Here is a 57,671-nt window from a genome sequence, read left to right as displayed (position 1 = left end):
GCGGATATTCGCAAGCTCGATCAAATGGATGCGATCATTTGGGGCTGCCCTGGTCATTTTGGTACCATTAGTTCTGGGTTAAAGACATGGATTGACCGTCTTGGCTACTTATGGGCAGAAGGAAAACTAATCGATAAAGTCGGTGCTGTTTTCTGTACAACTGCTACAACACACGGCGGTTTAGAAATGACAATGCATAATTTGATTACCCCAATGTTCCACCAAGGAATGCTTGTTGTCGGCCTTCCTGGGAATGTTCCTGAGAATGCACTATACGGCTCTTACTATGGAGCTGGTGTGACATGTCCGATCGATTCTGATGAATTGATTTCGACTGAAGGCATTGAACTCGGAAAAGCACTAGGAAGACGTGTAGCATCAGTCACTGCATCATTTAAGCGATAAGGAGAGGGTTCTTTTGGCGACGATTATTGTAGCGTTAGTAGCTGCTGTTCTAGTCATTATTGGATTAGTAGCGTTCAATGTCAGACACGCATCGGCCGATAAGGAAGAGATCAAAGAAGATGTCTCCAATCAGCCTGACGTGCCGCATAGCGAGCCAGAAGCTGTGGCGAGACATGTAGAGCCTGAAGTTGAAAAAAAACCGTCAGAGCCTTCTCAAACAGATGATGCTGCGTCTGGCGACGATTTCTATAGACAGGCGCTTCAAAAGTTTAAACAGCCAGAACCACCTGTCAAAGAAGAAGAACCAGAGACAAAAATGAATGATGATATGTATCGTTCTGCTTTGCAGAAGCTAAAGCAGAAGGAAAAATAAAAAAAGAGAACCTTTCATCAGGTTCTCTTTTTTTATGGCACAAAAAAACCGCCGGCAGAAGCCAAGCGGTTTTCCTTCACTCTATAAAGTGCTAAAAGAGCAGATGCTCTTAAATTACGCTTTGTTAACGTTAGCAGCTTGTGGTCCACGGTTACCTTCAACGATTTCGAAAGAAACTGATTGACCTTCTTCTAAAGTTTTGAAGCCTTCGCCTTGGATAGCAGAGAAGTGAACGAATACATCGTCTTGACCTTCTACTTCGATGAATCCGAAACCTTTTTCAGAGTTGAACCATTTTACTTTACCTTCTAACATGAAATTTCCTCCTAAAGCGATCTTAACGCTTAAATTCACTATTCTTGCTCTTACACAAACTTCAAAGACGAAAACTCTTTCAAAACTTTCTTCTTAAAGATGATACGAACAAAAATAATTACCTTTACTTTACCAGTGTTTGCGGGAAAAAACAACTGTTATACGAAAACTTTTTTAAAAATAATTAGCGCTAACAAATTGAGGAAAATGCCTATGTCAAATGGGCTTTTTTTCTCTCTGAAAAGCTCACTTGATTTCTGCCGGACTCCTTCGCTTTATAGAGCTCCTGATCAGCTATAATCGGTAATTGTTTGATGTCTGCACCAGTTCCATGAGAATAAGCACACCCAATTGATACTGTAGTGTGAATCGACATGCCATTTTTTAAATAAATCGGCTGATCTGCTATTTTTTTTCGTAAGCGTTCTGCAATCTGCCATGTTTTTTCAATTGTACAATTTGGTAGAAGGACAGCGAATTCTTCACCGCCAATTCTACCAATATAATCAGAGCTTCTTGTGTTTTTAATCAGCCTTGTACCGATTTCTTTTAAAACGATATCTCCCTCATGATGCCCATATTGATCATTGATGGTTTTGAAGTAATCGATGTCTAGGTAAATAAGGGACATTTGATGGATAGGTTGCTTCAACTTATTAGTAAAAGCATCACTTAATACCTCATCGAACTTCCGTTTATTTAAAACACCTGTTAAAAAGTCATAATGAGCTTGGAATTTATACAAATTTAACAGCTGATATGCTTTTGTTTGATGCTCAATGACATAAAAATTAAACAACCCAGCAATATATGAGAAAATCCAATAAGCAAAATGCAGTTTAAATGATGTCTGATGCACGATCAAGATAAAAAGGCTTGTGGCCATCACATTACCAATCGTAATGGATAACAGCATTTTCACAACATGATTCATATGACGCTCAGCAATCAAAAACGAAGAGGTTGCGATAAACATCATGGAAAAAATATTGATGGAAGAAGCGATGTTGGCATCAATTAATAATCGGCCAATGATGACAACAAAGGCTGCAATCATTGTTTGGACGATGCCTCCATAAAAGGCCGTTAAAATAAGGGGAATATGTCTTAAATCGACGATCGCTGGTCCTATTTTAATAGAGAAGAACATTAAAAGGACACCTAGTAACCCAGAAAGCATGCCTTTGCATAGCTGTCTGAGCAAGGTATCTTCTTTCTTCAGAAAATTCTCTTTAAACACAAGCATAAATAAATAATGGAAAGTGACAAGAATTGTTAAATTAATAAAGAGGTCTCTTAGCAAAATAGAATCACCTTTTTAAAATTACTAAAATTTGTTGCAAAAGAAAAGGGGAAAAAGGATAATTAATAAAAATTTTAATGATGAGGAATTGAAGAAAATGAGAGGAAAACGCTTTCCAGATCAAACGGACTGGCTTTCTTTTTTTGAAAAAATGCCAGATGCCGGATTTGAAAAAGAAATGCCGATTGAATATCAAGATTTGACGTTTCGGTTCGAGAATCAGGAGGAGCGATTTGTTGTGAACATGTCGCTTGCTATGAAGGAATTTACCTTAAAGGTCGTTCGAAAAAAGACCGAATCCGTTTTAGGCATATATGATTTTAAAACTGTGCAGCATGTAGAGATAAAAAAAGATATGAAGGAAGAAAAGGAGCTTTTGCTGATATTAGAGCATCATGACGACTTCCTCACAACCATCGAAATCATATTTCTACCTTCCTTTTGTCTCATGGTCAAAGAACATTTTTCTGGAGAATAAAACAGGAGCCTCTTTTTATGAAGGCTCCTGTTTTATTATTTGTGTTCAATGTCATTGATGACTTGCTGTATTGATTCATCATCCATCACATTCATCACATTTTCATCAATGTGAAGAGATTGCGCATAAGACTCTCTTGGCTGATGGGTTCTTGATGGTGATTGGTGTTGGTTCGTTTGATTTGGCTGGACAGCGGTGAATGCCTGCTTGATCATTTGTCCAACTTCACCTGTACTTTTTGATGCTTTTTGTGAGTGTGACTCATGGCGAGATGAGTCTTGGTGTTGATGGCTTGTACCTTTCATCATTGAAGACATATTCATTTGTGTCATGCTTTTCAGCCTTCTTCGTAAAACCGGGGAGAATAATGCAATGATGGCTGTGGATACTGCGATCATTGCACCAGTGCTCATACCTTTTCTTTTTTTAAACAAACGAATCCCTCCATTTGATCGTGATGATCCTTCATCATGTTTAGGATGACCAAACCCAGCTGAATTATGAATTCATTTTGCAAAAAAGAGGATGTGTGCATAAAAAGCCGGCTGGATGAAAAACCTATGATCAAAAGGAGGGAATAATTGATGAAGAAGAAATGGATGCTATCTTTACTGCTTGTGCCAACATTAATCACCGCTGGGTGTGGAATGAACAATCAGGGCGATGAGCGAAGAGGAACAATGAAAAGGCAGTATGAAAATGTCACATATAAGAATGACAACATGAGACAGGATCAGCCAGATGTTCAAACACCTCAGAAGGTCAAAGAGGCAGATAAGGCGTCAGAACTTGTAGCCAATATGTCTGAAGTGAAAACAGCGAACGTGCTTGTCACAGGAAAAAATGCATTTGTTGCTGTTGTGCTTGAAGGCAATAAAAGTGGCGATGTGACGGACGATCTGAAAAAGAAAATTTCAGACAAAGTCAAATCAACTGATCAACAAATTGACAACGTGTATGTATCTGCTAATCCAGACTTTGTTGATCGTATGCAAGGGTACGGAAAACGTATTAGAAGCGGAGAGCCAATTTCAGGATTTTTCGATGAATTTACTGAAACGATTAGACGTGTCTTCCCTGAATCAAAATAGCTACGACAAAAGCCGTATGTCATATGCGGCTTTTTTGTTTGAAATCGCACCTCGCGCACCTGACTGCATAAAGTAAAAAATATATCACCTCTTGTTGATCTTTGTTTCTTCATAGAAAGAGAAAGAGGGTGCAGGATGAATTCAGGTGGGGAGCAAATGAAAGCCAAGCCGTCATTGATTCATAAAAAACTTGTAGGTGGAATGATTGCAGCAGGTCTGATTTTTTATGCTTTCTCCGCGTACTTGATTTATGTTGCGTTTCAGCTGACAGGACAATATTTAGAGCAGCAGTCTTCTCCTAAAACGATTATAACGGAGGGACTCAATAAGCAAGTCTATGAACATATTCGAATCTACTATGCAGAGGAAGAGGACGCTTTTGTTGATCTGACAATAGAGGCCATGAAACAGGCAGAGAAGAGGACAGCGTCAGTGTTTCAGTTTGAAGCTGACAGACCTTTAGACGTTATCTATTTTGATGATAAAGAGACGATCGAACAAATGGCTGGAATCAAGCATATTACGGGATTTTACTCTGATCATGATCAAATGATTGGGTTATATCCAGATAAGCGGGAAGCATTATTGAAGAAAGAGACACTGCCTTTATACTTTTTCAATACGTTGTTTATTCATGAGTATGCTCATTTTGTTTTCTATGAAAAGGTCCATTCATATGAAGTGTCTCCAGGCATTTTTCCGCTTTGGTTCCACGAAGGAACAGCAGAATGGACGGCCTATGACGTGTTAAATGCTACTTCTGAAAGGTTCGACGTGATTCCTTTTCAATCTCTTCATTCTGATCAAGACTGGCAGGACTCCCGGGTGACGTATGAGACTGATGTCTATTTACAAAGCTATTATATGATCTATGAGCTGGTGCAGCTTTACGGACGAGATGTCATACATGAGATCATGGAGGAAACTGCGAAAACGGGCCAATTTGCTACCGGCTTTGAACAGGCGACGGGGGAGAGGCTCACAGATTTTGAAGAACAGTTTAAAGTGATGTATCAAAGAAAAAACGGCTGACCAGCAAAGGGGGTCAGCCGTTTTTTTAATGCAGAGGCTTTTGTTGATCGGCCTTGCTAGGAGGCATTTGAACTTGGCCCTGAAGCGGTGCAAAAGCTGAAGTCATGGCTGTCATGTCTTGTTTGGAAAGCTGAGGAACTTGATAGTAGCCATGCTTGTTTTGATACAAGAAAATTTCATAGGCCATTTCGATAAAGTTCGGAATCTGCGCAGCAAGCACACGTCGGACAACAGGGTTTGTTACTTCTAATGCTGACATCGAAAGTAACCCAGCGTGTGATTTGACTAGGCTGAGCATATGTCCTGTGATGCCTAAGTCTTTTACATCCTGTAATGACTGGTTCGGCTTCTTAGGCTGAGAAGGCTTGATTCCGTATGTCACTTGTGTGTGTTCTTTCATCATATAAGTAGCGGTTTCTTCACTAGGCTTTTGTCCGGTAGAAAAACAATCTACAGTGACATTGTACTGGGATAAAACGAATTGATATTGTCGATCCAGGATGTCGGATAATGCAGGATCTTGAATAAACTGCCGCAGGATCATATATTGATCCAAAATATTAATTGTGCCGGCTAAAATTTCATGTAAATCGAATAACTCATGCCCGCCGTGGTTGAGCTCAGGCTGCTGAGCACTTCCTTGAAACATTGGCTGCTGATCGTTTTGCATTGAGATTCCTCCTTCTGTTTATACAATCTGTTTTAATGTGAGGATGTTTTCATGTTTTCATGCAAAAAACATTATTTACAATTAGAGGGTTTTCTTTCTTTTTGTCGAAAAAAAGTATCAGACGAATGAACATGGGGGTACCAGATGCAGGACAAAATCATTAATCGTTTGATAGAAGACGAACATGTGCAGGCACCAGTGATCGGCATCGGTGTTTCGCCGTATGAACAGCATCATCTTGAGGCTTTTTTTCAATCATTACCACATGAATTAAACGCCTCTTTTATTGTTGTGCAAAATCATGTGACAGGCGATTGTATAACAGATTTGGAAGCACTTGTTTTACCGATTGGCTACCGGGCAAAAACGATTAAACATGGTGAGAAAGTCACGAAGAAGACCATCTATTTTTGTCCGCAGCATGCAGCTGTGACGTTAACAGAAGATCATCGGCTTCATGTATCTGAGCAGCTGCCAACAAACAAGGCATGCTCTGTCGACTCGCTTTTTAAGTCACTAGCCAGAGTTCAAAAGGAAGAGGCGTTTGCGATCTTTTTTCAAAAAGGTCATTGTGTAGGGAGTGGATTGCTTCAGTTGGTTGAGCAAGGCGGCACAGCCTTATCGTGCAGTGAGGTAGAGAGTGGTTTTGACAGCATGTATCATCACACATTTAAAAACCCATCCATCCTTGCAGCTTATATGGCCGAAATTATCAATATCCCGCATGCTGATGAGACGGATCCAGCTTTACTAAGAATCATTGAACGTCTTGAAATGTATAAAGGGATTGCCTTTTCAACCTATGAAAAGAAAAGGCTGCTTTCTGTTATTCAAAAACGTATGCGCATTGCAAATCAACCGATGTCATTATTATCAGAGTACGATCGTTTATTAGAAAGAGAACCAGATGAGCTTGATCGCCTGCACGCCCAGCTTTTAAGCGGCACAACTACTTTCTTTAGAGATATGGAGGCTTTTCGAGTTTGTGAACAAAAGATCATACCGTCAATCATTAACCATTCGATGAACAACGGGAAATCTCGATGCCGAATTTGGATTGCGGGATGTTCGACAGGGGAAGAGGCTTATTCTTTTACGATTTTATTTTTAGAAGAAATGAAGCGAAGAGATGTGTCCATTGAACTTCAAGTCTTTGCGACAGATATCAACCGAAAAGCCATTCAAATAGCTAGTAAAGGTCTTTACTCGAGAGAGTCTATGGCAAGCATACCGGAAAAATGGCGGGCGCGATATTTCGAAAAAAAAGGTGACGCTTTTATTGTGAAGCAGTCGCTTAGAAAATATATTGTTTTTGCTCCTCACAATTTATTGATAGATTCACCTTTTATCCACCTCGATTTTATCAGTTGCCGAAATGTTCTGATGTACTTTGAGCCAGAAGTACAAAAACGAGTATTATCCCGATTCCAATATGCTTTAAAAGATCAAGGGGTGTTAATCTTAGGGCCAAATGAAACTGTCCACAATATTCCTCGATTGTTTCAATTGTTTAATGAGAAGTGGAACATTTACACCTATTCAAATGTTCCTGCATCTAGTGTCCCTTGGGTACATGATGCTCGTGATGCCGAGTTAAAAAAGCGAGCTGCACAATATATGCAAGAAGTGAGCGAAGAATATGACGCATGCATGGTGATCAATGATTGTGACAAAATTATTGCGATGTCAAATGGGGCCTATTCTTTCTTAGACCGTACAGAAGTGTCAGATCAATCATGTGAATATGTGACACCTGATTATTTGAAAGAGATGTTGAGTCAAACCTTTCAAAAGGTGTGGACTGACGAGACAGAGGTTGTGTTTCAGCATGTTCTCATTTCGGAAAAAGGAAAAAAGCAGTATGCGGATTTTATTGTAAAGAGTTTTGATCGCCGTTTTAAAGGGGTATACGTCATTCTCATTCGAATGAATGAGAGAGAAAAAAATCAAAAGAACAGCAGGGAAAAAGGGATGCCAGATCAGAATTCAGTCTATCAACAGCGTATTGTCGATTTAGAAAATGAACTCAATGAAGTCAAACAAAAAGAGCAGGAGGCAAGGGCTCAATTAAAAGCGAAAAACACGCAAATAGCGGAGCTTGAGAAAAAACACGAACATTTTATTAATATCATAAACAACTTAAGGGTAACAAGGGAAGAACTGTATAAACCTTCTGTCAAGCCGGAGCTTGCGACGTTGTTTGTGGACCGGGACATGAATATTCGCTATTACACTCCTACAGCTGCCTCTTTATTTACTTCAGCTCAAATAAGGCACCAGCAATCCTTTCAGTCGATGGCTAAGAAGCTTACGAAGGAAACGCTCTATCATGACATACAATCCGTTATCTCGGACAAGCGCGTCATCGAACGAGAAATTGAAACGAATGAAGGAGAACAATTCACTGTTCACATCACACCTATCCTTGACCAAAATCATGAGGGAGCGGTGATGACGTGGATTAAAATGACGGAAATGACAAAAATTAAACAGTCACTCCATCTAGCGGTAACAGCACTGGATAACAGCCATATCCATATTGTTGTTGCAACTGAGGAAGGGGTCATCCAATGCGTGAATCAGCGTTTTTGCCAGTTTGTACAGCAGCATGAATATGATCTGATCGGAAAAGATATCTTTTCTGTCTACCATTCGCTGTGTCAATGTGATGATTTAGAAAAGCAATGGGACGTTTGTTTAAAAGAAGGCAGCTGGACAGGTGAGCTGTACTTTCAGGATTTATCAGGTCGTGAACGATGGGAGAGGGTCTCTTTACATCGAATTGATGATCCTGACAAAATGCAGTCTACCGTGATGCGGATTTCAGAGGACATTACGAATCAAAAGCAGTCAGAGAAGATGCTGATGAAGTCAGAGATGCTGTCCGCGGTTGGTCAGCTTGCAGCCGGCATCGCCCATGAGATAAGGAACCCGCTGACGTCATTAAAGGGATTTTTACAGCTGATGATTCAAAGTAAGAAATATCAGAAGGATTATGCAGATGTGATGATGTCTGAATTTAATCGGCTTGAAGCCATTATTAATGAATTCCTTGTGCTCTCTAGAAGCAAATCGGTGAAATTTGAGCCGGTACAAGTCAATCTTCTGCTCGAAGAAGTGATCATGGTCGTTGAATCACAGGCGGTTTTAAAAGGCGTGTCTATTCAAAAGAATTTGTCTCCGTCGCTGCCAAACATTCAAGGTATACCGAATGAGCTGAAACAAGTTTTCTTAAACATTCTTAAAAACGGTATTGAAGCGATGGATGGTGTGACAGGTGTCATTCAGGTCACATCCGTATTGGAACATAATCAGATGATGCTGATCTTTGAAGACCAAGGAAAGGGCATACCAGAAGACGAAATAGGGAAACTGGGTGAACCTTTTTATACAACGAAAGAAAAAGGGACTGGCCTTGGTTTAATGATGACGATTAAAATCATTGAAAGCCATGGCGGCAGCATTCGTTTTGAAAGCAAAAGCTTTGAGGGGACACGGGTGATTATTACGTTTTCAATGAGCTAGCAGACATAAGATTTACAAGAAATCCATCTACCATCAATATTTACTTAGTACACTATGAGAGATGAAGCTCAGAAGGGGAGATGTTTAATGAAACGTGTTCGATCCATTCGAATGATCTGCTGTTTGATTTTGGTGATCTTTAGTCTGCAATCTTTACTGCCTGGCATGATCACAGCAGAACAAGCCAGTGCGTCTGAAAAGAAGGAAACGGTATGGAACCAAAAGAAGCCAATGAAAATCAAGAAAGCCCGTCAGCTAATCGGAGAGACAGTGACGGTAAGCGGAATTGTGACAGCAGATCAATCTGCTATAGGCAATGGGAAACTGTCAACGTACATTCAAGACAAATCAGCTGGAATCAATATATATTCAGCACAGCCTGACAACTACCCAGAACTAAAAGCGGGCATGAAGGTGACAGTATCGGGGAAGATCACGTCTTATAAAGGACTGATTGAAGTTGTGCCGGATAGAGACCGCCTGAAGATCGATGGTGTGAATCAAACCTTGCCAAAACCGAAGCGAGTCTCCGTGAAACAACTAGAAACGGATCAGGCACGTAAACATGAAGGAAAACTTGTGAAGGTCAAAGGCTATGTTGAATCAAAACCAGAGCAGCCGGCTGGCGGTGGATACAATGTGGTGATCATTGATAAAAAATATCACAGTACCATCCTTAGAGTGATGGTGGATACAAGTGCCATTGATGAAGTGAAGACAGGGAAATGGTATGAGTTTACAGGAGTGTTAAGCAGGTATGATACGCTGCAGGTGCTTCCACGACACAAGGGTGATGTCAGCCTGCTGAAACGCCAGCCAAAGCCGCCAAAAATCAAGAAAGAATACGAGGCAACGGTTGACCGGGTGGTGGATGGAGATACGATTCATTTAAAGAAGCCTGTGCTTGGTACAACAAAGGTGCGCTTTGTGAATATGGACACGCCGGAAACGTACCATAAGCCCAAAAATGAATTAGATCAAAATCAGCTGCGTTTTGGACAGAAGGCGGCGGACTATTTAAACAAACTTCTTTCAAGCGGAGATAAAGTCACATTAAAGATTGGTCCAGAAGCGAAGGACGGCTATGGACGTCTTTTAGCTCAAGTGAAAACCAAAAAAGGGGTTAATACGAATTTAGAGCTTGTGAAAAAAGGATATGCCCCTACGTATTTCATTTGGCCGGTTGGAGATGAAAAGGACTATCAGACGTTCCAAAAAGCTGTCAAAGAGGCGAAAGAAAAAGGGCTGGGCATTTGGAATGAAGCGGATCCGTTGCTGGAACAGCCGTTTGAATTTAGAGCACGTGAACAGAAAAAAGGACTGACACGCTACGTCGGTGATTCATCAGCGAAAACGTACGTATCGCCTGACAGCTGGAAAGAAATCGCTGTAGATAAACGCATCTTTTTTGCTTCAAAAGAAGAAGCAGAACAGGCTGGCTATCAGCCGGCAGAGGAAGCTGGGGAAGTCCCATTAACCATTTTAAGCATGAATGATTTACACGGAAAAATTGATCAACAATACGAATTGGATCTGAAAGGTGATGGCAATAAAGGAACGTACGGACGGATGGATTATGTGGCGGCTTATATGAAACAAAAACAAGCAGCAAACAAAAATACGATCACAGTCCATGCTGGAGATATGATTGGCGGCAGCTCTCCAATTTCTTCTCTTCTGCAAGATGAACCAACAGTTGAACTCATGGAGAACATTGGCTTTGATGTTGGCACGGTCGGCAACCATGAATTTGATGAAGGGGTGGACGAGCTATTACGTATCATAAATGGCGGAGATCATCCTAAAGGCACAAAGGGATATGACGGGCAGAATTTTCCGCTCGTTTGTGCAAACTGTGAATACAAGGATACAGGCAAACCACTTTTACCTGCTTATGAAATCATGGATGTCGAAGGAATCCCTGTAGCATTTATCGGTGTTGTGACAAAATCAGCCGCAGGAATGGTCATGCCAGAAGGAATTAAAGACATTCAGTTTACAGATGAAGTTAAAGCCGTAAATGAAGCCGCGCAGGAATTAAAACAAAAAGGGATCAAAGCCATTGCGGTTTTAGCTCATATGACAGCCTCGCAAAATGGAGATACCATCACTGGAGAGAGTGCGAAGCTTGCCAAAGAAGGCGATGATGAAATTGATGTCATCTTTGCAGGGCATAATCACGAAGTCGTAAACGGAGAGGTCAATGGGAAATTAATTGTTCAAGCCTTTGAATATGGGAAGGCCATTGGCGAAGTTAATGTAACACTTGACCGCAAAACGAAGGATATTGTCAAAAAGAGTGCAAATATTCAGTATGTAGACCAGTCTGGTATTGAAAAGGACAAGGAAGCAGCCAGCATCTTGACTCATTACGGGAAAGAAGTTGAGCCGATTATTAGTGAGGTAGTTGGAGAAGCTGGTGTCAAAATGGAAGGCGGCTATTCAAATGATGGAGACACACCGCTCGGTAATTTGATTGCTGATGGTATGAGATATTCTATGAAAAGTGATTTTGCCATGATGAATGGCGGCGGGATCAGGCAAAGCCTTGAAAAAGGACCGATTACGTGGGGAGATTTGTTTAATATTCAGCCTTTCGGCAACGTTTTAGTTAAACTTGAGATTAAGGGGAAAGATTTGGCTGAGATCATTGAAGCGCAAATTTCTCCTCAATTTGGACCAGATTATAGCATTTCGGGCTTTTCATATTCCTATGATCCGGTAACATATAAAGTAGTCGATTTAAAGCTGCCAGATGGTTCAGCCGTTGCGCTCGATCAAACATATACACTCACGGTGAATAACTTTATGGCAACTGCAACTGGCAGTAAATATGAACCGATAGGAAGGCTGGGGAAAAATCCTGAAACAGGTCCAGAGGATTTAGAAGCCACTGTCGCTTTTGTGAAGAGCTTTGAAGGAGCTTCCATTGTGTATCAAAAAGAGGGACGCATTCAAAAAGCAAAACAAGAAGAAAAAGCAGCAAGCTAATGACCATATCATCTAGAGAAATGTAACAGGTAAAGGAGTTTAAGCATGAAAAAGTGGCTTGCACTTACTGTGATGACAGCAGGAATTGTCTTGCTCGGCTGGGGAATTTGGCAAATCGCCTCTACGCACCTTCAAACAGCACAATCATTAGAAGATGCAAAGAAAGCGGTAGCGGACGATCAAGGGATGTCAAAGAAGCAGTTTTCTCCTGATGTGGGGAAAGCCTCTGGCATCCTGACGATTCCGAAATTAAAAGCAGACCTACCCATTGTCGAAGGGACAGATGCGGATGATCTTGCCAAAGGAGTCGGGCATTACAAAGGCAGTTATTACCCAGATCAGAAGGGACAAATCGTCCTATCTGGCCATCGTGACACGGTGTTTCGCCGAACAGGTGAACTGAATATTGGGGATCAGCTGAAAATCACTGTGCCGTATGGTGAGTTTGTTTATGAAATCACACATACGAAAATCGTGGATCAGCATGATACATCCATTATTACTTTGCAAAATAAAAAGGAAGAGCTGGTGTTAACGACATGCTATCCATTTCATTTTGTCGGCAATGCACCAGAGCGGTACATTATTTATGCAAAAAGAGCATCTGTCTAAAGAAAAAGAGCCTGCATTTGATCAGCAGGCTCTTTTTTTAATGGATGATCTCGTCCATAAACTGGGACATATCTAGAGGAAGCGGTGCTTCTATGCTCAGGTGCTCACCTGTAAAAGGATGTGTCATGTCTACTTGTTTGGCGTGGAGAGCGCATCTGTTGATATGATGACGAGCTCCGCCATAAAGTGTATCTCCGGCTAAAGGGTGCCCAAGACTGCTAAGATGGACTCGAATTTGATGTGTTCTTCCGGTCTCAAGTTGCAGCTTGACGGCTGTCATTTGCAGACGTTTATTGCTGTCCATGACCTGAAAGTGAGTGACAGCACTTTGACCAGTAGGAGAGATTCTTCGTCTGACGGCATGATGCTTGTCACGGCCAATCGCTGCATCAATAGTGCCTTTCTTTTTCTTGAAAAGTCCTTCTGCGATGGCGATGTAGGTTCGGCTGATCGTTTTTTTAGAAAGCATTTGATCAAGCACAGCATGAGCTAACCTGTGTTTAGCAAAAATGACCGTGCCGCTTGTGTCTTGATCGAGTCTGTGAATATGTCTCACTCGCTTTTCCTCACCATTTGCTTGAAAATGAAAGGCCACAAGGTTAGCCAGTGTGCCCGTTTGTTCCTTTTCATTCGGGTGCGTCGGTCGTCCAGCGGGTTTTTGCACAATCAATAAGTGCTCGTCCTCAAAGAGCACCTCTAATTCACCATATTCTGGCGTCACATCACTTTCTTCCGTTTCAAATAAATCGATCAGTATGTGATCACCTGTACTGACTTTTGCCGCGTGATGGGCAGGCTTTTGATTTAAACGTACTTTTTGATGCTCCATCCAAAAATGGATAATCGGTTTTGAGGCCGACACAGCTGTTTTTAAAAACTGACTCAGTGAAGAATCTTGATGCTGCTCACCTACTTTTAGCGAGAGCGTGTGTCCTTGAATGTTCATGATATCCGTTCCTCTCTTTGGGTATATATAGGAAACACTTACCTTGGCGAACGCCTTTTTTTCTGTGCTATTCTGAATGGAGAAATAACGACAGAGAGGTAGATGTCACGTGAGAATAATGAAAGCTGCAACAGACCTGCAAGAGCAGGCAATTGAAGAAATATCAAAGGATGTTGAAGATCTTCTATCCCATGCTGTCGGTGAAGACCCAGCTGCGCGTCAAAAAGAACGCCCGCTAACCTTTGTTGAAGGGGTTTATAACGGAACGATGGACGATGCTTTTCGTATTTTATCGGGACTTCAACTATTACATACCATTATTGTAAAACCTAAACGCCATATTACAAAGTGTGATCGTGAGCTATTCGAGCGAAACCGTGAGCAGGTCAATGCATGCGGCTTTTCTTTTCCGTTTGATTTAGACGATTTTGCCAGCCGACGCCTTCAAAATGCGTAAAAGTTGGTGTGAACTTCCTTGTTAACTTACAAGGCTGCCGCACATACTATTTTTAAGGGAACGGAGAAACCTTTAGATCTGTAATACCAAACCCGCTCTTTTTCAACATTGCCTATTTCTCCACGAATCGGAGCGCTTGGACCTCTTGCAGAATGAACCGAACACGGGTAGGAGCCTGACAAAATGGTACAGGCTCCTTTTATACATAATTATTTTAGCAGACATTCATCTTTGAAAGTCAATTTTATTCACGATATGATAGCAGTGAGTATCATATTAAAGACTTTCGTAAAAAAAGGAGTGGCCTCGTTGGTAAAGGCGATTATATTTGATTTTGACGGATTAATTTTAGATACAGAAACACATGAATATGAAGTTTTACAAGAAATGTTTGCGGAGCATGAGTCAGAGCTGCCTCTTTCCGTATGGGGCAACGTCATCGGGACGCAGGCAGGCTTTAAGCCGTTTGAATACTTGGAAAAGCAGCTAGGAAAGACGCTCGATCATGGGGCACTCACAGCGGACCGGCGTTCTCGTTTTCAAAAGAGAATGAAGGATGAATCAGCACGACCTGGCGTAGAAGCTTATTTACAGGCAGCAAAAGAGCTTGGAATCAAGATTGGACTTGCTTCCAGCTCAGACTATAAATGGGTGTCTGATCACCTGAAGCAAATTGGTCTTTTTGATTACTTTGAATGTATCCGCACGTCAGATGATGTGGAAGAAGTCAAACCTCATCCAGAGCTTTATTTGCAAACCGCAAGCTGCTTAGGTGTAGAGCCAAAGGATTGTGTGGCTTTTGAGGATTCAGTGAATGGATCAGTGGCTGCCAAACGGGCAGGCATGAAATGCGTCATCGTCCCAAACAAAGTGACGAGCACGCTGCAATTTGAAGAATATGATGTCAGATTAGAATCCATGGCTGAAATCGAATTGCTCCAGCTATTCCATCAGCTTGAAAAAGAGGATCAGTAAGGGGGCAAAAACATCATGGCAGAAAAACTCGATTTAACGCGGTTTGAAAAAAGAATGGTGATCCGTAATATCCGGGAAGAAGATATTGATCGAATCATCGCCTTGCAGGAGGTATGCTTTCCGGGAATGGACCCATGGAAACGAGAGCACCTTGAAAGTCATCTTGAGCATTTCCCAGAAGGTCAGTTTTGTGCTGAATTTGAGGGAGAAATCATTGGCTCATGTTCAAGTTTATTAATTAACTTTGATGAATACGATGACCGTCATACTTGGCAGGACATCACAGATGATGGGTACATCACAAACCATAATCCAGATGGGATGAATATGTACGGAATTGAGGTTATGGTTAGTCCTGAGTACCGCCGCATGAAAATTGGCCATCGTTTATATGAAGCAAGAAAAGACTTAGCGAGAAGATTAAATTTGAAAAGTATCATTATTGGAGGACGCATCCCGAATTATCATAAATACCAAGAGGAAATGACGCCTCGTCAATATGTGGAGCAGGTCATGCTTCACCAAATTTATGATCCTGTTTTATCTTTTCAGCTGTTAAATGAATTCAGTCTCATGCGGATTAATCCGAATTATTTGCCGGATGATAAGGCATCCAGCACATATGCGACGTTAATGGAATGGAACAACGTCGATTATCGTCCGCAATCGAAAAGATATTATAAATCGGCATTCCCAGTTCGTATTTGCGTCATTCAATATGCGATGAAACAAATTCATTCCTTCGAGGAATTCATGAATCAGGTTGAGTATTATGTGGATGTCGCATCAGATGCGTCAGCTGACTTTGCCGTATTCCCAGAAATTTTTACAACGCAGCTCATGTCTTATTTAGAGGAGCGTTCCCCAAGTCTTGCAGTGCAGCGCATCACGGAATATACCGAGGACTACATTAATTTGTTCACAGAACTTTCTGTGAAGTACAACATTAATATCATTGGTGGATCCCATTTCGTTGAAGAGGAAGGGAAAATCTACAATATCGCTTATTTATTTAGACGTGATGGAACGATTGAAAAGCAATATAAGCTCCATATCACACCGAATGAAAGAAAATGGTGGGGGATTTCAGCAGGTGATCAGGTTCGGGTATTTGATACGGACTGTGGTAAAATTGCGATCCAAATTTGCTACGATATTGAATTTCCTGAGTTGGCTCGGATTGCAGCTGATAAAGGAGCAAAAATTATTTTTACTCCGTTCTGTACAGAAGACCGTCAAGGCTATTTAAGAGTGCGTTATTGTGCACAGGCTAGAGCGGTTGAAAATCAGATTTATACCGTCATCTCAGGAACTGTCGGAAACCTACCGCAAACCGAAAATATGGATGTCCAATATGCACAATCAGCGATTTTTGCTCCATCTGACTTTGAATTTGCAAGAGATGGGATTGTAGGAGAGTGTAATCCGAATATAGAAATGGTTGTCGTGGGCGATGTCGATTTAGAAATTTTAAGAAGACAGCGGCAAGATGGAACGGTACGTCAACTCAAAGACCGAAGAAGAGATGTGTACCATATTGAATATAAGAAATAATGAAAGGAAGCGCCTATCACAAGGCGCTTCTTTTTGATTACTTTTTTTTAAGAGACATAGTAGCTGGACGAGCTAAGGCATTCACTGCCACCTGTTCAAAATTCATCATAATTTATTAAAAAATATTCCAAATAAGGCAGGGGGCTTATTTTTTCTTGTGATAAAGGGATGCCGGAGCAAAATCCGAATATACTGAAAGGAGATCATGTGTTCAAAAAGGAGAGGAAAATGGGGCGACAAGCTAAACATTTGTATATCAATTTACCGGTAAAGCATGTCAAGGAATCAAAGGCTTTTTTTGAGCAGCTGGGTTTTGACTTTCAAGAGCAGCTGACGAATGATCAGGCAGCTTGTTTGGTCATTGGTGACACCATCACGGTCATGCTGTTAACCCATAAGCATTTTCAAACCATTTCAGAGAAACAATTGGTGGATGCAAGGCAGGGATCAGAGGTCATTGTCTCTATGCGAGTTGATTCACGAAAAGAGGTTGATGAGCTGGTGGAGCAGGCGATGGCAGCAGGCGGCTCACCGTTTAAGGAAAAGCAGGATCATGGGTTCATGTATGGCTGGAGCTTTCAGGATCTTGATGGTCATTTGTGGGAAGTGTTCTATTTGGATGAGGAGAGAAGCGGCCTTTCATAAGGGTGCTTCTTTTTTATTGTTTAACAGTGGTATGATAATGAGGAAGCAAAAAATAGAAATTCTTCTAGAGAAAAGTAGGTGCAGCATGGAGTTTTTACTTGTCTTACTGCCAGTGTTCGGTATCTTTCTTATCGGGTATATTGGGCAGAAGGCCATTGGTTTTGACATACATACGCTCTCATCAATGTCTTTATATTTAATGTCACCATTTCTTGCGTTTGAAACCTTCTATCAAAACAAAGTGTCGATGGACTATGTGTACCTATCTATTTTTGTCGTCGGACTTTGTCTTTCACTTGTTTTATGTGTCTTTATTTTATCTCGTATCTATGGTTATTCGAAGGAAATGTATTGTGCCATGATACTGTCGTCAGCATTTATGAACAATGGGAATTACGGCACGCCTGTTGTCCTGCTTGTCTTCGGAGCAGCTGGTTTAGATATTGCCATCGTTTTAATGGTGCTGCAGCAGCTTGTCATGAGTACGATCGGTATGTATTATGCAGCAAAGGGCGGAGAGGATGCAGGGGATGGAAAGGTCGTGCTGAAAAAAGTGCTGCGTATGCCGGTTGCATATGGGGCACTCCTCGGTCTATTATTTCAGCTGATTGATCTTTCATTACCTAAAGAGGTGATGACGGGTGTCCAGCTTGTGGGAGATGCCGCCATACCGACGATTATGCTTATTTTAGGTATGCAGCTTGCTGTCATTTCTTTTAAGCAGGTGGATTATCGCAATATATCTTATGCTGTATTGCTGAAGCTGTTTATCTCACCACTCATCGCATTTGGCTTTACACTCATTTTACCGGTAGATGATCTAGTGAAACAAATTATGATCTTAGTTGCAGCTATGCCGACAGCAGCAAATACTACGCTGATGGCAGTACAATTTCGAACGAAGCCTGAGTTTGTCTCAAGCGCGACATTTCTCAGTACCGTTTTAAGTATCGTGACTTTACCTGTTTTATTATGGATTTTATCTATGCACCCTCTGGGATAGGGGATGGGCGGCAAATAAAGGGGGACATATCAATGAATGTAGATGTTCATTTTCAAGTGAGTGATGTGTTGAAAACAAAGTATTTTGCCCATGCGAAAGTGTTAGCAGGAGAAAAGGGATTGTTTCGGCAGGTCAAATGGGTCCATGTGTTAGAAGTAGCTGCTGTAGAAGATTTGTTAAATGGGGGAGAGCTCATACTAACAACAGCTGCAGGCTTTCATGATCAATTGGATGTGTTTCAAGCATTTTTAAAACAGCTGATCGATTCTGGTGCGGCAGGCTTGTGTATTGAATTTGTACCGCTCAGATTCGATGTGCCGGAAGAACTGATTGCGTATGCAGAAGAAAGAGATTTTCCGCTGATTCTGTTTACAAAAGAAGTGAAATTCGTCAACATCACACAGCATCTCCATACGATGATGATTGAACGCCAGTATCAAATGATGGCTGATTTAGAAGCACTATCATCAAAGCTGAATGAGCTTTTGCTGACTCCCCATCCGCAGATGGATATTTTGGATCAAGTGTATCAGCACGTAAGGGGCATTCTTTTACTCATTCCTGTTCAGGGGGAGCCGATTATTTTATGTGATTCCTCTAAACAAACCGAAGAGCTGGTCATGAATTATTTACAGTTTGCTTCCTTGCCAAAAGGATACGAAGTGACCCAAAAACAAGTGCTTGCACTCAAGCAGACATTTGCAGACCTTGTGCTCATTCATCAAACGAACGCGCTCTCAGAATTCGAACTGCTCGTAATGGATAAAGGGGCAAATGCTCTTGCCCAGCAAACGCTAAGAGAACTTTATACAGAAGAATTGAAGAAGACAAAAGAGAACGAATGGCTGCAAAAATGGTTCCAAGAAGAGCATACAGAAAGAGATATATTAGAGCATCTTGAAGAAACAGAAGGATTGAAAAAACCAACCGGCTGTGTCGTGATGCTCTTTCAAAAGCATCATCAAATCGAAGAAATCGCAGGAAATCTTTATTTTCTCGTATCGTGCCGCTCCATCTTTCAGCGTGCGGGTTTCCATTTGATTCCGTATGAGCATCAAGGACAAACCTTGTTTATTTTATTGAACACGAGAAAAAAGGAGGACTGGAAAGAGCGTGCAGAGAAGGCTGCAAGCGACATTAAACAATTGTATGATCGGGAGCAGCCACGCGGAACCGTGATCAATTTTGGCATCGGTCCATATTGTGAGCAATTTCAGCATATGAGAAAAAGCTTTCAAGCAGCCAAAGAGATGCTGCATTTAAAGAAAGTGATGCCCCAGCGGGTGGAAAGCCCATTTTATCAAGATTTGCATATGCTCCGTCTCATGCCTGTCATGCAGGAAAGCGGACTGCTTGAATGTATGGTGAAAGAGTATTTGGAGCCTGTGCTTTTATATGATAAGCAAAATAGCGGAAGACTCTATCAAACGCTGAATATCTTTTTACAGACAAACGGTTCTAAAAAGGAAACTGCAAGCCAGCTCTTTATTGTCAGGCAGACCCTTTATCATAGACTAGATAAACTGCATGCATTGCTTGGCGAGGATATGATGCAGGCGCCGAAACGACAGGCGCTTGAATTTGCGATTCTTGCATATGAATTCCTGCAAGGAAATCGACGTTAACGAGATTTGTTAGATTTGCTAAGGCACCCGAGTAGAATGTCTTATCGTTCTTTTCAATCAGTTGACGATCTGTCTAATGTAATCAGCCCGGCCCCTTTTTTATAATGAAAGTAACGGTTGGTTCTCTCTTACAGGCGGCCTAGTCTCAGTTTCATATGCCTCACTTTTCATCCATATAATGAATGGAGAGGCAATGTGCTGCAGAACCGGTCTAAGCTTCTTTAGTGATGAAAACGGATACATGGGGGCGGGAAGATGAAAATACATGAACAGGCTCAAAATCTTCAGGCGAAAGATGATCAGTTGATCTGGCATCATATGAAAGGGACAAACAAGGAAAATGAAAGCATGGTTATTCACGAGGCAGAAGGCGCATGGGTGACAGATATTCATGGGAATCGCTATTTAGACGGTATGTCAGGTCTTTGGTGTGTAAATGCCGGTTATGGCAGAAAAGAGCTTGCAGAAGCGGCATATAAGCAGCTAAATACAATGCCTTACTATCCGCTGACGCAAAGCCATGTGCCAGCGATTCAATTGGCTGAAAAGCTAAATGAATGGCTTGGAGGGGACTATGTCATCTTCTTTTCTAACAGCGGTTCTGAAGCCAATGAAGCCGCATTTAAGATTGCCAAACAATATCATGCGCAAAAAGGAGAGAACGCAAGAACAAAGTTCATCTCCAGATATCGGTCGTATCACGGCAATACAGCAGCTGCCCTTGCCGCAACGGGGCAGGCGCAGCGTAAATATAAATATGAACCATTAGGTCAAGGTTTTATCCATGTCGCACCGCCTGATATGTATCGTCATCCTGAGGATCAAGAAAATTTGGCAAGTGCAGCGGCAATCGATCAAGCCATGACGTGGGAACTAAGTGAGACCATTGCTGGAGTTATTATGGAGCCGATCATTACAGGCGGCGGTATCTTGATGCCTCCAAAAGGGTATTTGAAGAAGGTCAAAGACATCTGTGAGGCTCATGGAGCGCTTCTCATTGTGGATGAAGTCATCTGCGGCTTTGGCCGTACAGGGAAGCGGTTTGGTTTTATGCATGAAGATGTAAAGCCGGACATCATCACAATGGCAAAAGGGATCACAAGCGGCTATTTACCTCTTTCTGCAACGTGCGTGAAACGAGAAATCTATGAAGCCTATGCAGGGGAAGATACGTATGACAGGCTGCGCCATGTGAATACATTTGGCGGTCACCCTGCTTCCTGTGCGGTTGCCCTTGCGAACCTAGAGATCATGGAAAACGAGAAATTAGTAGAACGGTCTGACACGCTTGGGCAAGACATGCTTGAACGTTTGCAAGAGTTAAAAGAGCATCCATTTGTCGGTGATGTCAGAGGAAAAGGCCTGCTGTTTGGAATTGAGCTTGTCCAGGATCAACAGTCCAAAAAACCAGCTGATCAACAGGTTGTCGGTCAATTGATTGCAGAATGTAAAAAACGCGGACTGATCATCGGGAAAAATGGTGATACGGTTGCCGGCTATAATAACGTGGCCCAGCTTGCACCGCCGCTAAATATAACAGACGAAGACGCCTCATTTATTATAAACACGCTTAAAGAAAGTATGGCACAGTTATAGCAGAGAGATTTCTCTGCTTTTTTCTATGGAAAAAGCACATACATAGATCCATTCAGATGCTGCTAAGTAAAATCGACATTGGATACACTAGGTGTATTGAAAAATAGAAGAGATTCTATTACTGTTAGGAGAAGACTGAACCAATACACTTTAGAAGGAGACGGCATATGAGTTTTCATGATCAACCCATTCTACCTGCTGTTCGCAATATGAAGCAATTTGAGGAATTTTTAAAAAGTCCATTTACATATGGGGTCTTACTTGATGTCCATTTAGGCCGGCTAAAGGGCATCATGAATGAGGCAAATGCCCATCATAAAAAAATGTTTGTCCATGTCGATCTCATTCACGGGATCAAACATGATGAGTATGGAACGGAATTTATTTGTCAGGAAATGAAGCCGGCAGGAATTATTTCTACTAGGTCTTCTGTCATAGTAAAAGCCAAACAAAAGAAGGTATATGCCATTCAGCGAATGTTTTTACTTGATACAAGTGCTATGGAAAAAAGCATGGAGTTCGTAGGAAAGCATCGCCCAGATTTTATTGAAGTATTGCCAGGGGTGGTACCGGATTTAATTACAGAAGTGCGCGAGCGAGCTGGGATTCCAATATTTGCAGGCGGATTTATCCGTACAAAAGAAGATGTAGAAAGAGCGCTTGAAGCAGGTGCTACAGCTGTGACAACATCGAATACAGCCCTTTGGAAAGCGTTCCAAAAGTGAAAAAGATAAAATGTGAAAATTGATTGACAACGTTTTCATTCTCTGATACTATAGCACTAAGTTAATATCATGTGATGGAGAAACGGAGATCCACAACAGCGCTTTACTAGGTGACAAATGACCCTGATGTAAAGTATGTTTGTTGTGGATCTTTTTTCTTTATCTTTTTTTAAACATTCATAGGGGATGGCAACTGAACCAGAGGAGGAATTTTCATGACACCATTTTGGGGTGAAGTCGTAGGGACAATGCTGCTTATTATTTTTGGAGGCGGTGTTTGTGCGGCAGTCAATTTAAAGAAATCGCTTGCATATCAGTCCGGCTGGATTGTAATCGCTTTCGGATGGGGATTTGCAGTAGCTATAGCAGCTTATGCAACAGGTGGAATCAGCGGAGCACATTTGAATCCAGCACTAACAATCGGGCTTGCGCTAGAAGGAAGTTTTCCTTGGGCTGATGTACCAATGTATATTGCCGGTCAAATGCTTGGCGCATTATTAGGAGCTATTATTGTCTTTTTACATTACTTACCGCACTGGAAAGCAACAGACGATCCAGGTGCAAAGCTGGGTGTATTCTCAACTGGTCCTGCGATTCCGCATACTTTTGCAAACGTACTTAGTGAAGTCATCGGTACATTTGTATTGGTTCTAGGAATCTTAGCGATTGGTGCAAATAAATTCGCAGACGGAATCAATCCGCTGATTGTTGGTTTCTTAATTGTCGCAATTGGTCTTTCATTAGGCGGAACAACTGGTTATGCAATCAACCCTGCACGTGATTTAGGTCCGAGAATTGCACATGCGATTCTGCCGATTCCAGGTAAAGGTCCATCCAATTGGAAGTATGCGTGGGTGCCAGTCGTTGGTCCAATTTTAGGCGGCGCATTTGGCGGTGTTTTCTACAATGCAGCCTTTAAAGCGAACATCACTCCAGCCTTTTGGATTGTAAGCGTTATTTTAGTTGTGGTATTGTTAGGACTCTATGTCTCTACGAAAAATCAAACAAATGCTGTAAATGAAAGTATGTAAGGGGAGGAAAACACCATGGCAAAAGAAAAATATATTCTCGCTTTAGATCAAGGGACAACAAGCTCAAGAGCGATCTTATTTGATCAAGAAGGCAAAATTGCACATACAGCTCAGAAGGAATTTAATCAATATTTTCCGAACCCAGGCTGGGTAGAACATAACGCAAATGAAATTTGGAGCTCTGTTCTATCCGTCATTTCAACTGCTTTAATTGAATCAGGCATTGAAGCAGATCAAATCGCCGGTATCGGCATTACGAACCAGCGTGAGACAGCTGTTGTTTGGGATAAACATACAGGCGCACCTGTTTATAATGCAATTGTTTGGCAGTCTAGACAAACGTCAGGCATTTGTGAAGAGTTAAAAGCGCAAGGACACAATGAAACGTTTAGAAATAAAACAGGTCTTCTCATTGATGCTTATTTCTCAGGGACAAAAGTAAAATGGATTTTAGACAATGTAGAAGGTGCTCGTGAGAAAGCAGAAAATGGCGACTTGCTGTTTGGCACAATTGATACATGGCTCATTTGGAAGATGACAGGCGGTCAATCACACGTCACAGATTACTCCAACGCGTCAAGAACGTTAATGTTCAACATTTACGATCTGAAATGGGATGAAGAATTACTGGATATCCTTGGCGTACCTGCTTCTATGCTTCCGGAGGTAAAACCATCTTCACACATCTATGGTGAAACAACAGACTATCACTTCTTCGGCAGAAATATCCCGATTGCAGGAGCGGCGGGAGACCAGCAGTCTGCACTATTCGGTCAGGCTTGCTTTGAAGAAGGAATGGCGAAGAACACGTATGGTACAGGATGTTTCATGTTGATGAATACAGGGGAAAAAGCAATTAAGTCGGATCATGGTTTATTAACGACGATTGCATGGGGCATTGACGGTAAAGTTGAATATGCTTTAGAAGGAAGTATTTTCGTAGCTGGTTCAGCGATTCAGTGGCTGCGCGATGGACTGAGAATGTTTAAAGACTCAAAAGACAGCGAAGCCTATGCGGAGCGCGTTGAGTCAACAGACGGCGTATATGTCGTTCCAGCATTCGTTGGTCTAGGCACACCATACTGGGACAGTGATGTCAGAGGCGCTGTATTTGGATTAACACGCGGTACTTCTAAAGAGCACTTTGTCCGTGCAACGTTAGAATCACTTGCTTATCAAACAAAGGATGTTTTAGATGCGATGGAAAAGGATTCAAACATCTCATTAAAAACTTTGCGTGTAGATGGCGGAGCTGTAAAGAATGATTTCTTAATGGGCTTCCAAAGTGATTTGCTGGATGTACCTGTAGAGCGTCCAGAAATTAATGAAACGACGGCACTCGGTGCGGCCTATCTTGCGGGAATAGCAGTTGGCTTCTGGAACGACCGTTCAGACATTGCAAAACAATGGAACCTTGACAAGCGCTTTGACCCTAAAATGGAAGAGGACAGCCGTGACTCGTTATACAGCGGGTGGAAAAAGGCTGTAAAAGCAGCTCAAGCTTTCAAATAAACCAAAAGTATGGTATACTTCAAGTAAGTTAATAGAACGGTTGGAGAACTGGAGAGACCGCAGGCACCGAAGTGTAGAAATACGCTTTGGGTGTTTGCGGTCTCTTTTTCTTTACCGTACAACATGGGAGGAACAAGAGATGACTTTTTCTAGCTTAGAAAGAGAACAAATGCTACAGGAAATGACAAAAAAACCATATGATGTGTTTATCATTGGTGGGGGTATAACAGGCGCTGGAACAGCACTTGACGCGGCTTCACGCGGAATGCGTGTCGGTCTTGCAGAAATGCAGGATTTCGCAGCAGGTACGTCTAGCCGCTCAACGAAGCTAGTGCACGGTGGACTTCGTTATTTAAAACAATTTGAAGTGAAAATGGTCGCAGAGGTCGGTAAAGAGCGTGCCATCGTATACGAAAATGGTCCTCATGTCACAACGCCAGAATGGATGCTTCTTCCGATGCATAAAGGCGGGACATTCGGGAAGTTTTCAACCTCTATTGGACTGAGAGTGTATGACTTTTTAGCTGGCGTAAAGCATAGCGAACGCAGAAGCATGCTAAGTGCGAAAGAAACACTTGAAAAAGAACCGCTTGTCAAAAAGGACGGCTTAAAAGGCGGCGGCTACTATGTTGAATACCGTACAGATGATGCACGCCTCACAATCGAAGTGATGAAAGAGGCTGTGAAATTCGGAGCAGAAGCGGTCAACTATGCGAAAGTAAAAGAATTTATTTATGATAAAGGCAAAGTGGTTGGTGTTGTCATTGAAGATGTCATGACGAAGAAAACATATGATGTGTATGCGAAGAAGATCGTCAATGCGACAGGTCCATGGGTAGATCAGCTTAGAGACAAAGATCACTCAAAAGAAGGGAAACACTTACAGCATACAAAAGGAATTCACTTAGTATTCGACCAATCGGTTTTCCCATTAAAACAAGCGATCTACTTTGATACACCTGATAAACGTATGGTCTTTGCCATTCCAAGAGAAGGCAAAACGTACGTTGGAACAACAGATACAGTGTACAAAAAACAGCTGGAGCATCCGCGTATGACAAAAGCCGATCGTGACTATGTTATCCAAGCGATTCAGTACATGTTCCCTGATCTCAATATTACAGAAAAAGATGTGGAGTCCAACTGGGCCGGTCTTCGTCCGCTCATTCATGAAGAGGGCAAAGATCCTTCAGAAATTTCTCGTAAGGATGAAGTGTGGACATCATCTTCAGGCTTAATCACTATTGCTGGTGGTAAATTAACAGGCTACCGCAAAATGGCTGAGCATATTGTTGATCTAGTACGTGATGGATTGAAGCAAGAGACTGGCAAAGATTACGGACCATGTAAAACAAAGCATATGCCAATCTCAGGCGGTCATGTAGGCGGATCTAAAAACATGGCAGCTTTTGTTCAAGCGAAAACAGCAGAAGGAGCATCTGTTGGTTTAACAGAACCGATTGCACAAAAGCTAGCTGAAAAATATGGTTCAAACGTCAGCAGTGTCTACAAACGAGTAGAGCAGCTTCAAGTGGAAGCAGACAAACGAAACATTCCAGCATATGTGCTGGCAGAGCTTGTCTATGCGATCGAAGAAGAATTAGCTGTAACACCTGTCGATTTCTTCTTAAGAAGAACAGGAAGCCTATTATTTAACATCAATTGGGCAAAAAAATACGCACAGCCTGTTGTTGATTATATGGCAGAGCGTTTTGGCTGGGATGAAGCAGCAAAACAGAAACATCAAACAGAATTAGATCAATTATTCCATGAAGCAGTCGTACCGCTTGATGCTGAATAAAAGGAAAAGCCGATCATGTATCGGCTTTTTTTATTTATTCAGTATTTTTTCCAACTGCCAATGATATAGCATGACATAAAGGGTGATTCCATATAAAATAACAGTAGATGTTATTTTATTGATGATAAGAGCTGGGGAGGACGACCATGAGTTGGAAGACGAGTTATGAGCGATGGATCAATGAGAAGCACCTGGATACTGAACTAAGGGAATGGCTGGAGACGCATCAAGATGATCATCAAGCACTTGAAGACTGTTTCTACAAAAACCTTGAGTTCGGCACTGGAGGAATGCGCGGTGAGATTGGTGCAGGCACGAACCGAATGAATGTGTATACTGTTCGTAAAGCATCAGCAGGTCTTGCTGCGTATATTGCGAAACATGGAGAGGATGCAAAAAAAAGAGGCGTCGCCATTGCATATGATTCACGTCATAAATCGCCTGAATTTGCGATGGAAGCAGCCAAAACACTTGCTTCACAAGGCATTCAAACGTACGTATTCGATGAATTGCGTCCGACACCAGAGCTCTCCTTTGCGGTTCGTGAGCTGCATGCATTTGCTGGAATCGTTGTGACAGCAAGTCATAATCCACCAGAATATAATGGCTATAAAGTCTATGGTGAAGATGGCGGGCAGCTGCCTCCATTTGAAGCAGATCAAGTCATTCAAGAAGTAGATGCAATTGAAAATGAACTGTCGATTTCAGTTGATTCTGAAGAAACGCTGAAACAGCAAGGACTGATCAAAATGATCGGAGAAGAAATCGACCATGCTTATATTGAAAAATTAAAAACCATAAGTGTGCACCCTGAGCTGGCACATGAGGTCGATGTCAAAGTCGTGTTTACTCCGCTTCATGGGACGGCCAATCACCCTGTCAGAAACGGGCTTCAGGCTCTAGGTTATCAGCATGTCACGGTTGTGCCTGAGCAGGAAAAACCAGATCCACAGTTCTCAACAGTGACCTCGCCTAACCCAGAGGAGCATGCAGCATTTGAGTACGCCATCAAGCTTGGCGAAAAACAAAATGCCGATATCCTCATTGCAACAGACCCAGATGCTGACAGGTTAGGCATTGCAGTCAGAGATCACGAAGGAGAATTTACCGTTTTAACAGGCAACCAAACAGGCGCCCTGCTGCTCCATTATTTATTGTCTGAAAAACAAAAGCTGGGTCAGTTGCCGCCTCGTCCCGTTGTGATGAAAACCATTGTCACAAGTGAGCTTGGGCGTGCTGTAGCATCAGCTTTTGGTGCCGACACGATAGATACACTTACAGGCTTTAAATTTATTGGAGAAAAAATTAAGCAGTTTGAAAAGAGCGGAGAATACACGTTTCAATTCGGTTATGAAGAGAGCTATGGCTATTTGATCGGTGACTTTGCCCGAGATAAAGATGCGGTGCAAGCGGCATTATTAGCCGTTGAAGTCGCTGCCTTCTATAAAAAACAGGGCAAGTCCTTGTACGACGCGCTTGTCGATATTTTCAAGCAGTTTGGATTTTACCGTGAAGGATTAAAGTCATTAACCTTAAAAGGAAAAGAGGGAGCAGAGCAGATTTCAGCGATCCTTCATACCTTTAGAACAAATCCGCCAGCTGTCATCGCAGGGCAGCGCATCACAGTGATCGAGGATTACCAATCAAGTCAAAGACATCTTGTGGCTGAAAAGAAAGAGGAAACCATTCATCTGCCAGCATCAAACGTGCTGAAATATTTCCTTGAGGATGGTTCGTGGTTCTGCTTAAGACCTTCCGGCACTGAGCCTAAAGTGAAATTTTATATTGCAGTCAAAGGCACATCTTTAACAGATAGTGAAGAAAAGCTAAAGCATCTGTCAGAAGAAGTGATGAAAGTCGTTTATGATATTGTGGAAGAAACAGCGAAATAACGAAAGACAAGGCCATCGTGTATGAATACATGATGGCTTTTTTCTCAGTCAAAAGGATGAGAAAAAGTCATTCTTTTGGAGAAAGAGCCACTAGGGGGCTCATGGTATAATGAGCGTAATGATAAGTGAAGGCTGTAAATGCCGGGGGTAAACAGTATGGGAGAATACCAAGAGAAGGTTGAAACATTAAAAACGTTAAAAGAAATTGCTGAAAAGCTAAATGAAGGCATGGAAATGAAAGAAACGCTCCATGAAGTGCTCCATATGCTGATGGATGTCACAGGCTTTCATTCAGCATGGATTTATTTTATAGAAAAAGACGGGTCATATGAACTGATGGCAGAGGTTTCTTTACCTGAAGCACTCGCAAAGCATCAAAAACAGCTCATGTGTCAAAATGATTGTTATTGCATCAATCGATACACAAAAGGCTCACTGCAATCAGCCACGAATATTATGAACTGCAAACGGATTGAAACGGCGATTGAACAAAAGCTTGGCGATACAGAAGGGATTACACATCATGCGACGGTGCCGCTACAAGCATGTAAGCGAACGTTCGGCTTATTAAATGTTGCGGCAAAGGGAAAAGTCACATTTACACAAGAAGAGCTGAATTTGCTTGAAAGCATTGCGCTTCAAATTGGCACAGCGATTCAGCGGATGAAGCTTGTGCAAAATGAACAGCAGCACGCCCTTTTACAAGAAAGAAACCGGCTGGCACAAGATTTACATGATTCTGTCAACCAAATGCTATTCTCTGTGAGTCTGACTGCTAAGGCTGCACGACAAATGACAAGCGATCAGAATCTAGGGGAAATGATTGATTTTATTCAGCATTTGTCACAAGACGCTCTGATTGAAATGCGGTCACTCATTTGGCAGCTGAGACCAAGAGGCCTTGAAAAAGGGTTTACGACAGCAATTGAAGAGTATGCACAGCTTTTAGGATTACGATGCACGTTATCCTTATCAGGCTGTATAGAAATGGATCATTCACACAATGAAACTTTATTTCGGGTATGTCAAGAAGCGCTGAATAACTGTCAAAAACATGCGGAAGTAGAAGAAGTCGAGGTCAAACTTGAGCAAACAAAAGACATGTTCGAGATGAAAATCATTGACCTTGGAAAAGGTTTTCAATATGACGAACAGATGAGCCTTCCTTCACTTGGGCTGAAAGGGATGTCTGACCGCATCCGAAGAGCAGGTGGTACATTTTGTATCCATTCAGAGTTAGGGAAAGGAACAACGCTTCATGTAAAAGTGCCATTTTCACAAGAAAGGAAGGGATCGTCATGAGAGTTGTCATTGCAGATGATCATCATATTGTGAGAAAAGGTCTGGTGTTTTTCTTACAGACACAGCCTGATGTGGACATCGTTGGTGAGGCGTCCAACGGGCAAGAGGCATTAGAGGTTGTTAGAAAAACTCAGCCTGACATTGTCTTAATGGATTTGTCTATGCCTGTCATGAATGGCATTGAGGCAACGAAACAAATGACGCTGGAAATGCCGGACACCCGCATTGTGATCCTAACAAGCTATGCGGACAAAGATTATGTGATTCCCGCCATTCAAGCAGGGGCGAAAGCCTATCAATTAAAGGATGTAGCACCAGAAAAGCTGCTTTCGACCATGATTGAAGTACAAAATGGCACCTATCAGTTAGATGGTCATATCACGACCTTTCTTGTGCAGCATCTGACAGAGCCAAAAGAAAAGAAATGGGCATTGATGAAAGAGCTTACCAATAGGGAGCGAGATGTTTTATTTGAGATTGCAAAAGGCAAAAGCAACAAAGAAATTGCCTCATCGCTGTTTATTTCTGAAAAGACTGTCAAAACGCACGTATCTCACGTATTATCAAAGTTAGAGCTGGCAGATCGAACCCAGGCGGCTCTGTATGCAGTGGATTATCAAAAAAATCAGCCAAAAGAGCTGCTATGACAGAAGGGGATTTAGTCGTTATGCTAAAACTTTTAAGTGCACATTCAATTTAATAAGAGCACAGATGTTGGTTATTTGATGTGCCCTTTTGCGTAAAAAGAGAAGCATGGACAGTCTAATTTCCAATAGAAAAACCAAAAAAGACTTGACGAGTGGATGCTCATCAAGTCTTTTTTTATTTTATAGGAGGTGATGAACTGGTCAATCACAGGTGAATTTAAAATGGGAGGGAATCAAAGTGGAAAAATATGAATTAGTAAGTGATTATCGCCATGATGTCAAATTAAAAGAGAGCTTTAATAAGCTTGCGATCGATACATTTGATTTGGAGTTGAGTGACTGGTATGAAAGAGGCTATTGGGATGAAAAATATATACCTTATTCCTTTGTACATAACGGGAAGGTAATCTCTAACGCTTCTGTGCTGATGAATGAAGAAAATGAAACGATGCATGTGTTCGATATCATCTCGCTTCAAACGCCAAATGTAGAAGAAGTTGTAGAAAGCATTGTGAAGGAAACAACCAAAAAGTGATCTTCTATTTCACGCCTGATACGACAATTGAAGGTTTACACGCGATTACAAAGCCAAATGACGAGGATGCATTGTTTATTTACACAAAGGAACATTGGCAAAAGACCACTTTATGTTTCCCATCACAGCGCACTGCTAAATATGTAAAAAGGGAGGGCTAAAATAAACTTCATTTTAGCCCTTTTTCTTTATGTGTACATTGGTTGTGAATAAACTTCAGAAGCAGCAGCCTCTGAAGCGTGGTCAATGTACTGCAGGAGCCCATATAAACATTTTTCAACATCTGCATCGTTCCGGTTAAATTGATACGCATGTAAGAAATGCTCAATACGTTTCGAGAGCAAATCATCTTGCGTACGTACCATAAGAATAAGTAAATTATCCCATTGCGAGCGATGCGTATAATAAAGTGCTTTATCATAATCCGCCACATTCATTAAACCTTCTCCTTTCCCTTGAGAAGTCCTCATTAGTTTGCTCGGATCATATCGACTTTTTCAGGGGAAAAGTTGGTGTCCGCATCAATCGTGTACCGGGAATTATAGGCTGAATAATTGCTTCATGTATGAAAAAGGACCGGCCAGCTAAACCTAAACAAAACATATATGAAAGTGAGATCAATAATATCATGCAGCCGAAATGGTGGATGCTTATTGCAGCAGGAATTGTTTTGCTTGGTAGTTTGATGATTCATCCTGTATCAAAAGCAGTGATGCAGCCGTTTGAAAATTGGGAAAGACTTGCGTACACAGCGTTGCAAGATGAATATAAAGGTGCCGCTTTAAACGATTATCAATACATTGGCCGTACAGAAGTGAATGATGAGCAGACAAAAGATGTGTTCCGCGTCACTGTAAAGGAAGGCTCAACTCACTTTGCCGCACATGCTGAAATTTATTTTCATCCGGTGACCGGTCATTTGATTAGTATTAACGTGTTTCGACTATAAAGAAGCACCTTTTTTTGTAAAAGGTGCTCGAGGCGTTCTGACAAAACCTCAATAACTGCCCTTACTAGCACGCTCAAAAAAAGACAAAGGGCCAAAATTAAGATCATTTTAGCCCTTTGTCCAACAATTTATTTCGAGATGGATTTACTTCATGCTTCCTTGAAGATAAGCGCGAATATCCACACCAAGTGAATCCGCTAATCGCTGGCCGTAATCTTCATCGGCACGATAGAAGTTGCAGATTGCAAGTAATTTTGTTTTGTCATTTACATCTTTCAAATCAGCTGTTAGGTTTTTAATCAATGCTTGTTTCTCTTCCTCAGAGTAGCTTCGATATCTTTCCCCAGCTTGTTTGAAATCGTTCGGTTTTTCAATTTTTTGTCTCACCATACGGTCACCGTGGAGAACTGGCTCACTTTCTTTGTAGTGAGGGTTTTCCTTTGGCTGATCGTCATAACGGTTTGGTTCATAGTTAATATGACCGCTTGGGCGGGTCGTTGTCATAAAGCCATCCTGCTGGTTATTGTGTACAGGTGCATAAGGGCAGTTAACCGGAATACGCATGTAGTTCGCACCAAGACGGTGACGCTGCGTATCAGGATATGAGAACAGACGACCTTGAAGCAGTTTATCTTCAGATGCCTCAATTCCTGGAACAAATGCACTTGGCGTGAAAGCAGACTGTTCTGTTTCAGCAAAGAAGTTTTCAGGATTACGGTTGAGTGTCATGCGTCCTACTTTTTGAAGCGGATAATCTTCCTCGCTCCACGTTTTTGTTGGATCACATGGGTCATAATCAAGTTCATCATAATCGCTAAGCGGCATAAGCTGAACATATAAGTCCCATGCTGGGAAGTTGCCTTTTTCAATGCGGTCATATAAATCTCTTGTCGCATGCTGGAAATCGTTCGCTTGAATTTCTGCTGCTTCTTCCATAGATAAGTTGCGAATACCTTCAGAAGGTCTCCAATGATATTTCACATATTTTGCTTCACCGTATTTGTTCACCCATCTAAATGTATGCACACCAGAACCGCGCATTTCAGCGTAGCTTGCAGGAATTCCTTCGTCAGAGAAGAGCCATGTGAGCATATGAGTGGATTCAGGTGTTAAGGTCATAAAATCCCAATAACGGTCAGGATCTTGAATATTGGTTACAGGATCTGGCTTGAGAGAGTGAACCATATCAGGGAATTTCAATGCATCACGAATAAAGAAGATCGGCAAGTTGTTACCAACGAGATCATAGTTGCCTTCTTCTGTATAAAATTTGACAGCAAAGCCGCGCGGGTCACGTAAGGTTTCAGGTGAACCTTTCGGATGAATAACAGTGGAGAAGCGAACGAAAACGTCTGTTTGTTTTCCTTCTTCACTTAAGAAGGCTGCTTTTGTATGTTTCTCCATGCTGTTTTCTACTTCAAACACACCGTAAGCGCCGGCGCCTCTAGCATGAACGACACGTTCTGGAATACGTTCACGATCAAAGTGTGCGAGTTTTTCAATCAAATGGTAATCATCAAGAAAGGTAGGTCCGCGGTGACCAGCTGTTCTTGAGTTTTGGTTATCGCCAACAGGTACGCCTTGGTTCGTTGTCAAATTTTTATGTTTTGAATTTGTCATTCTTTTCTCCTCCTGTAAACAAAAAAGTGTTTTCTAGCAATCTATATACCCTAATTATATTGAATCAAACATGATAGTCAATATTTATTTATAATAATTTTAAATAAATTATTATTACAAGAAGGTAAAGAAAAAGACGAAAGAATAAAATTCTTTCGTCTTAAAGCAGGAGCTCCCTGAGAGCATCTTTGTTTTGTGTTAAATCTTTTAGTGTGTATCGGTCAAGAACGCTTAAATAAGCAGTGAGTGCTTCATGAAGTACATGCTTTAATGAACAAATCGGGGAGATGATGCAGCCATTTTTCTTTGGATCAAAGCATTCAACCATGACTAAATCATCCTCTGTATAACGGACAACCTCTCCAATGTTAATGCTTTCTGGGCTTTTTCCAAGCCTGATCCCGCCATTTCTTCCGCGAATCGTGTCTACATACCCGCGTTTTCCAAGATGATAAATCACCTTCGTCAGATGATTTTTAGAAATGTCATAAACATCGGCAATCTGCTGAATATTTGACAGTTCATTGTTTTCTCTTGATGCTAAATAAATGAGTACTCTTAGTGAGAAATCTGTGTAATTCGTAAGTTTCATTTTGACGACCTCTAAACCTAATAGAGTTTTGTATCATCGTAACACATTTTAGACAAAAACTGTTCGAGAAAGTGTGAAATGTGACAACATTTAAAACATGTATTATAAATATTGCTTTTAGAGACTGTCTTCCATTACGATAAAGATGTATTTAAAATACTTCTTTTGAAAGAAGGAATGACGATGTTATCTACAGATCAATTGAATGCAATAAAGCAATCAGCTCCTCTACTAAAAGCCGAGGGAACCAAACTTGTCACCGTTTTTTATCAAAATATGATTCGCCAGCACCCGGAGCTGCTCAATCAATTTAATAAAACGAATCTTATGAACGGAAGTCAGCCAGAGGCACTTGCTGCGACACTATATCAAGCTGCACTGCACATTGATCGATTAGAGGAATTACTTCCTGCGGTCAAACAAATTGCCCATAAGCATGTCAGTGTCATGGTCAAAAAAGAGCAGTACCCAATTGTCGGATATCATTTGATTGAAGCGATGAAAGATGTGTTTGGTTTAAGAGAAGAAGATGACACTCTATTAGCGTGGAAAGCTGCATATGACATCATTGCGAATATTTTCATTACCATTGAAGCAGAAATGATAGATGAAAATGTGAAGCAGACAGGCGGATGGGCAGATGTGAAGCCGTTTGTGATAAAGAAAAAGAAGCAAGAATCTCCATCACTTATCTCCTTTTATTTAGTACCAGAAGATGAATCAGAGCTGCCAATGTATAAAGCAGGGCAATACATTACGGTTCAGACAGATATGCCAGGAGAAGCCTATATGTGCAGCAGACAATACAGCTTATCAGACGAACATCATCCATCTTATTACCGTATTACAGTGAAGCGTGATGGTCATGTGTCCACATTTTTGCATGATGAAATGGAAGAAGGGGACGTTCTTCAAGTGAGTATGCCGCAGGGAATGTTCTGCTTGCAAGATGACATAAATGAGCCTGTTTATTTCATCAGTGCTGGATCTGGTGTCACACCAATGATTGGTTTAGTGAAAACTGCGGCACAAAACAGCCAGACATTTACGATGATTCATGCTGATCGATTAGAGGATGTCATCGCTTTTGAAAATGAGTTTGAACGCGTTTTAGCTTCAGCTGCCTATGGGCGCATCATTCTATGTAATGAACAATTTACGCAGTCTGGAAAGGGAGAGCTTGTTGAGAAAGCGGCTTCCCGCATTGATCGTCCATTTCTTCAATCGGTGATCGGAGAAGGGAAAGGCCAATTTTATCTATGCGGTTCCCCGGTGTTTACACAGGAGATCATTCATATTCTAAAAGAGCAGGGAATTCCAGCAGACCATATTCATTTCGAAGCATTCGGCGGGCAATCCACGAAAGAAATGGAAGTCGTCTAAACGGTTGGGGGAACATCATGTTTTTTTACATACGCTCATATAGTAGGGATAAGTCCGATGAGGAGGGATGGTTTCCTTGAGCGTATCTGAAAAACGTCTTTTACAAAGAGCGATTGATGAAATTACAGAAATTGCAGAAGGATTTGGTCTAGATTTTTATCCGATGAGGTATGAAATCTGTCCCGCGGAAATTATTTATACGTTCGGTGCATATGGAATGCCAACACGATTTAGCCACTGGAGCTTTGGGAAGCAATTTCATAAAATGAAGCTTCATTATGATTTAGGGTTAAGTAAAATTTATGAGCTGGTGATCAATTCAAATCCTTGTTACGCCTTTCTACTTGATAACAATACGCTTGTTCAAAATAAATTAATTGTGGCTCATGTATTGGCACACTGTGATTTCTTCAAAAATAATTGCCGTTTCCAAAATACAAAACGAGATATGGTCGAAAGCATGTCAGCAGCGGCAGAGCGGATCAAAGAATATGAGCATATCCACGGAACGAAAGAAGTCGAATCCTTTTTAGACGCGGTATTGGCTATCCAAGAGCATATTGATCCGTCTCTTGTTCGATCAAAATTAAGCTGGAGTATGGACGATGAAGAATATGAAGATGATAAACCAAAACGTCAAACGCCTTATGATGATTTGTGGGGAATGGATGAGCCGAAGAGGCGTGAGAAAAAGAAAGCCGTCAAGCAATTTCCGCCAAAGCCGGAAAAGGATATTTTACTCTTTATTGAGGCGCATTCCCGGGAGCTAGAGCCTTGGCAGCGGGATGTTCTTACTATGCTGAGAGAAGAAATGCTCTATTTTTGGCCGCAGCTGGAAACAAAGATTATGAATGAAGGCTGGGCATCGTATTGGCACCAGCGGATTATGCGGGAGCTTGATTTGGATACAAGTGAATCGATAGAGTTTGCAAAATTAAATGCAGGTGTGGTGCAGCCATCTAAAACAGGCATCAATCCTTACTATTTAGGGCTGAAGATTTTTGAAGATATCGAAGAGCGCTATGACAACCCGTGTGAAGAATTAAAAAAAGCAGGGGTCACAGAAGGATCTGGCCGTAGCAAAATGTTTGAAGTCAGGGAAATTGAATCGGATATTTCCTTTATTCGAAACTACTTAACGAAAGACCTTGTGATGAGAGAAGACTTGTACTTGTTTCAAAAGCAGGGGAGAGATTATAAAGTCATTGATAAAGAATGGAAGGCGGTACGTGATCAGTTAGTCAGCATGAGAGTGAATGGCGGCTTTCCGTATTTGACCGTGATTGATGGCGACTATTTAAAAAATAATGAACTTTATATCAAGCATTGGTATGAAGGCATTGAACTTGATCTGAAATACTTAGAAAAAGTCCTGCCGTATTTATATCAGCTATGGGGAAGAAGTGTGCATATCGAGTCAGTTCTTGAAGGAAAAGAAGTCATGTTTTCTTATGATGGAAAAGGGGTTCATAGGAAATATCTCGCATAAAAAAAGACGAAAAAAGATGTCTCTTAGCAGACATCTTTTTTGCTCGTTTTATTGGTTTTTCAGCAGTTTGAAAATGTGTTTTGCTTGATCGGTGTTTTCCATCAGACCTTTTAGCTGCTCACTTGTTGGACCATATGCATAGAATGGAACTTCATCACCGGTATGACCTGATGTGGTCCAGCCTGTATGTGATCTCGTGTTGATCACTTCTTCAATCGCATCATCAATTTTAACAGCATCCTTTGTTTCAGCGGCCTTTTGAATGGCGGCTGTTTCCTCTTTTGTGAAATCAAGATTGATATATTGTTTCAGCGCTGACTCAACAGGCATGCCATTGACAATTTTGTTTGCGATAAAGTCAGGCGTCTTTTTTGCTGCTTTGACCGGTTTGTAATCCCAGCTGCCTGAACCGTCTGCTCCGAAGGAAAGTCCGCCAGTTGAATGATCTGCTGTCGTGATGACTAACGTGTTTTTATCTTTTTTCGCAAAACGAATCGCTTCTTCAAATGCTTTCTCAAAATCCTTCATTTCGCTCATCGCACTGACAATATCATGATCGTGTCCAGCCCAGTCAATTTGACTGCCTTCAACCATAAGGAAAAATCCTTTTTTGTTTTTAGACAGCTGTTTGATGGCTGAAGATGTCATATCTTGCAGGGAAGGAGTCGTTTTATCACGATCGATGGCTTTATCTAGACCTCCATCAGCAAAAATGCCTAACACCTTTTGATTTTTGTTTTTTTGTAAGGCGGCTTTATTGGTGACATAATCATAACCCGCTTTTTTGAATTCTTTCGTCAGATCACGATCCTTCCGGACAAAATCGACAAGTCCTCCGCCAAGCATGACATCGACTGTATGCTGTTTTCCAATTTTCTCATCGAAGAAATCATCAGCGATGGCTGCTGTGTTTTTCCTAGACACATTGTGAGTTGCATACGCAGCAGGCGTGGCATTTGTTAATTCAGATGTCACGACAAGACCCGTCGATTTTCCTTTGCGTTTGGCTTCTTCTAAAACAGTTTTTAATTTTTTGCCGTTTTTATTTACACCAATGGCATTGTTGTATGTCTTTTTACCAGTGGCCATGGCTGTACCAGCCGCTGCTGAATCGGTAATGTTACTTTTAGAGTCGTCAGGGTATGTTTTATGCATGCCAGTGAGGTAAGGGTCAAACGCTGTTTGCTTTGAAAGGTCACCGTTGTGTTTAAATGAGCGGTAAGTTGAAAGATAAGGTGTTCCCATGCCATCTCCAATCAGCACGATCACATTTTGTACATCATTTTTTGGCTTCTTTTTAGCCTCAGCTTTGTCAGCTTGTCCAAATTCAATCCCTGAAAAAATGCCAATCGATAGAACAGATGCTGCTGCCACTGCAGCGATTTTCGTTTTTGAGTTTTTCAACACACTCATTCATTTTGCCTCCTCATTGTTTATGTATCGCTCTTACGTTTACAATGGTAGAGCAGAAGTGTGGATTCCTTTTTACAGCATCGTAAAGTTCACTTTAAAATTGTAAAGGTCCACTTTACATAGAATGAACCAAAAAGAGAAATGAATGTATCATTTACCATGACAAGATACGATTATTTTGTCATGATTGTGTAATGAAAATGAAATAAAAAGAACCCTAAAAAAAAATAAATTTTGCCGAATTAATAAGCATAATGTCGTAGGAAGTCAAGACTATTTCTTCTGGTATTTGATCCTTATAATAGGGAGTAGATAAAAAATCGGATCAGATAGATACATACAGGAGGAACAAATGAAAAAACAATTGATCACAGCTGCAAGTGCAGTTCTACTTGGGACGACATTATTTGCCGGAGCTGCCTCAGCACAATCAGTAAAAGTTCAAAAAGGTGACTCTCTTTCTGTTCTAGCGAAAAGATACAAAACAAGCGTGAGCAAAATTAAATCAGACAATAAGCTGAAATCTAACGTAATTTATGTTGGACAAACCTTAAAAGTGAATGGCACTTCTTCGAAAAAAGCAGTGAAAACATCAAAAACAACAACAAAAGTAAAAACGGCTTCAGCGACTGCCACTCATAAAGTTGTCAAAGGCGATACATTATCGAAGATTGGCAAAAAATATGGGATGACTGTGAAAGAGCTGAAATCGTTAAATAAACTTAAAACAGACCTCATTAAAATCGGGCAAAAGCTAAAGGTGAAAAAGACGTCTAAAGTAAAGACGAAACCTGTAAAAGAAAAAACAGTCTCTACTTCTTCCTTAAACACGTCTAAGCTCATAGCAGATGCTAAAGCGCAGAACGGTACACCATATAGATGGGGTGGAACGACTCCGAAGGGCTTTGATTGCAGCGGATTTATGTGGTATATCATTAACAAACAAAAAAAGATTTCAAGACAAACAACTGAAGGCTTCTGGGGATCGATGAAAAGTGTATCCAAACCAAAGGTTGGAGATTTTGTCTTCTTTACAACGTATAAATCGGGTCCATCTCACATGGGTGTCTACCTTGGGAACAACAAGTTTATCCATGCTGCTTCTGACGGTGTAACGATCAGTGATATGACGTCAAGCTATTGGAAGCCAATTTATCTTGGAGCGAAAACATTTGTAAACTAATTCATTTTAATAGACTGCTATGAAGCAGTCTATTTTTTCATATATCATTTGTGCCGCATAACTGGTCTTTTATCATAGTTCGCTATCAGTCTAAAGACTTTAAAATAACATAATTGTGGGCCCGTTTTTAAAAAATGGGTCTTATTTTTGTTGCATAATAAGTATACTAAAAAAATATAATCTTCTATGTTGTATAATAAATAGAGAAAGACAAGCTATCAATTGAATAAGGAACGGAGAAAATCTAACCCACTTATTGACAAACATTTCGTTGATATATAAGAATTTCCACTCTATTTTTTAAAAAGTGTTTTCATTTTTTAATTTTCGTATATAATAATTTTACGCCACCAATTTATTGTGCTAAACTTAATCTAAATATTCAGAAAATAATGTTAATTATATGATTGTGGCGTCTTTAGACTGATACTAAGTTTTGGGAGTGATGGTATGAGCAATTCGTTGTTTAGAAAAAAGAGCATTTCAGAGCTCATTGCGGCAACACAAGGGGAAAAAGCGTTAAAAAAGGAATTGGGTTCATTTGATTTAACCATGCTTGGCATTGGAGCCATAATTGGGACAGGGATATTTGTTCTGACAGGTACAGGAGCCGTCACTGCGGGGCCAGGACTTGTTCTATCATTTGTCATCGCAGGTCTTGCTTGTTTGTTTGCAGCACTGTCATATGCGGAATTTGCTTCCACAGTGCCTGTATCAGGATCTGTATATACATTTACGTATGCATCAATGGGAGAATTTCTAGCGTTTATCATTGGCTGGGATTTAATATTAGAATATATGCTGGCCGCTAGTGCCGTTTCAGCGGGCTGGTCAGGCTATTTTGTGTCATTTTTAAATGGGATAGGGATTCATATACCAGTTGAATTAACAGCAGCACCAGGTGGTTTAAAGGGGCAAGTGACATATTTTAATCTTCCTGCATTTATTATTTTAATGGTCATCACCTTCCTGCTGTACTTTGGTATTAAAGAATCAAAACGAGTAAATAACATCATGGTTATTATGAAAATCGCTGTGATTCTGCTCTTTATTTTAGTCGCTGTAAAATATGTAAAACCTGAAAATTGGACACCATTCGTTCCATTTGGGACATCAGGGGTCTTAAGTGCAGCAGCCCTAGTATTCTTTGCATTTATCGGGTTTGATGCAGTAGCTTCCGCGGCAGAGGAGACAAAAAATCCATCACGCAACCTGCCTAGAGGGATTATTACTTCCTTATTGATTTGTACGCTGCTTTATGTTGTCGTTAGTGCAATTATGACGGGCATCGTTCCTTTCATGAATTTTGAAGGAGTATCACATCCAGTGTCTCTCGTTTTACAAGTAGCCGGACAAAACTGGGTGGCTGGTATTGTCGATGTCGGAGCGATTCTAGGGATGACAACCGTGATGCTTGTCATGCTGTACGGCCAGACACGCGTGATGTTTGCTATGTCTCGTGATGGCTTGGTGCCGAAGGTTCTATCAAAGGTTCATCCAAAGCATAAAACACCTTACATCAATACACTGTTTTTCGGTACATTGTCAGCATTAATGGGGGGGTTTATTCCACTTGATGAGCTGGCAAGCCTAGTGAACATCGGGACACTTTCAGCATTCATTTTGATTTCAGTGGCGGTCATTGTGATGAGAAAAACGCAGCCGGACTTACCGAGAGCATTCAGATGCCCAGCAGTTCCGCTTATTCCGATCTTGGCTATTCTATCTTGCGGATTGCTTATTTATAAGCTTGGTGCAATTACCTTTGTTCGTTTCTTAATCTGGCTTGCCATTGGGCTGATTGTGTATTTCTTATATTCAAGAAAGCACTCAGAATTGAATAAAAAATAAATTAAAAAAGCCCGTGCTACTTGGTGCAGTCAAGTAACACGGGCTTTTGCTTTTGAGTACTGATTAAAAACCTAACTGAAGATCGACATCGATTGATACGATCGCATAGACACAAACAATGACAAAGATGTTCAGTACGACACCGAGGAAACCTGGACCCGTACGGCCTTTTTTAATGAACAGTTCAATAATGCCAAATGGAACTGCGGCCATTGCAAAAGGAAGCATTTGAAAAGAATAAAATGTCACGTTGCTGATAATGGCGAGGTTTAGCATGAGCAGAGATAATATCGCTGTGCCGACAGAAATCCAGCCAAATACATTATGCTCTTTAAAGATTCTTACCAATTCCATAATTCCACCTCGCTCACTTTTGCCGTTTTAATGCGTTTTGTCTTCACAAATTTCTCAATTTCTTTAGAAGGTCCAGTGACCACAGAGCCATAAACCGTGACGCCATTTTGATCGATATAGCGTATACGATTAGACAGATCAAGATCAGGTCTGCCAGAGATCGTTGTTGCCCAGGTCGGGTGCTGATTGACATAAGCAAGGGCATCTTTGAATTGATCTACCTCAGTTTTGGATGTGTGCTGAAGCTCTTTTAAAAATTCAGAGTCTTTCCCAGGAAAGCCGATTGGCCGCTGATTTCCACTTAATGAATCCTCTGTTTTAATCGCATTCCACAGCACTTTCATATCGTATTTTTTAGCAAAGGAATAAACATCCTTTGGTGTGTAAGCTTTGTCATAGGATACATACACTTCACTTACTGTTCCTTCAGGAAGCTTGTCTAACGTAGTGAGTGTTTGTTTTTTTGAGGCATCTGCCTGCGCCGAAGGATGAGTAAAGAAACCTTCCGTTTCGCGTGCGCTGTCACCATAATAAGAGATAGTAGGCTGCTTTAATTTATCGAAAAACATCTCGATTTGTTCACTGCCAATGGCTTCTGTTTTATTGCCAATTTGTTTTTGCAGCTTCAATTCGGTGTTCATTCCAAAAAGTTTGACCTGACCTTTTAAATCCTTCATATCTATAGCCACGTTTGGTTTGGTCAAAGCGACGGTGACAGCGGCTGTTTCCATGAAGTGATTGCCTTTGCTCTCGGCTCCGCCAACGCCGTAGTATAGATAACTTCCTAATGTACAAAGCGGTAAAATAATGAGTGTCGATATGACAGCAAGTACGGAAATACGTAAATATGACTTTCTTTTTCCGTATTGTAAAATGGCTTTTTGCTTCTCAGGGCTGATGGAAAAATCTGTCCAATCCGAGTCGTTCAGTTCCTGGCTTAAGCGTTTTTCGTTTTCTTCAAGCTCTTCCTCAAACGCTATCATTTCTTCCTCATTCATCTCACCATTATTATATTTTTCCCATCGCTTGTTAAACTCTTCATTCATCATTAACACCTCTGTTGTAAAGTGCTTTTAGGCGCTGCCTTGCACGAAATAAAACACTTTTAAAATTTGCTTCAGTAATATTCATGACCTTGGATGCTTCCTTGTAATTTAGTTCTTTTAAATAATACAATGTCAACGCTTCCTTGTAGTTATCTGGAAGCTGCTCCAAATACATGGTGAGGACTTCCTTTATTTCAACCTGTTCAGCAGGGCTTTGTACAGACGTTTGTAAAAGACCGCCAATGAGGTCATCCGATATGGTCACTTCTTTTTTATGTTTCCTGACATAATCAATAAAAGCATTTCGTGCCACCTGAAATAACCAAGGTTTCACTTTGCTATGGTCGTAGGAATGAATATGTATATACGCACGCATAAAGGTTTCCTGCAATAAGTCCTCTGCCAAATGTTTGTCTTTTGTCATGGAGAGCAGAAACCTGTAAACATCGTTCATATACATTTGATAAATTTCATCGATCGTCACTGATTTTTCTCCCCTCTATGTTATACACGCATAAGAAAGGCATAAAGTTGCACGAAACTTCTCATTACCGTACATTACTCATTTCTTTCGCCGAATCAAAATCATTTCTCCTTATCATAGCGAAATTTGCATCATTTATAAAGTATTTTCAATAGAACAAATCAGGAAAAAACATCGAAAAACGACAAAATTGGACACAATTCCTATTCTATTCTCCCCTAAAACTATGTGCTTGAATACAGTCAGAACGTTCATTTTAAACGAAAAAGACAGGGAGGATTGGGCTGCTCATAAATTTTTAGTACCAGGTAATAAAAAATTTGTTATAATAGAGACAAATCCTTCATTCTTCAAACAAAGGAAGTGCACTATGTATAAATTTTCAGGCTATACCGTCAAATTAATATTTGGTCTCCGAGGTGGAATCAAAGTATATCAAAAAGAGAATCTGCCAACTGATCGGGGGTTTGTCATTGCTTGTACACATGAGGGTTTTGTTGATGTTCTTGCATTAGGCGCAGGAATTCTTCCGTTTGAGATCCATTACATGGCGAAAAAAGAATTGTTTGCGAATAAATGGATCGGTGGATTTTTAAAAAAGATTCATGCCTTTCCAGTTGATCGAGAGAACCCTGGGCCAAGCAGTATTAAAACGCCCATTAAATTATTAAAAGAGGGAAAGATCGTTGGGATTTTTCCAAGCGGAACACGTACAACAGAGGATGTTCCTTTAAAAAGAGGGGCAGTGACCATTGCGCAGCTCGGTAAAGCGCCAATTGTTCCAGCCGCATATAAAGGGCCTTCAAATGCGAAAAGTCTTTTCAAAAAAGGGAAAATGCGCTTAATCATCGGTGAACCGATTGAACTGTCTGAATTTGACCATCTCCCGCCAAAAGAAAGATTAGGTGCCATGACGGAAGTATTAAACACAAGAATCAAAGAGCTAGAAGCTCAATTAATCGAAAAGTCATAAGAAAAACGACCGCTTGCTTAGGCAAGGGTCGTTTTTCTTATTAAGAAGCGCCTTCTTCAGCTGCTTCTAATAATTGTTCATTTAACTTTTTTACTTCGATGTATGCCACATGGTGTCCATCGACTTCATTAATGATAAATTCATAGCCTTGTTCACGAATGGCGTCATTTTTCTCTACTTCATATTTCTGAGTAAGGAACCAGCCACCGATTGTGTCGACCTCTTCATTATCAAGCTGTATACCTAATAGCAGGTTGACTTGATCAACAAGGACCTTGCCATCAAAGATGTAATGGTCTTCTCCAAGTTTACGCACTTCGTTGATTTCATCAATGTCGAACTCATCACGAATTTCACCAACGATTTCTTCAAGGATGTCTTCAACGGTCACAAGACCTGCTGTACCGCCATATTCATCTGATAAAATGGCCATGTGTACACGTTCACGCTGCATTTTGAGCAGTAAATCATGAACAGGAACCGTTTCAATCACATGAATAATCGGATTTACAAACTTTTCGATCGTATCGCTTGTAGAACACTCACCACTAATGCAGGCAGTGAGAACCTCTTTAATGTTTAGAACACCGATAATGTTGTCTTTGTCGCCATCTTCAATTGGATAACGTGTATATTTCTCTACCTTTGTTACCTTCAGCATTTCCTCAATGGTAATATCATGAGGAAAGCTGACAACTTCGGTACGAGGAATCATAATTTCTTTCGCCAGACGGTCATCAAATTCAAAAATTTTATTTACATATTTGAATTCAGACTGGTTAATCTCGCCGCTTTTATAGCTTTCTGATAAAATAATCCGCAATTCTTCTTCAGAGTGCGCCATATCATGCTCAGATACTTGCTGAAGACCAAACGCTTTCGTTAACAAACGAGCAGATCCATTTAATACCCAAATGAACGGGAACATCACTTTGTAGAAGATCATCAGTGGTCTAGCAAATAGAAGGGATACTTGCTCCGCCTTTTGAATGGCGAGTGTTTTTGGTGCAAGCTCTCCAACAACAACGTGTAAAAACGTCATGATACTAAACGCAATAATAAAAGTGACAATAGAACTAGCTGATTGAGGAATCGACAGCTCTACAAATAGTGGAGCAAGCATATGCGCAATTGTTTCTTCCCCTAACCAACCAATTCCAAGAGCGGTAATGGTAATACCAAGCTGACAAGCTGATAGGTACTCATCAAGGTGAGTCGTTACATGCTTGACAGCAACTGCTGTTTTATTACCTTCTGCGATTAACTGATCAATTCTTGAGCTTCTTAAGCGAATGATCGCGAACTCTGATGCAACGAAAAATGCGGTTAAAGCTATAAGTAAAGCAACTATGAGTAAATTAACTATGTCCAATTAAGGCCTTCGTTCTGACTTTGAGAACGAAGGTAACACCTCCTGTTTAGTAAAAATTTTAACTTAACAGCAGTAAAAATGATTGGACAGCCGTCATTTTTTCAGGAGTAAGCTGCTCTTTTAGTTTTTCACGTTGTTCTGGCTGAAGCTGCTTACAACGTGCCAAAATGCGGTCCATATGCTCATTCATCCGATCGATATCAGAGGTTAAATGGACAAGTTCATCATGATCTTCCTTTTGAGAAGGGAATTGTTCATCTAATCTGGATTTGATGTCAGAAAGAGCCAATCTCTGCTGTTTGCAAAGAACGATTAATTGTAATCGTTTTAAAGCATATTCATCGTAATAACGATAATTTGAGCATGATCTAACAGGCGCAAGCAAACCTAGATTTGTATAATAATCTACAGTTCGTTTCGTCACCTGTGCAATCTGTGCTAGTTCACCAATACGATACTTTTTCTCAGCCCCATCTGAACATCTCCTCCTAACCGTCACGTTATAGTTTATGAAAATAGTTTAATATAATTCTAGTCTGAAACACAAGTTAATTGTTCATATTCCTGCCAATAAGAAGAAACAGAGGAGGATTTCCCTCAATTTAGTCAGTCATGTCAAAAACAGCATGATGATACAGGAATTTTCAGATTATTTATGGTAAGATAAAATGAATACCGTTTCATATATATGTAGAGAGGCGGAATTTTACGTGAACCGGAGGTGGTTAAGTGGGGCCCTCAATGTAGTCTTATTTAATCAGTTAACCGTTTTGCAAAACATAACACATCAATCAGGAGGTGACTCCTTGTTCTTCTAAGAAAGAGCAAGGTTAAATGGACGATATTGTTAATCTGAGTATAGTCGGTGTTTTGATTGCTTTAACAGCTTTCTTTGTTGCATCTGAATTTGCCATAGTAAAGGTGAGAAGTTCAAGAATTAATCAGCTTGTTGCCGAAGGGTCCAAAAAGGCCATCATGGCGAAAAAGGTGACATCAAGGCTAGATGAATATTTGTCAGCCTGTCAGCTCGGTATTACAGTGACATCCCTTGGTTTAGGGTGGATTGGTAAGCCGGCTGTGAAAGAACTTTTGGTTCGAGGTTTTGGTTTGACAAACATTCCTGATTCAGCAATCAGCCTGATCTCAGCAACACTTGCGTTCTCTATTATTACCTTTTTGCATGTAGTTGTAGGTGAGCTTGCGCCAAAAACGCTTGCCATTCAAAAGGCAGAAAAAATGACGCTATGGCTGTCAGGCCCACTGCATGCATTTTATATCCTTATGTTCCCGTTCATTTATGTGTTAAACGGGTCAGCCCGTTTGTTAACTAAAATGATGGGCATCGATATGGGGTCTGAAAAAGAACATTCCCATTCTGAAGAGGAATTGAAGATTTTATTATCTGAGAGTTTAAAAAATGGGGAAATCAACCCATCAGAATATAATTATATGAACAAGATTTTCGATTTCGATAATCGAATTGCCAGAGAGATCATGATACCGCGGAGAGAAATTTGTGCGATTCCAGAAGATATGCCGTTAGATGATATCCTCGCCATCATGACGCAGGAAAAGTATACTCGTTTTCCTGTGTTTTCAGGAGATAAAGACCATGTTATCGGCATGCTGAACAAAAAGCAGCTCTTTGCAGATCTTGTATATCAAGGAGAAAAAGATCAACTGAAAATTCAAGATTATATATATCCAGTGATTGAGGTCATCGACACGATTCCTATTCAAGAGCTTCTCGTCAAGATGCAGCGTGATCGAATGCATATGGCGATCTTAACTGACGAATATGGTGGAACGTCTGGACTTGTCACAACGGAAGATATTTTAGAAGAGATTGTCGGTGATATTCGAGATGAATTCGATGAAGATGAGCAGCCAGTTATTCAAAAAAGAGCCGACCATCATTATGTTTTAGATGGCAAAGTGAGATTAGATGAAATTCAAGATTTGATCGAGATTTCATATTATGATGAGGAAATTGATACAATCGGCGGGCTTATCTTAAAAGAGAATATTGATATCAGAGAAGGACAATCCGTCTATCTTGATGATATTCGAATGAAAGTGCTGGAAATGGATGGACGTTACGTTAAAAAGATTGATTTGAAAAAAGGCATCACATCGGCAGAAAAAGGCAGTGCACGCACTGGGCTTGATATAAAGGAGCCGCTGCTAGTAAACGAAATGACCTTGAGCGAAAAATAAGCTCAAGGTTTTTTAGGTATTTAGTCTCTTTTAAACGAATGTGTGTTCGGTATATAATGAGAACAAACGTTCGATAAAGGGGGATGGACATGCTTTGGTATGAAACAGCAAGTATCACGGAGAAAAAAACATCAATGAAACGAATTGAGTTTCATTTAAAGAATTTCAAAAATTATCAAGCAGCGATCTTAAATATCGAAAGGCAGCTTGAAAAAAGAAGCCCGCATCATCTCGACCACATGACACGGAAAAAGTTAGAAGAGCAAAAAAGTCAGTATGAACTCATCGTTGCTTGTATTGAAACGGCATTAAAAGAGTTGGATGAAATAGAGCAGCAGCTCATCGATTACAAATATTTTCGAGATTGGCGGATGGCAAAATGTGCAATGGAAATCGGCTATAGTGAAAAAACACTCTTTTTGATGAAGCGCCAGCTCATGGATCAGCTGCTCATCAGCTTAGCCGCCATCACCAATATTTAAAAAGATGCTGTCCTATTTGATAAAACGCAGCAAAGAGGCATAAAGACCCGATGATTGTAACCAATAAGTAGACAGCAAGCTGTCCAATTTGCCGCTCATGTAGCATGGACGCAGCCTCTACACTAAATGTAGAGAATGTTGTAAAACCACCGAAAAAACCAGTCCCAATGATCATAAGCACCGGATCATTGTCAGTCACTGCACCTGTCAGTAAACCTAAACCGGCTGCGCCGAGTAAGTTGATGAGAATAATACTATACGGAAAACGAGTATGAAACTTGGTTTTCTGAATCGATTGACTGAGGAAAAAACGAAGGGCACTGCCCATCCCGCCAGCAACAGCTGTATAAAATACAATCATTTATCTGCTTCCTTTCGGCTGCTCATTTTGTTGAAAGAGGCGCTGAGCGGTAATCAGTCCACATAAGGCAGCGCCCACTCCAGCAATCACTGAGAGTAGAATATACATGACACTTGATGTAAACAGTCCATCCTGTAATAAGAGAACTGTTTCTTTAGAAAAAGTGGACATTGTCGTAAAACCACCGCAAAATCCTGTTCCGATTAAAGCAGCAAGATATTTTTTTCCCTTCCGAAACATAAAATACCCTGTTGAAAAGCCAAGAAGCAGACTGCCTGTAATGTTTTCAATCAGCGTTGCATAGGGGAATGTGTGGCTGACAACGGACTGGCTAAGTTCATATCTGCAAAGGGTACCAACCAGTCCACCGATAAATACGGCGAGATATGCTTTCATTTACATCATTTCTCCTTTAGAAAAAATGGCGGGTGATCCGTCACCACTCCATCAATGGGGTATGTTTTAATCCTGTCGGCTGTTTTTTGGTCTTTCACTGTCCATATAAAGACATCCATTCCAAATGAGTGGATGCGATCAATCCACCATCTGTTGATCATCGTTTTCTTCATATTAAGGCAATCCGCAAAGGAGCTGTACTCCGCTAATTTCCTTTTCGTCAGTTTGAAGGCAGAGGGTTTTATAATAAAAGCTGTTCGAAGAGAAGGGGCATAAGCTTTGACTCTTTGAAGGGCATAGGCATCAAAAGATTGAACCATGATGTGACGGGAATAGGCAAACCGGTTGATGATGTCGACAACTGCCTTTTCAATCCCAATCTGCCGTTTTGGATGCTTGATCTCAATCAGTATCCCGACACGCTGACTGTATCTTTCAAGGATTTCCTGTAAGGTGGGAATTCGTTCGTTGGCGTACTGAGAACCAAACCAGCTTCCTGCATCCAGTTTCTTCAGCCGATCAAGTGTATAACTTTTCACTAATCCGCTTCCGTTAGTCGTTCGATCAACGGTATCATCATGGATGACGGCTATGTGCTGATCCATTGTTAGCTGGACGTCTAACTCAATATAATCCGCACCCTGCTGAACAGCTAAATCAAATGCGGCCATTGTATTTTCTGGGGCAGCGCTTGATGACCCTCTATGCGCGATAATATACACATGCTCCAGCTCCTGACATAAGTTCTGGTCTTATCATATCAAATTTTTGCTGTTTTTCCTTCTTTACTATATGGAACGAGGGAGAGCTGTATGTAATGGAACATGGCATGTGGTGAGAAGCATCGTGTATGAAAGGTGAAAAGTTGCAGGAATATCCCAAGCTCTTATTGAGTAAATCTGAACTACATCATTTTTTCTTCGATCAATTTTGTCCAAATCGTCAGTGTTCGTCAAAATATTAGTGCTTTCGTCATGTTGACTGAAAATTCTGATGTTTTATAATGATGAAAAGGAGGCGAGATGATTGGGTAAAGGGAGAATTAGAGTGGAAGAACGTATTAAGGTCGAAACGGATGCTGAAATGTTTAAAGCGACTCTCCTTGATCAGGCTCAGAAGAAAAAGTAGTTTGCTGCCCGTCGATATGTCTCTAGCCAAAATTTCATATTTGAACATCATGCCTCGGGATTATTCCCGAGGCTTTTTATGTAGAGGTCAGACATTTAAGAGAGGACATGAACGAAGGTTATATTATAAACTAGAGAGGATTGTTTTAAAGGAGAGAGACAGACATGTTTACACAAAAATGGATGGATACATATTTTACAGTAGATATTGCGATCCAAATTGGAATTAGCCTTTGTATTTTATTGCTTTTTTTATTGCTTCGGAAAGTATTTACGAAGTATTTATTTCAACTTCTGTTTAGGCTGACAAATCGGTCTAAGACGGAGGTCATTAACCAAATCGTTGTGGCATTTGAAAAACCAGCCAGGCTGTTTTTCGTGGCACTTGGTTTATATTTTGCGTTAAGACAGGCACCATACTTTGAGCATCATATGGATGTCATCATTAAATTGTATAGATCCTCCATTATTTTGATGCTGACGTGGGGACTTTGTAATTTAACCGCAGCATCTTCCTTCTTATTTCAAAAGGTCAATTCGAAATTTGAATTAGAAATGGATGATATTTTAGCACCGTTTTTATCAAAGGTACTTCGTTTCATTATTATCGCACTAAGTATTAGTATCATTGCACAAGAATTTAATTATGATGTCAATGGACTTGTGGCAGGTCTTGGTTTAGGTGGTCTAGCCTTTGCGCTTGCCGCTCAGGATACAGTGGCTAACTTTTTTGGAGGGATTGTCATTATTACAGAGAAGCCTTTTACGATGGGCGACTTTGTGGAGACACCAAGTGTTCTTGGGACTGTTGAAGATATTACATTTCGAAGCACAAAGTTTCGAACACCTGCTGAAGCCGTTGTGACCGTTCCGAATTCTACGCTTTCTAAGGAGCCGATCACAAACTGGACGAGAATGAATAAACGTCAGATTACGTTTTCTGTTCGCGTTTCCTACAATACACCAAAGGAAAACATTGATCAGTGTATTAAGCGTCTCAAACAGATGCTTCACGAGCATGATGGTGTGCATAAGGAGACGATTATGGTGAATCTCGATGTATTGGCAGACAGCTATTTGAACTTGTTTTTCAACTTTTATACAAACACGACAGCTTGGTCTGAAAACCTTGATATTAAGCAGGACATTAACTATCGCATCATAGATATTTTCCACGAAGAAGGTGTAGAATTTGCTTTCCCTGGACAGACCATTTATATGAAACAAAAAGGCGAGAAACAGCTGGGTGAATAAAGGAGGAATGGTACGTGGATCAAAAAAAGGTGGAAGCGCTAAGAGAGAGAATATCGCAGGCTTCACATATCACAGTACTCTCAGGTGCAGGTATGAGTACAGAATCGGGTATTCCTGATTTTAGATCAACGGGTGGATTGTGGACGGAAGATACTTCTCGCATGGAGGCGATGAGCCGGTCCTACTTTTTATCAAATCCTCATCAATTTTGGCCGAAATTTAAGGAATTGTTTCAGATGAAAATGAGCGGGGAATACGAGCCAAATAGCGGGCACATCTTTTTAGCCAGCCTTGAGCAACAAGGGAAATATGTGGATATTTTCACCCAAAATATTGATGGTCTTCATAAAAAGGCGGGAAGCCAGCGCGTATATGAACTCCATGGCTCCATTCAAACAGCTACTTGTCCATCGTGCCAGGCGGTATATGATTTGCCGTATTTGTTAAAAGAAGCGGTGCCGGTCTGTCAAAGGGTTTTCTCTGACGGCAGTACGTGTGGACGTGTGCTAAAAACAGATGTTGTTCTTTTTGGAGATATGGTCAAACATTTAGACCAAGTGGAGACATCACTTCAGAAAGCGGACATGCTGCTCGTCATGGGGACTTCCCTAGAAGTAGCGCCAGCAAGATATATTCCAGAAGATGCAGCTCACGATTCTTCCATCTTCATGGTGATGATGAATTTGAGTGAAACAGAATTCGATCCGCTTTTTGATCTTGTCTTTCATGAGCGAATTGGCGATCTCGTGAAAGCTTTATAAATCATTAAAAAACCCGCATCCTAAAGGTGCGGGTTTTTCTTTATTGCTGCAGCGGCTTCATTGTTTCATCAAGAACTTCAAATGTATAGCCTTTTGCCTTTAGCTGCGTGATTAAGCTGCTTAAGTATTTTGCCGTCGCCGGCTGATCATGCATTAAGATGATTTTTGGTTCTTTTGGATATTTTGTCTCCAGCACTTGCAGTTGATTTAATACCTCTGGTACATATTTTGAGCTTTTATATTTCCAGTCAAGACTGTCAATGGTCCAGTCCCAGTACACAAAGCCTTTTTGTTTTAAACGTGCTTTTTGCTGATCGGTTAAATTTGGGGTGCTGCCATAAGGTGTTCTTACAAGATGGGTATACTCACCTGTGACAGAAGCCAAAATGCGCTGATCTTCCTTCATCTCGTTAACAGGAGAATCACTTTTTTGATAAAAGCGTTTCACATCATGGGTAATACCATGAAGCCCTAATTGATGACCTTCTTGATGGAGTCTTTTCACAGCTGCCGGGTGTTCTTTAATCTGCGGCCCGAGCATAAAGAATGTAGCCTTCACTTGATGCGCTTTTAGCACATCTAACAGCTGATTTGAAGTCGCTGATGGCCCATCATCAAAGGTTAAAAAGATTGTTTGATCCGTTATATGTTTATTTGAATCGATCTTAAAATGTGCATCTAATGTTTTCCTAGAAGCATCTTTTGCTTTCATACTAGTGCTTGTGTCCCTAAATTGACTGCTCGCAGACAATTTCGCCGGCTGATCTGCTGCCTGCATATTGGTTTTGGACATATCCCAAATAAAAAAGAGGATCAGTGTCAGGATGACAAAACCAATCGCTTTTGAGAGCAGCATTGTGTTTGAAGGTGTCTGTTTTTTTTTAACCCGTTGCATTACAATCGCTCCAATAAATCAAAAATTTGTGTCGAATCATGTAGTGGATTCTGTCTTTTTCCGCTGTTTTTTGTCATGTTTATATGGTGTCAGTATACAGGAAAAAAGAGCCTATGAATATAGAAGATGCTAAAAAATTGGAATCTTTTTGGTTATGAATCTATATTTGTTACAATAGAAAGTTATCCATTTCATATGATGTGAAATAATTCTGAATAATCATTGAAACGTACTCATTTATCCGCTAAGATAGCATCAGATTCAACCATTATTGTAAAGCGAAGGGGAGATTCCATATGAAAGTATTGTACAATGGAGATTTCGTTGAAAAAAAGGATGCACATGTTGATATTGAGGACAGAGGCTATCAATTTGGGGACGGAGTCTATGAGGTCATCCGTGTATACGATGGTACTTTGTTTACGTTAAAGGAGCATACAGAGCGTTTGTTCAAGAGTGCAAAGGAAATTGGTATTCATCTGCAAGGTACAGTATCTGATATGGAAGAAAAGTTACAACAGCTCGTCGCTCACAATCAATTGGCAGATGGCGGTGTGTATATTCAAGTCACGCGGGGTGTCGCCCCTCGTAAACATCAATATAGTAATACTCTTACTCCTCAAATCACGGCATATACGTTCCAGGTGAAAAAGCCTGTTCAAGAGCAGGAAGCTGGTGCAAAGGCCATATTATCTGAGGATCTTCGCTGGTTAAGGTGTGATATCAAAAGCTTAAATCTTTTATATAACATCATGGAAAAGCAGAAAGCATCTGAAGCTGGTGCGTTTGAAGCAATCCTGATAAGAGACGGTTTTGTGACCGAGGGAACCTCCTCGAATGTATATGCTGTGATTGATGGCGTGATTCGTACTCACCCTGCAAACAATCTCATTTTAAACGGCATTACCCGTAGAAAGCTGCTGGAGGTATGTGAGGCAGAAGGATGTACTGTTGAAGAAAATCGAATAAGCAAAGAAGAACTGCTGCGCGCTCAGGAAATCTTCATCAGCTCGACGACGGCTGAAGTCATTCCGATTGTTGAAATAGATGGTGCGCCAGTAGGGGAAGGTGTTCCAGGCAAGCTGACAAAGCGCGTACAGGAAGGCTTCCAGCAAAAAATTAAACATGAAAGTGAAGCATCGATCTCTTCATAAATAAAAAAGGCTGTAAACATTAGTTTACAGCCTTTTGTGATGCATTTATTTCACAATAAGCACAGGTATATCTGATTTTGCTGATAACTTTTCACTCACACTGCCAAATAGCATTTTTTTCAATCTGCTTTGGTCACGTGCTCCCATGACGATGAGGTCTGCTGATATTTCCTCAGCAAATTCGATAATCGCTTCCGCTGGTTCTCCTTCTACAATTTCAATGGCAGCCTCAAACTGTTCCTCATTTAAAAGCATTCTTGCTTCCGCAACGACCTCTTCTGTATGGTCTTCAAAAATCAAGGGACTTTGCTGTTCATCATGAGGCACATACACAGGGGGTGTTTGAAGATCTGCCGTACCGCCGCCGATATAAGCTCCGCCAGTCATTGGGCGCGGTGCATCAAACACCTGTCTGCCTGTTTTGCCATCATGGGCATAGGCAACGGTCAGCTTGGCATGCAAGGTTTTGGCTAAAGCGATTGCCTTCTTTAATGCTTTCTTACTGTCTTCATGTCCATCAAATGCAACGACCATCCGATCAGCTTGAAACAATGTCCTCATTCCTTTCAAAAGGAGTCTTTACACTCATGGTATACCCGTTAATAGAAAAAGATACACATAAGGGAGATTGATTTTTGTTAGAAAATTTCATTTATTGAAAAATATTTATTGACAAAATGGTGACAGCCACTATAAGATAAAAAAAGATTCAAGAGCCAAAAGGAGGAAATGTCATGTGCAACATTGGAAGAATGAAATCAAACTGCATGAATGGGTTGATTCACGTGACAATTACACCTTCATTGGTCATTGAAAAGGAACTCGTATGTTCCAATTGATCGGATGAATCAAGGCGTATGTTGCGTATTTGTCAACATGCGCCTTTTTACATGACGAAAAGAGGCGTACCAGCCAGCTGGTGGCCTCTTTTTTTGTTGTATTCATTTCGCATTCCGAAATAAAGGGATGGAAAACAACAAGTAAATGAAGAGGAGTGAAAGCATGTGAACATGCCAAAATCAAGACAAATGACAAAAACTCAAAAAACGAAACAAGGTGACTTGCAGGAAAATTTAGAAAGCGGCTAGCTTGAAAAGGAGAGACAAACATGTTTTCAGTATTTGCGAAATTAGGCTGGTTCTTTAAACAAGAGTGGAGGCGTTATACAATCGCTATTACGCTTCTGCTCATTGTGAATGTGCTTGAAATGCTTCCGCCAAGATACCTTGGCCAGGCAGTGGATGACATTCGTTCTGGTCAATTTACAACATCCAGTATTTTGTTTTATGTGACCATTTTTTGCTTACTCGGTGTCGTCGTCTATACACTTACATATTTTTGGATGTATCAGTTATTTGGCGGCGCAAATGTCATGGAGCGTGTGATGCGCGGGAAACTGATGCGCCACTTGCTGAAGATGACACCGACCTTTTATGAAAAGAAAAAAACCGGTAACTTAATGGCATTAGGAACAAACGATTTAAATGCTGTGGCCTTAACGACAGGTTTTGGCGTTCTGACCTTGGTTGATTCCACTGCTTATATGCTGATGATCTTCTTTACGATGGGTCTGACAATTAGCTGGAAATTAACCTTAATGGCGATTCTCCCTATGCCGCTGATGGCGCTCTTGATTGCGTTTTATGGCAGCAAAATCCATGAGCGCTTTACTGTCGCTCAGGATGCATTTGGTGATATGAACGATCGTGTTCTTGAATCAGTGGCAGGCGTTCGAGTCATTCGGTCTTTTGTACAGGAGAAACAAGATGTCGAACGCTTTCGCGAAATGACAGATGATGTATTCCAAAAAAACATGCGAGTGGCGATCATTGATTCCTTGTTTGAACCGACAGTGAAATTACTTGTAGGAATCAGCTATTTAATCGGAATCGGCTACGGAGCCTATCTCGTATTCCAAAGTGATTTAACCATTGGGGAGCTTGTTGCATTTAACGTCTATCTTGGCATGATGATCTGGCCAATGTTTGCGATCGGCGAATTGATTAATATTATGCAAAGAGGAAATGCGTCGTTAGACCGGTTGAATCATACACTCAGCTACAAGCCGGACGTAACAGACGCTGCTCAGCCGAAAACGTTACAAGAGCCTGGAGATATTGAGTTTGATCATGTGACATTCAGGTATCCAACTTCACCTAAAGATAATCTCATTGATGTGTCCTTTACCGTTCGAAAAGGGCAGACGATTGGGATTACAGGCAAAACGGGAAGCGGAAAAACGACTATTGTCAAACAGCTTCTGCGCCAGTACCCGGCAGGTGATGGGCAAATCTTGCTATCAGGTGTTCCAATCCAAGACATTGAATTAGATCAGTTATTTCAATGGATCGGATACGTACCTCAGGATCATATTCTTTTCTCAAAAAGTGTGGAACAGAATATGCGATTTGGTCATCGGGATGCGAAACAAGATGAGTTAGCACAAGCAATCAAGGATGCTTACTTTGAAAAGGATTTACGCCTTCTGCCAGAGGGTCTGGAGACCATGGTTGGGGAAAAAGGTGTGGCGCTGTCAGGCGGACAAAAACAGCGAATATCCATTGCACGTGCTTTATTAATTGATCCAGACATTTTAATTCTAGATGACTCATTGTCTGCGGTAGATGCAAAAACAGAAACCGCTATTTTAGAGAATCTAAGACAAAACCGTCATGGCAAAACGACGTTTATTACGACTCATCGCCTATCAGCTGTTGAACATGCGGATCTTATTCTTGTCATGGAAGAAGGACGTATTGTCCAAAAGGGCACCCACAACGAGCTTATCCAGCAGGATGGGTGGTACAAAGAGCAATTTTTGCGTCAGCAGCTGACAAATCAGCTGGAAGGAGGGGATGAGACATGACAACAGGAAGAAGACTTCTTGCCTACGCACTCCTATATAAGAAAGTACTGTCTGTTGCCTTAATCTTTCTGATGATTGCAGTTGGTGCTGAGCTGACAGGACCTTTTATTGGGAAGAAAATGATTGATGATCATATTTTAGGTGTAGAAAAACCGTATGTCGAGGTCAATGAAAAGACAGACAAAACCGTTTATTACCAGGGAAATAACTATATACGAAGCGATCGATTAAACAATGGAATGGAATCTGGAAAGCAAATTAATGTGGTGCAAGTCGGGTTCGGTTACTATTTTGTGAATGAGCCGATTCGTTTTGATGGAAACAGAAAGATATCGGGAGATCAGCTCACCATTGAAAATGGGAACGAGCGTGAGACCTACGAGGTACAGCGTTTATCAAAAGAAGAGA

General features: G+C 41.0%; 56 protein-coding genes (2 of these 56 only partly in view). 37 read left to right on the top strand and 19 right to left on the bottom strand.

All coding sequences use genetic code 11. The annotated features are described in order from the left end of the window. A protein-coding gene (locus ACP69X_RS09655) for an NAD(P)H-dependent oxidoreductase (RefSeq protein WP_024425322.1) crosses the window boundary here: on the top strand, positions 1-405 show its 3' portion. 120 nt of this gene lie to the left of the window's left edge; 405 of the gene's 525 nt are visible here — the last part of the coding sequence; its start codon lies beyond the left edge, outside the window; it ends in the stop codon at positions 403-405. A 13-nt stretch (positions 406-418) separates the two neighbouring features. Beyond that, positions 419-778: a hypothetical protein gene (locus ACP69X_RS09650; RefSeq protein WP_041089547.1), complete on the top strand. Its 360-nt coding sequence runs from the start codon at positions 419-421 to the stop codon at positions 776-778. Positions 779-892: 114 nt separating this feature from the next. On the opposite strand, the gene cspB is transcribed toward ACP69X_RS09650, so the two are convergent. Next, positions 893-1,093 (bottom strand): cold shock-like protein CspB, encoded by a 201-nt coding sequence (gene cspB / locus ACP69X_RS09645; protein WP_008349061.1) that lies wholly within the window; start codon positions 1,091-1,093, stop codon positions 893-895. 211 nt (positions 1,094-1,304) lie between these two features. Further along, positions 1,305-2,396, bottom strand: coding sequence for a GGDEF domain-containing protein (locus ACP69X_RS09640; RefSeq protein WP_411242398.1), 1,092 nt, complete (start codon positions 2,394-2,396; stop codon positions 1,305-1,307). Between the two features lie 97 nt (positions 2,397-2,493). Between ACP69X_RS09640 and ACP69X_RS09635 the strand changes: the two genes are divergently transcribed. After that, the gene (locus tag ACP69X_RS09635) at positions 2,494-2,874 is read left to right on the top strand and encodes a hypothetical protein (protein WP_041089553.1); all 381 of its coding nucleotides are present in this window, start codon (positions 2,494-2,496) and stop codon (positions 2,872-2,874) included. 35 nt (positions 2,875-2,909) lie between these two features. On the opposite strand, the gene ACP69X_RS09630 is transcribed toward ACP69X_RS09635, so the two are convergent. Further along, entirely contained in the window at positions 2,910-3,308 is a 399-nt protein-coding gene (locus ACP69X_RS09630) for a hypothetical protein (RefSeq protein ID WP_041089555.1), read from the bottom strand. Positions 3,309-3,458: 150 nt separating this feature from the next. On the opposite strand from ACP69X_RS09630, the gene ACP69X_RS09625 reads away from it, so the two are divergent. Both ACP69X_RS09625 and ACP69X_RS09620 read left to right on the top strand, forming a co-directional pair. Continuing rightward, the gene (locus ACP69X_RS09625; protein ID WP_041089557.1) at positions 3,459-3,965 is read left to right on the top strand and encodes a YhcN/YlaJ family sporulation lipoprotein; all 507 of its coding nucleotides are present in this window, start codon (positions 3,459-3,461) and stop codon (positions 3,963-3,965) included. A gap of 156 nt (positions 3,966-4,121) precedes the next feature. After that, entirely contained in the window at positions 4,122-4,997 is an 876-nt protein-coding gene (locus ACP69X_RS09620; protein ID WP_041089919.1) for a hypothetical protein, read from the top strand. A 25-nt stretch (positions 4,998-5,022) separates the two neighbouring features. Here the strand turns inward: ACP69X_RS09620 and ACP69X_RS09615 are convergent, their stop codons facing one another. Next, complete coding sequence (locus ACP69X_RS09615; RefSeq protein ID WP_041089559.1) at positions 5,023-5,667, bottom strand: spore coat protein; 645 nt, start codon at positions 5,665-5,667, stop codon at positions 5,023-5,025. Positions 5,668-5,811: 144 nt separating this feature from the next. Here ACP69X_RS09615 and ACP69X_RS09610 point away from each other — a divergent pair, with 144 nt between their 5' ends. The 3 genes from ACP69X_RS09610 (at position 5,812) to ACP69X_RS09600 (ending at position 12,795) form a co-directional block, all read left to right on the top strand. Next, a complete protein-coding gene (locus ACP69X_RS09610) occupies positions 5,812-9,192 on the top strand; it encodes a CheR family methyltransferase (protein ID WP_269104035.1) in 3,381 nt (1,126 codons plus the stop codon). An 87-nt stretch (positions 9,193-9,279) separates the two neighbouring features. Then, positions 9,280-12,183 carry a 5'-nucleotidase C-terminal domain-containing protein gene (locus ACP69X_RS09605; RefSeq protein WP_426052632.1) on the top strand — a complete coding sequence of 968 codons (2,904 nt, stop codon included), beginning with the start codon at positions 9,280-9,282 and terminating at the stop codon, positions 12,181-12,183. Between the two features lie 45 nt (positions 12,184-12,228). Further along, positions 12,229-12,795: a class D sortase gene (locus tag ACP69X_RS09600; protein WP_041089565.1), complete on the top strand. Its 567-nt coding sequence runs from the start codon at positions 12,229-12,231 to the stop codon at positions 12,793-12,795. 37 nt (positions 12,796-12,832) lie between these two features. On the opposite strand, the gene ACP69X_RS09595 is transcribed toward ACP69X_RS09600, so the two are convergent. Then, the gene (locus ACP69X_RS09595) at positions 12,833-13,741 is read right to left on the bottom strand and encodes an RluA family pseudouridine synthase (protein WP_411242396.1); all 909 of its coding nucleotides are present in this window, start codon (positions 13,739-13,741) and stop codon (positions 12,833-12,835) included. Between the two features lie 109 nt (positions 13,742-13,850). Here ACP69X_RS09595 and ACP69X_RS09590 point away from each other — a divergent pair, with 109 nt between their 5' ends. From ACP69X_RS09590 to ACP69X_RS09520, 15 genes are all read left to right on the top strand, one after another. Continuing rightward, entirely contained in the window at positions 13,851-14,198 is a 348-nt protein-coding gene (locus tag ACP69X_RS09590; RefSeq protein WP_041089569.1) for a DUF5365 family protein, read from the top strand. Positions 14,199-14,507: 309 nt separating this feature from the next. Beyond that, positions 14,508-15,173, top strand: coding sequence for an HAD family hydrolase (locus ACP69X_RS09585; protein ID WP_411242394.1), 666 nt, complete (start codon positions 14,508-14,510; stop codon positions 15,171-15,173). Positions 15,174-15,188: 15 nt separating this feature from the next. Beyond that, positions 15,189-16,727, top strand: coding sequence for a bifunctional GNAT family N-acetyltransferase/carbon-nitrogen hydrolase family protein (locus tag ACP69X_RS09580; RefSeq protein WP_268429643.1), 1,539 nt, complete (start codon positions 15,189-15,191; stop codon positions 16,725-16,727). 228 nt (positions 16,728-16,955) lie between these two features. After that, on the top strand, positions 16,956-17,372 hold the full coding sequence (locus tag ACP69X_RS09575; RefSeq protein ID WP_024425308.1) for a VOC family protein: 417 nt from the start codon (positions 16,956-16,958) through the stop codon (positions 17,370-17,372). 85 nt (positions 17,373-17,457) lie between these two features. Beyond that, positions 17,458-18,375: an AEC family transporter gene (locus ACP69X_RS09570; RefSeq protein WP_041089574.1), complete on the top strand. Its 918-nt coding sequence runs from the start codon at positions 17,458-17,460 to the stop codon at positions 18,373-18,375. Positions 18,376-18,407: 32 nt separating this feature from the next. After that, on the top strand, positions 18,408-20,000 hold the full coding sequence (locus ACP69X_RS09565; protein WP_041089576.1) for a PucR family transcriptional regulator: 1,593 nt from the start codon (positions 18,408-18,410) through the stop codon (positions 19,998-20,000). Between the two features lie 255 nt (positions 20,001-20,255). Continuing rightward, a complete protein-coding gene (locus ACP69X_RS09560; RefSeq protein WP_075611085.1) occupies positions 20,256-21,596 on the top strand; it encodes an aspartate aminotransferase family protein in 1,341 nt (446 codons plus the stop codon). 167 nt (positions 21,597-21,763) lie between these two features. After that, positions 21,764-22,321 carry a glycerol-3-phosphate responsive antiterminator gene (locus ACP69X_RS09555; RefSeq protein ID WP_024425304.1) on the top strand — a complete coding sequence of 186 codons (558 nt, stop codon included), beginning with the start codon at positions 21,764-21,766 and terminating at the stop codon, positions 22,319-22,321. A 215-nt stretch (positions 22,322-22,536) separates the two neighbouring features. After that, positions 22,537-23,352 carry an MIP/aquaporin family protein gene (locus ACP69X_RS09550; RefSeq protein ID WP_039177442.1) on the top strand — a complete coding sequence of 272 codons (816 nt, stop codon included), beginning with the start codon at positions 22,537-22,539 and terminating at the stop codon, positions 23,350-23,352. A 15-nt stretch (positions 23,353-23,367) separates the two neighbouring features. Further along, a complete protein-coding gene (gene glpK, locus ACP69X_RS09545; protein ID WP_041089582.1) occupies positions 23,368-24,864 on the top strand; it encodes a glycerol kinase GlpK in 1,497 nt (498 codons plus the stop codon). A 139-nt stretch (positions 24,865-25,003) separates the two neighbouring features. Continuing rightward, on the top strand, positions 25,004-26,665 hold the full coding sequence (gene glpD, locus ACP69X_RS09540; protein WP_073979252.1) for a glycerol-3-phosphate dehydrogenase: 1,662 nt from the start codon (positions 25,004-25,006) through the stop codon (positions 26,663-26,665). Between the two features lie 146 nt (positions 26,666-26,811). Continuing rightward, a complete protein-coding gene (locus tag ACP69X_RS09535; RefSeq protein ID WP_041089586.1) occupies positions 26,812-28,557 on the top strand; it encodes a phospho-sugar mutase in 1,746 nt (581 codons plus the stop codon). A gap of 156 nt (positions 28,558-28,713) precedes the next feature. Next, the gene (locus tag ACP69X_RS09530; protein WP_041089588.1) at positions 28,714-29,859 is read left to right on the top strand and encodes a GAF domain-containing sensor histidine kinase; all 1,146 of its coding nucleotides are present in this window, start codon (positions 28,714-28,716) and stop codon (positions 29,857-29,859) included. After that, positions 29,856-30,506 carry a response regulator gene (locus ACP69X_RS09525; protein WP_041089590.1) on the top strand — a complete coding sequence of 217 codons (651 nt, stop codon included), beginning with the start codon at positions 29,856-29,858 and terminating at the stop codon, positions 30,504-30,506. Before ACP69X_RS09530 ends, ACP69X_RS09525 begins: the two co-directional genes overlap by 4 nt. Positions 30,507-30,744: 238 nt before the next feature. After that, a complete protein-coding gene (locus ACP69X_RS09520) occupies positions 30,745-31,041 on the top strand; it encodes a hypothetical protein (RefSeq protein ID WP_269104031.1) in 297 nt (98 codons plus the stop codon). Positions 31,042-31,229: 188 nt separating this feature from the next. On the opposite strand, the gene ACP69X_RS09515 is transcribed toward ACP69X_RS09520, so the two are convergent. Further along, on the bottom strand, positions 31,230-31,478 hold the full coding sequence (locus tag ACP69X_RS09515) for a YhdB family protein (RefSeq protein ID WP_024426598.1): 249 nt from the start codon (positions 31,476-31,478) through the stop codon (positions 31,230-31,232). A 191-nt stretch (positions 31,479-31,669) separates the two neighbouring features. On the opposite strand from ACP69X_RS09515, the gene ACP69X_RS09510 reads away from it, so the two are divergent. After that, positions 31,670-31,990, top strand: coding sequence for a YqzG/YhdC family protein (locus tag ACP69X_RS09510; protein WP_370333791.1), 321 nt, complete (start codon positions 31,670-31,672; stop codon positions 31,988-31,990). Between the two features lie 144 nt (positions 31,991-32,134). On the opposite strand, the gene ACP69X_RS09505 is transcribed toward ACP69X_RS09510, so the two are convergent. Next, positions 32,135-33,610 (bottom strand): catalase, encoded by a 1,476-nt coding sequence (locus ACP69X_RS09505; RefSeq protein ID WP_075611090.1) that lies wholly within the window; start codon positions 33,608-33,610, stop codon positions 32,135-32,137. A 160-nt stretch (positions 33,611-33,770) separates the two neighbouring features. Continuing rightward, positions 33,771-34,202, bottom strand: a complete 432-nt coding sequence (locus ACP69X_RS09500) for an Rrf2 family transcriptional regulator (RefSeq protein ID WP_426052631.1) — start codon at positions 34,200-34,202, stop codon at positions 33,771-33,773. 183 nt (positions 34,203-34,385) lie between these two features. Between ACP69X_RS09500 and ACP69X_RS09495 the strand changes: the two genes are divergently transcribed. Both ACP69X_RS09495 and ACP69X_RS09490 read left to right on the top strand, forming a co-directional pair. Next, a complete protein-coding gene (locus ACP69X_RS09495; RefSeq protein WP_426052630.1) occupies positions 34,386-35,585 on the top strand; it encodes a globin domain-containing protein in 1,200 nt (399 codons plus the stop codon). Positions 35,586-35,652: 67 nt separating this feature from the next. Then, positions 35,653-37,074 carry a SpoVR family protein gene (locus ACP69X_RS09490; protein WP_423359408.1) on the top strand — a complete coding sequence of 474 codons (1,422 nt, stop codon included), beginning with the start codon at positions 35,653-35,655 and terminating at the stop codon, positions 37,072-37,074. 48 nt (positions 37,075-37,122) lie between these two features. Here the strand turns inward: ACP69X_RS09490 and ACP69X_RS09485 are convergent, their stop codons facing one another. Continuing rightward, positions 37,123-38,487 carry an alkaline phosphatase gene (locus ACP69X_RS09485; protein ID WP_426052629.1) on the bottom strand — a complete coding sequence of 455 codons (1,365 nt, stop codon included), beginning with the start codon at positions 38,485-38,487 and terminating at the stop codon, positions 37,123-37,125. 352 nt (positions 38,488-38,839) lie between these two features. On the opposite strand from ACP69X_RS09485, the gene ACP69X_RS09480 reads away from it, so the two are divergent. Both ACP69X_RS09480 and ACP69X_RS09475 read left to right on the top strand, forming a co-directional pair. Continuing rightward, the gene (locus ACP69X_RS09480) at positions 38,840-39,670 is read left to right on the top strand and encodes a C40 family peptidase (RefSeq protein WP_025093318.1); all 831 of its coding nucleotides are present in this window, start codon (positions 38,840-38,842) and stop codon (positions 39,668-39,670) included. A 450-nt stretch (positions 39,671-40,120) separates the two neighbouring features. Continuing rightward, positions 40,121-41,521 carry an amino acid permease gene (locus ACP69X_RS09475; RefSeq protein WP_041089603.1) on the top strand — a complete coding sequence of 467 codons (1,401 nt, stop codon included), beginning with the start codon at positions 40,121-40,123 and terminating at the stop codon, positions 41,519-41,521. 63 nt (positions 41,522-41,584) lie between these two features. Here the strand turns inward: ACP69X_RS09475 and ACP69X_RS09470 are convergent, their stop codons facing one another. From ACP69X_RS09470 to ACP69X_RS09460, 3 genes are read right to left on the bottom strand one after another with little or no spacing between them, the layout of a single operon-like run. Next, positions 41,585-41,875: a hypothetical protein gene (locus ACP69X_RS09470; protein ID WP_024425288.1), complete on the bottom strand. Its 291-nt coding sequence runs from the start codon at positions 41,873-41,875 to the stop codon at positions 41,585-41,587. Beyond that, on the bottom strand, positions 41,863-42,921 hold the full coding sequence (locus ACP69X_RS09465) for an anti-sigma factor (protein ID WP_041089604.1): 1,059 nt from the start codon (positions 42,919-42,921) through the stop codon (positions 41,863-41,865). The genes ACP69X_RS09470 and ACP69X_RS09465 overlap by 13 nt, the downstream gene beginning before the upstream one ends. Next, positions 42,914-43,405 carry a sigma-70 family RNA polymerase sigma factor gene (locus ACP69X_RS09460; RefSeq protein ID WP_024425287.1) on the bottom strand — a complete coding sequence of 164 codons (492 nt, stop codon included), beginning with the start codon at positions 43,403-43,405 and terminating at the stop codon, positions 42,914-42,916. The genes ACP69X_RS09465 and ACP69X_RS09460 overlap by 8 nt, the downstream gene beginning before the upstream one ends. A gap of 370 nt (positions 43,406-43,775) precedes the next feature. Here ACP69X_RS09460 and ACP69X_RS09455 point away from each other — a divergent pair, with 370 nt between their 5' ends. Next, complete coding sequence (locus tag ACP69X_RS09455) at positions 43,776-44,378, top strand: lysophospholipid acyltransferase family protein (protein ID WP_039177489.1); 603 nt, start codon at positions 43,776-43,778, stop codon at positions 44,376-44,378. Positions 44,379-44,418: 40 nt separating this feature from the next. Here ACP69X_RS09455 and ACP69X_RS09450 read toward each other — a convergent pair whose 3' ends face one another. Then, positions 44,419-45,750, bottom strand: a complete 1,332-nt coding sequence (locus ACP69X_RS09450; protein ID WP_039177491.1) for a hemolysin family protein — start codon at positions 45,748-45,750, stop codon at positions 44,419-44,421. A 58-nt stretch (positions 45,751-45,808) separates the two neighbouring features. Next, entirely contained in the window at positions 45,809-46,249 is a 441-nt protein-coding gene (locus ACP69X_RS09445; RefSeq protein ID WP_034667702.1) for a MerR family transcriptional regulator, read from the bottom strand. Positions 46,250-46,584: 335 nt separating this feature from the next. On the opposite strand from ACP69X_RS09445, the gene ACP69X_RS09440 reads away from it, so the two are divergent. Then, on the top strand, positions 46,585-47,967 hold the full coding sequence (locus ACP69X_RS09440) for a hemolysin family protein (protein WP_075611094.1): 1,383 nt from the start codon (positions 46,585-46,587) through the stop codon (positions 47,965-47,967). Positions 47,968-48,056: 89 nt separating this feature from the next. After that, positions 48,057-48,449, top strand: coding sequence for a hypothetical protein (locus ACP69X_RS09435; protein WP_034282242.1), 393 nt, complete (start codon positions 48,057-48,059; stop codon positions 48,447-48,449). Here ACP69X_RS09435 and crcB (ACP69X_RS09430) read toward each other — a convergent pair. The 3 genes from crcB (ACP69X_RS09430) to ACP69X_RS09420 are packed head-to-tail and all read right to left on the bottom strand — an operon-like array spanning position 48,436 to position 49,928. Continuing rightward, positions 48,436-48,810, bottom strand: coding sequence for a fluoride efflux transporter CrcB (gene crcB, locus ACP69X_RS09430; RefSeq protein ID WP_041089608.1), 375 nt, complete (start codon positions 48,808-48,810; stop codon positions 48,436-48,438). The genes ACP69X_RS09435 and crcB (ACP69X_RS09430) overlap by 14 nt on opposite strands. Then, on the bottom strand, positions 48,811-49,206 hold the full coding sequence (crcB, locus tag ACP69X_RS09425; protein WP_041089610.1) for a fluoride efflux transporter CrcB: 396 nt from the start codon (positions 49,204-49,206) through the stop codon (positions 48,811-48,813). Between the two features lie 5 nt (positions 49,207-49,211). Beyond that, positions 49,212-49,928 carry a glycerophosphodiester phosphodiesterase gene (locus tag ACP69X_RS09420; RefSeq protein ID WP_041089612.1) on the bottom strand — a complete coding sequence of 239 codons (717 nt, stop codon included), beginning with the start codon at positions 49,926-49,928 and terminating at the stop codon, positions 49,212-49,214. 304 nt (positions 49,929-50,232) lie between these two features. Here ACP69X_RS09420 and ACP69X_RS09415 point away from each other — a divergent pair, with 304 nt between their 5' ends. The 3 genes from ACP69X_RS09415 to ACP69X_RS09405 all read left to right on the top strand — a co-directional run bounded on the left by ACP69X_RS09415 (position 50,233) and on the right by ACP69X_RS09405 (position 52,348). After that, a complete protein-coding gene (locus ACP69X_RS09415) occupies positions 50,233-50,334 on the top strand; it encodes a YhdX family protein (protein ID WP_008359843.1) in 102 nt (33 codons plus the stop codon). A gap of 164 nt (positions 50,335-50,498) precedes the next feature. Beyond that, entirely contained in the window at positions 50,499-51,587 is a 1,089-nt protein-coding gene (locus tag ACP69X_RS09410; RefSeq protein ID WP_039177507.1) for a mechanosensitive ion channel family protein, read from the top strand. A 14-nt stretch (positions 51,588-51,601) separates the two neighbouring features. Then, on the top strand, positions 51,602-52,348 hold the full coding sequence (locus ACP69X_RS09405; protein WP_269104027.1) for an NAD-dependent protein deacylase: 747 nt from the start codon (positions 51,602-51,604) through the stop codon (positions 52,346-52,348). Between the two features lie 40 nt (positions 52,349-52,388). Here the strand turns inward: ACP69X_RS09405 and ACP69X_RS09400 are convergent, their stop codons facing one another. Continuing rightward, positions 52,389-53,243, bottom strand: a complete 855-nt coding sequence (locus ACP69X_RS09400; RefSeq protein ID WP_041089616.1) for a polysaccharide deacetylase family protein — start codon at positions 53,241-53,243, stop codon at positions 52,389-52,391. A gap of 296 nt (positions 53,244-53,539) precedes the next feature. Here ACP69X_RS09400 and dat point away from each other — a divergent pair, with 296 nt between their 5' ends. Then, positions 53,540-54,397 (top strand): D-amino-acid transaminase, encoded by an 858-nt coding sequence (dat, locus tag ACP69X_RS09395; protein WP_075611096.1) that lies wholly within the window; start codon positions 53,540-53,542, stop codon positions 54,395-54,397. A 45-nt stretch (positions 54,398-54,442) separates the two neighbouring features. Here the strand turns inward: dat and ACP69X_RS09390 are convergent, their stop codons facing one another. Next, positions 54,443-54,949, bottom strand: a complete 507-nt coding sequence (locus ACP69X_RS09390; RefSeq protein ID WP_041089619.1) for a universal stress protein — start codon at positions 54,947-54,949, stop codon at positions 54,443-54,445. Between the two features lie 556 nt (positions 54,950-55,505). Between ACP69X_RS09390 and ACP69X_RS09385 the strand changes: the two genes are divergently transcribed. After that, positions 55,506-57,263, top strand: coding sequence for an ABC transporter ATP-binding protein (locus tag ACP69X_RS09385; RefSeq protein WP_426052628.1), 1,758 nt, complete (start codon positions 55,506-55,508; stop codon positions 57,261-57,263). Next, on the top strand, positions 57,260-57,671 hold the beginning of the coding sequence (locus ACP69X_RS09380) for an ABC transporter ATP-binding protein (protein WP_073979241.1). It continues 1,604 nt past the right edge of the window; the window shows 412 of its 2,016 coding nt (coding positions 1-412); the start codon lies at positions 57,260-57,262; the stop codon falls past the right edge of the window. The genes ACP69X_RS09385 and ACP69X_RS09380 overlap by 4 nt, the downstream gene beginning before the upstream one ends.

The sequence above is a fragment of the Bacillus sp. DC4300-2b2 genome, assembly GCF_049895685.1.
GTDB lineage: Bacteria > Bacillota > Bacilli > Bacillales > Bacillaceae > Bacillus > Bacillus safensis.
This window is presented reverse-complemented; position numbering and strand designations above follow the sequence as displayed.

What these genes read in the sequence shown, in the direction of transcription:
- ACP69X_RS09455 (WP_039177489.1), top strand. Translation starts at nt 43,776, where the DNA reads ATGTATAAATTTTCAGGCTATACCGTCAAATTAATATTTGGTCTCCGA.
- ACP69X_RS09610 (WP_269104035.1), top strand. Translation starts at nt 5,812, where the DNA reads ATGCAGGACAAAATCATTAATCGTTTGATAGAAGACGAACATGTGCAG.
- ACP69X_RS09490 (WP_423359408.1), top strand. Translation starts at nt 35,653, where the DNA reads ATGGTTTCCTTGAGCGTATCTGAAAAACGTCTTTTACAAAGAGCGATT.
- ACP69X_RS09570 (WP_041089574.1), top strand. Translation starts at nt 17,458, where the DNA reads ATGGAGTTTTTACTTGTCTTACTGCCAGTGTTCGGTATCTTTCTTATC.
- ACP69X_RS09480 (WP_025093318.1), top strand. Translation starts at nt 38,840, where the DNA reads ATGAAAAAACAATTGATCACAGCTGCAAGTGCAGTTCTACTTGGGACG.
- ACP69X_RS09475 (WP_041089603.1), top strand. Translation starts at nt 40,121, where the DNA reads ATGAGCAATTCGTTGTTTAGAAAAAAGAGCATTTCAGAGCTCATTGCG.
- ACP69X_RS09600 (WP_041089565.1), top strand. Translation starts at nt 12,229, where the DNA reads ATGAAAAAGTGGCTTGCACTTACTGTGATGACAGCAGGAATTGTCTTG.
- ACP69X_RS09485 (WP_426052629.1), bottom strand. Translation starts at nt 38,487, where the DNA reads ATGAGTGTGTTGAAAAACTCAAAAACGAAAATCGCTGCAGTGGCAGCA.
- ACP69X_RS09495 (WP_426052630.1), top strand. Translation starts at nt 34,386, where the DNA reads ATGTTATCTACAGATCAATTGAATGCAATAAAGCAATCAGCTCCTCTA.
- ACP69X_RS09565 (WP_041089576.1), top strand. Translation starts at nt 18,408, where the DNA reads ATGAATGTAGATGTTCATTTTCAAGTGAGTGATGTGTTGAAAACAAAG.
- glpK (WP_041089582.1), top strand. Translation starts at nt 23,368, where the DNA reads ATGGCAAAAGAAAAATATATTCTCGCTTTAGATCAAGGGACAACAAGC.
- ACP69X_RS09615 (WP_041089559.1), bottom strand. Translation starts at nt 5,667, where the DNA reads ATGCAAAACGATCAGCAGCCAATGTTTCAAGGAAGTGCTCAGCAGCCT.
- dat (WP_075611096.1), top strand. Translation starts at nt 53,540, where the DNA reads ATGAAAGTATTGTACAATGGAGATTTCGTTGAAAAAAAGGATGCACAT.
- ACP69X_RS09580 (WP_268429643.1), top strand. Translation starts at nt 15,189, where the DNA reads ATGGCAGAAAAACTCGATTTAACGCGGTTTGAAAAAAGAATGGTGATC.
- ACP69X_RS09465 (WP_041089604.1), bottom strand. Translation starts at nt 42,921, where the DNA reads ATGAATGAAGAGTTTAACAAGCGATGGGAAAAATATAATAATGGTGAG.
- ACP69X_RS09595 (WP_411242396.1), bottom strand. Translation starts at nt 13,741, where the DNA reads ATGAACATTCAAGGACACACGCTCTCGCTAAAAGTAGGTGAGCAGCAT.
- ACP69X_RS09400 (WP_041089616.1), bottom strand. Translation starts at nt 53,243, where the DNA reads ATGCAACGGGTTAAAAAAAAACAGACACCTTCAAACACAATGCTGCTC.
- ACP69X_RS09620 (WP_041089919.1), top strand. Translation starts at nt 4,122, where the DNA reads ATGAAAGCCAAGCCGTCATTGATTCATAAAAAACTTGTAGGTGGAATG.
- ACP69X_RS09525 (WP_041089590.1), top strand. Translation starts at nt 29,856, where the DNA reads ATGAGAGTTGTCATTGCAGATGATCATCATATTGTGAGAAAAGGTCTG.
- ACP69X_RS09550 (WP_039177442.1), top strand. Translation starts at nt 22,537, where the DNA reads ATGACACCATTTTGGGGTGAAGTCGTAGGGACAATGCTGCTTATTATT.
- ACP69X_RS09435 (WP_034282242.1), top strand. Translation starts at nt 48,057, where the DNA reads ATGCTTTGGTATGAAACAGCAAGTATCACGGAGAAAAAAACATCAATG.
- ACP69X_RS09470 (WP_024425288.1), bottom strand. Translation starts at nt 41,875, where the DNA reads ATGGAATTGGTAAGAATCTTTAAAGAGCATAATGTATTTGGCTGGATT.
- ACP69X_RS09410 (WP_039177507.1), top strand. Translation starts at nt 50,499, where the DNA reads ATGTTTACACAAAAATGGATGGATACATATTTTACAGTAGATATTGCG.
- crcB (WP_041089610.1), bottom strand. Translation starts at nt 49,206, where the DNA reads ATGAAAGCATATCTCGCCGTATTTATCGGTGGACTGGTTGGTACCCTT.
- ACP69X_RS09385 (WP_426052628.1), top strand. Translation starts at nt 55,506, where the DNA reads ATGTTTTCAGTATTTGCGAAATTAGGCTGGTTCTTTAAACAAGAGTGG.
- ACP69X_RS09530 (WP_041089588.1), top strand. Translation starts at nt 28,714, where the DNA reads ATGGGAGAATACCAAGAGAAGGTTGAAACATTAAAAACGTTAAAAGAA.
- crcB (WP_041089608.1), bottom strand. Translation starts at nt 48,810, where the DNA reads ATGATTGTATTTTATACAGCTGTTGCTGGCGGGATGGGCAGTGCCCTT.
- cspB (WP_008349061.1), bottom strand. Translation starts at nt 1,093, where the DNA reads ATGTTAGAAGGTAAAGTAAAATGGTTCAACTCTGAAAAAGGTTTCGGA.
- ACP69X_RS09440 (WP_075611094.1), top strand. Translation starts at nt 46,585, where the DNA reads ATGGACGATATTGTTAATCTGAGTATAGTCGGTGTTTTGATTGCTTTA.
- ACP69X_RS09510 (WP_370333791.1), top strand. Translation starts at nt 31,670, where the DNA reads ATGCAGCCGAAATGGTGGATGCTTATTGCAGCAGGAATTGTTTTGCTT.
- ACP69X_RS09605 (WP_426052632.1), top strand. Translation starts at nt 9,280, where the DNA reads ATGAAACGTGTTCGATCCATTCGAATGATCTGCTGTTTGATTTTGGTG.
- ACP69X_RS09505 (WP_075611090.1), bottom strand. Translation starts at nt 33,610, where the DNA reads ATGACAAATTCAAAACATAAAAATTTGACAACGAACCAAGGCGTACCT.
- ACP69X_RS09500 (WP_426052631.1), bottom strand. Translation starts at nt 34,202, where the DNA reads ATGAAACTTACGAATTACACAGATTTCTCACTAAGAGTACTCATTTAT.
- ACP69X_RS09575 (WP_024425308.1), top strand. Translation starts at nt 16,956, where the DNA reads ATGGGGCGACAAGCTAAACATTTGTATATCAATTTACCGGTAAAGCAT.
- ACP69X_RS09560 (WP_075611085.1), top strand. Translation starts at nt 20,256, where the DNA reads ATGAAAATACATGAACAGGCTCAAAATCTTCAGGCGAAAGATGATCAG.
- glpD (WP_073979252.1), top strand. Translation starts at nt 25,004, where the DNA reads ATGACTTTTTCTAGCTTAGAAAGAGAACAAATGCTACAGGAAATGACA.
- ACP69X_RS09635 (WP_041089553.1), top strand. Translation starts at nt 2,494, where the DNA reads ATGAGAGGAAAACGCTTTCCAGATCAAACGGACTGGCTTTCTTTTTTT.
- ACP69X_RS09555 (WP_024425304.1), top strand. Translation starts at nt 21,764, where the DNA reads ATGAGTTTTCATGATCAACCCATTCTACCTGCTGTTCGCAATATGAAG.
- ACP69X_RS09535 (WP_041089586.1), top strand. Translation starts at nt 26,812, where the DNA reads ATGAGTTGGAAGACGAGTTATGAGCGATGGATCAATGAGAAGCACCTG.
- ACP69X_RS09625 (WP_041089557.1), top strand. Translation starts at nt 3,459, where the DNA reads ATGAAGAAGAAATGGATGCTATCTTTACTGCTTGTGCCAACATTAATC.
- ACP69X_RS09515 (WP_024426598.1), bottom strand. Translation starts at nt 31,478, where the DNA reads ATGAATGTGGCGGATTATGATAAAGCACTTTATTATACGCATCGCTCG.